This is a genomic window from Pantoea leporis, assembly GCF_028048155.1.
In the GTDB taxonomy this organism is placed as follows: domain Bacteria; phylum Pseudomonadota; class Gammaproteobacteria; order Enterobacterales; family Enterobacteriaceae; genus Pantoea; species Pantoea leporis.
This window is the reverse complement of record NZ_JALMEU010000005.1, coordinates 172,842-230,512: the sequence shown is the minus strand read 5'-3', so window position 1 is coordinate 230,512 and position 57,671 is coordinate 172,842. Positions and strand designations below refer to the sequence as shown.

Sequence of the window (57,671 nt, the reverse complement as noted above, 5' to 3'; positions counted from 1 at the left end):
CGCGGGATTTGAGCTGGAAGCCGGTGCGATAGCGCGCGTCCGTGGTGACGCAGCGGTGATCGACGCCCTCTTTTTCCAGCTGTTGCAGTGTGAAGCGACCAAAACTGTCGTCGCCGACGCGGCTCACCCAACCGACCTGCAAACCGAGGCGCGCCAGGCCAATCGCCACGTTGAGTTCGGCCCCAGCAATGCGTTTGACGAAGCCTTCTGCTGCGGCGAGATCGCCGGTTTGCTGGGCGATAAACATCGCCATCGCTTCACCAATCGTCACCACATCCAGCGTTTTTTGCGTCATCATCGGCTCCTTACGCTGCACGCAGCAGGTCAACGTAATGGCGAGTGACCGCCAGCAAATCCGCGCCTTCCAGCGGGAATTCGATGCCGCGCGGTGCGTCGGTTGGCAGCGCGTTAAGCAGCGTGCGCCAGCTATCGTCGGCCTGATCCAGCGCGATCGCGCGGAAGGTCGCGCCGTGTGGCACCGCCGCTTTAACGTGGATGTAGCTAACGTAGCGACTGAGTTGCGCGGCGGCCTGCAAACCGTCTTCGCCGGTCCACTGCCAGTTGCCCATATCGAAGGTCATATCCAGCGGCAATGCGGCATCGCAAGCCTGATGGAAGAAGCGCAGCATCGGCGCCAGTTTGCTGTCTGGCGTTTGATCGTTCTCAACCACCAGCGTCACCGTTGATGCTTTAAGTACATCAAGCAGCGCGCGCGCATCAAGTTCAACAAAATGGCCAAGCGCCACTTTCAGGCGCTGAGCGCCGATTTGTTCGGCTTCCTGCAGGAACTGCGCCAGACGCGGATTCAGCGCACCATCATCCAGCCACAACGCTTCCGGCACGGAATAGCTGGCGCTCAGCTGATGCTGGGAAATCGCATTGCCCAGCGCATGCAGCAGGCAGAGTTCATTTTCGTTGAACAGCTCGCGACGAATTTCGACGCCATCCGCGCCGGCCTGTTTGATCAGCGGCAACAGCGCGGCCTGGCCACCCAATTCCGCTACTTTCTGCGCGCCGTATGCGGCAGTTACAACAATAATTTCTGGTTTCATCACGTTTCTCCGGGCATGGCCACATCCCATTCGTTATAAAAAACCTAAATGGAACCGGTTCCAAAGGAAAGGCGCAGACCGTGAAATTATGATCATGCTCACGAAGTGAGCCATAAAAGGCCGGCTTAGCGCAGCGGCTGGCTGGAGCCGCGTACGATCAGTTCGCCGGAGAAAAGCTGTTCGCTGACCGATTGCTCGCTGCCCTCAATGCGCGCGATAACCTGCTCCAGCGCGGCGTAACCAATCTGCCAGGTGGGTTGCTTTAAGGTGGTGATGCCGACGCCTGCCAGCGCCGCCCATTCCAGTTCGTCAAAGCCCAGCAGGCCAATCGCTTCGCCCCAGCGCAGCGCAAGGCGCTGCAGCGCGCGCGCCACTTGCAAGGTCAGCGCGCCGTTGGCGGCGATCACCGCACAGCGTTTGTCGGGATGGCGCTGGTGGAATTCCCGCAGCTGTTTTTCCAGCGCGTCGGGCTGATGCAGCGCCACTTCGGCATTCTCTGCCGCAATCTCTGGCGCGTTTTTTACCGTGTCGTAGAAGGCGCGCAGACGTTCACGGCGCGTATTAACGCTGCCGAGCGGCTCGCTAAGGAAGAGCAGGGCTTGATAGCCGTTATCCAGCAAATGTTGGGTCGCAACCGTGGAGGCTTCAACGTTGTTGAGCCCCACCATATCGCAGGCGAAATCGGGGATTTTCCGGTCAATCAATACCATCGGCAGCATCGACTGTTGCAGGCGATTGAGCACTTCTTCATGCATGCCCACGGCATTAACCACAATGCCTTCCACCTGATAGCTGCTGAGCAGTTGCAGGTAATGTTGTTCGAGATCGACTTCGTTGTTGGTGTTACACATCAGCAGGGTAAAGCCCTGCGCACGACACGCCGCTTCGATGCCGCTCAGCACGTCAACCGAGTATGGATTGGTGATGTCGGCAATGATCAGGCCAATCAAACGCGTGCGGCCGCGTTTCAGTCCGCGCGCCATCTGGCTGGGACGATAGTTGAGTTCGGCGATGGCCTGTTCGATACGGGCTTTGAGATCGGGCGAGAGCAGATTCACTTCGCCATTCAGATAGCGGGAAACGCTGGTTTTACCGGTTTTTGCCGTACGGGCAACGTCACTGATTGTGGCTCGTGGCGGCCTGGTTTTCATTGCTTACACCTGCTGAAAAGAAACAGGCGAAGACTAACACAGCTCGCGCCAGGCGCAATCATTGCGCGTCAGAAGTGAGTCGCAGCACCGGCTGCCAGAGCGTTTGCAGATCGCCTGGCGGCACATCATCGAGCAGTTGCAGCACCATTTCGGCGATGCGCTCGCCAATGTGCTGCTGCGATGATTGCAGAATGGTGTTCACCGGCTGATCGACAATCGAATCGGGCGGCAATCCATCATACACATACAGCGGAATCGCCTGCGCGCCCTTAAGGCGGGCCGCCTGCTGCAGCGCAATCGCGGCACCTTCACCCAGCGTGCTGCAATCGGTGATGATCGCCTGCGGCGCGTCGCCGTGGGCCAGCCAGGCATTGGTTTGCTGATAGCCGGAGCGGCGCGTGGCGGGTAGCGCGGCCATCAGGGATTGATCGACCGGCGCCTGATGCTGAATCAGCGCATCAATGAAACCCTGGCGGCGATCGAGGATGTACGTTGCCGTTTCGTTACTGCCGAGATAAGCCAGACGCGGCCACCCTTGTTGCAGGCAGTGTTCTGCCGCCAGGAAGGTACCGGCGTGATTATCGTAATCAATCCACGCGTACGGCAGCGGCAGCTCGCTGCGGCCGAGCGTCAGGAAGCGGAAACCCTTCTGTTGCAAGCGTTGCAGTCGCGCATCCTGCGGCAGGGTGTGCGTTAAAATCAGCGCATCGATGGCGCCGCTGCGCAGCATGCGGATCAGCTTACGCTGTTGCCCTTGCGGTTTGTCAGGCAGCAACAACAAATCAATATCGTGCTGGGCGAGGCGTTGATCCAGCATCAGCAGCATTTGGCTGTAATAGCTGTCATTGAGCGAGGCGTGGCTGATGGGAAAGAGCAGACCGACCGCATTGGCGCGACCGGTTTTCAGGCGGCGGGCAGCGTCGTTGGGGCGATAGCCGCGCGCATTCGCTTCGTCTTCAATGCGTTTACGCGTGACGGCCGCTACATCGTCATAGCCATTTAGCGCCCGGCTCACGGTAGTAACAGAGAGGCCAAGGGTAGCGGCGATGGCTTTGAGTGACATGATAGCGTCCCACTGATCAATTTTTGATCACGCTAGCATAAAGGAAAAGGCGGCTCTATCGGTTACGAATTTTTTAGCTTTTTCTAACAAAGATGGTGTCAAAAGAGGCGAAAAAATGTGACAAAAGCCGATCTGTTCGTGCAGATCGGCTCTTTACTTTTAGCCCAGCGGGCTGAGGGTGATCTCAACGCGACGGTTCTGCGCTTTGCCGTCTTCGGTGCTATTGCTGGCAACCGGATTATCCGGGCCTAAACCCTGGGTGCGCAGACGGTTTTGCGCCACGCCTTGCAGAATCAGACCGCTGGCCACGCTGTCGGCGCGCTGCTGTGACAGGCGCATATTCAGCGCGCGCGTGCCGGTGCTGTCGGTGTAGCCCACCACATTCACGGCGGTTTTTGGATACTCTTTCAGCACCATCGCCACGCCGGTCAGGGTGTTGGCGCCCGCCGGTTTCAGGTTGCTGCTGTTGGAATCAAAGGTGACGTTATTCGGCATGTTGAGCACGATGTTGTCGCCCTGACGCGTCACGCTGACGCCGGTGCCGCGCATTTTGTCGCGCAGTTTCGCTTCCTGCACATCCATATAATAGCCCGCGCCGCCGCCCAGTGCGGCACCGGACGCCGCGCCAATCAACGCACCTTTACCGCGATCTTTCTTCGACGATGACAGCACGCCCACGCCCGCACCCAGCACCGCGCCCAAACCGGCGCCGATACCCGATTTGCCCGCCTGCGATTCGCCGGTATAGGGATTGGTGGTACAACCCGACAGCGCGAGGCTGCCGCTCAGTAACAAGGTCAGCGCCAAAATACGCTTATTCATGAAAAACCCCTCACAGATTTAAACGGGGAAAAGCCCCAAAACGGCACTATTATGCCGTTCAATTATGGGGAAATACGTGAGGGTCAGTCTTAATTTGTAAACTTTTGCTTTAAAGATTATCAGGATGGCAAAAACAGCTGGTTTGATGATCGTTAATTAAGCCGCAGGCCTGTAGAAATGAGTGGCAGGTTGTGGGGCCGACGAATTTAAAACCACGCTTCTTAAGTGCTTTCGACAGCGCAATGGCGGGCTCGGAGGTCGTTGGCGCGTCTTTGTAATTCGCGTAACGGTGCAAAATCGGCGTATGGTCGACAAAAGACCAGATAAAGCGTGAAAACTCCTCTCCGGTGGCTTCCAGCGCTAGCAAGGCACGCGCATTGTTGATGATCGCTTCCAGCTTGCCGCGATGGCGAATCAGTCCCGCATTTTGCATCAACCGTGCTATGTCGCTTTCATCCATCAACGCCACGGCTGCGGGATCAAATTCATGGAACGCGCGGCGGTAGTTTTCGCGTTTTTTCAGTACCGTAATCCATGAAAGTCCGGCCTGTTGGCCTTCAAGACAGACCATTTCAAATAAGACTCGCTTATCGGTTTGCGGCACGCCCCACTCTTTATCGTGGTACGCCAGATACAGTGGATCCTCAGTTACCCAGCCACAACGTTGCATTGCATCACTCCCTTAGCCTATGAAATAGCGGTAGTTCCCTTGACGAATGGCAAAAGCGATTAATAGTTATACAAGGGGCGCCGATATAGATCTTATAAAACCTAAACGCCCATCTCTTCCCGGCTCGTCAGGAGTCCTTCATGTTGCAGAAAAGTCAGCGGACAGGCCAGCATATAATCGCGCTGGCTTTTGGCAGTGTATGGCTATTTTTTCTGGCCGGGAATACCTATGCCTTTGATCAATCGAGCCAGAATAGCGCACCCGATTACAACGCCATACTTGCTGAAAAAATTTCCAGTAATCACCTGATGTTGACAGAAAACCCCGATGCAAACCTGTTTGACGCCGCGCTTAACTCGCCGAATGACTACGCGCTGGTGATGCACAGTGAAACCGCCAGCGTCGGCGCTACGCCTTTTGTTAATCGCTACTCTGCCGGTTGGTCGATGCCGATGAGTAAAGCGGTGAGCACCGGGCCGGTGGCGCAGTTTGCGGTAGATGATTCGACTTTGAGCTGTCCGAAGTGCGCAGGAGTGGATAGCAACAACGCCGAGCACATTGCCTCCGTTGGCTGGCGCGTGGATTCCAGCCTTAGTGGGATATCGCCGTGGGCGCAGGTGAGTTACAGCCATCTGGTAAATGAAGAGTTGCCATCGCCCACCCGCGAACGAGCCGAGGATATCAACGGACGGGAAAGCAATTGGGTGGATGTCAGCGTCGGCGCAAATATGCCGCTGGGGCAAAATATGGCGGCCTTTGCTTCTTTCGCGCAAACTGGCGCAGTGACCAGCGGCGAGCAGTTTATTTATAGCCTGGGCGTCAGCGCCAGCTTCCAATCGGCATAAAAAGAGAAGTGACAAAACCTGAGGTCCATATACTAAGCGCGCTAATCATTACTTTGGTCACAATATGCGCAACAATATTATTCTTATTAGCCGTGAAGTTACGGCCTTTCTCATCAGTGGATTGGTACTCGTTTTCTGTATGGCGATGGTCTACATCGACGTCAACTGGATGAACGATGCCCTGCACGAAACCTCCTTCACCGAAATCACCCAGGAGCTGATGCTCTTGCTCATCGCCACCTTCTATTTCCTCTCGGCCTGGCAGCGGCCATCACAACGCAGCGTGCTGATCCTGGTCGGCGGTTTTTACAGCTGCATGCTGATTCGTGAGATGGACTTCCTGTTCGATTTCATCAGGCACGGCGCATGGCTGTGGTTTGCGCTGGCGACGACGGCGGCCTGTCTGGCGATGGCCTTCCGCCAGCCGCGCCAAATCCTGCCCGGGCTGGCGTCGCTGGTTCAGCATCGCAGCTGGCAGATGATGGCCGCAGGTTTACTGGCTATTTTGGTGTTTTCGCGCCTGTTTGGCATGCATCAGCTGTGGGAACATCTGATGCTCGATGGTTATAACCGCGTGGTAAAAAACATGGCGGAAGAGGGCAGCGAGATGTTTGGCTACAGCCTGTGCCTGATCGCATCGGCTCGCTATCTTTGGCAAACCCGGCCGCAGCCTGTCGCGGTTCGGGTGCCGCACGCGTCACGCCATGTGGATCGCGCCGAACCGCTGACGATGCCACGCTAATCGCTGCGACCTTTTTGACGATCACTTGTCCTAAAACAGGTACACTTACCGCATAACGCCGGGCTGAATTTGCCGCCCGGCGCACCATGCTGGTTAACGTCAGGTTTCTTCATGTCAGTCAAAATCTTATCTTCAACGTTGGTGGGGCTGGATGGCTTCTGCCATGACCCGCTCGCCGTGCTGCAGCAGGCCGATAACGGCACGCTGGCGGTGCTGCATAACAATACGCCGGCGTTTTATGCGCTCACGCCGCAGCGTCTGGCGCAGCTGCTGGCGCTGGAAGCCGCCGCGCAGCAGCCCAATGATGTCACGCTGGATGAGAGTCTGTTTCAGACCGAAAGCGCGCCCATCGCCACGCCGGTGGGCAAGTTCGCGATGTATGAAGGCTGGCAGCCCGATAGCGATTTTCAGCGTCAGGCCGCCATCTGGGGCGTGGCGTTGAGTGAACCGGTTACCGCCGCCGAGCTGGCCACGTTTGTGGCGTACTGGCAGGCGGAAGGCCGTTTGTTCCATCATGTGCAGTGGCAGCAGAAGTTAGCGCGCAGCGTGCAGATGAATCGCGCCGCCAATGGCGGACAGCCAAAGCGCGATCTCACGCAAATCAGCAATACTGATTACGATATTCCCGATGGATTCCGAGGTGAGTAATGAAAACGCCGAACGATCTTTTTAGTCGCCTGAAAAAGATGATGCCGTCCGAAGTGCAGCCGAAATTCAAAAGCGGCGCGGAGCTGCTGGCCTGGAATCAGGAGCAGGGCCGTTTGCGCTCGGAAGCGATTGTGCGAGAAAACCGCGCGATGAAAATGCAGCGCATCATGGGGCGCTCGGGCATCCGCGAGCTGCACATGAACTGCTCGTTCGACAACTATCGCGTGGAAAATGATGGGCAGCGCAAAGCGCTGGCCATGGCGCGCGAATACGCCGCCGGATTTGAAAACAGCATCTCCAGTTTTGTTTTTTCCGGTCGTCCCGGCACCGGTAAAAACCACCTTGCCGCAGCGATTGGTAACGATCTGATTATTCGCGGTAAAAGCGTGCTGATTGTGACCGTGGCCGACTTGATGTCGAGCATGAAAGGCACTTTCAGCGGCGGCAGCGATTTAACTGAAGAGCGCCTGCTGCACGATCTCAGCCATGTGGATCTGCTGGTGATCGATGAGATCGGCATGCAGAGTGAATCGCGCTATGAAAAAGTGATCATCAATCAGATTGTTGATCGCCGCTCATCGTCGAAACGCCCAACGGGCATGTTATCGAACCTCGATCCCGCCGGTATGAATTCGCTGCTGGGTGAACGCGTGATGGACCGTATGCGCCTCGGCAACAGCTTGTGGGTGCGCTTTGACTGGGAAAGTTATCGCAGCCGTGTGCGCGGTGATGAGTATTGAGGAGTGCTATGAAAGCAGCCGGTAAAGGTCCAGCACTACTTCGCCTGAACAACCTGAAGCGGGTGATGATGCAACTGCGCACCACCCGCATCACCTCCCGCCAGGATCTGGCATTAGCGCTCGAGCTGAGCAAAAACACCGTTTCACTGATTGTCGATGATTTGCTGGAAGCCGGGCTGATCAATGAGCTCGGCCCGGTTAGCGTGGCGTCAGCGGGACGACCGAAAATCGAAATCTCGTTGCGCGCCGAAAAGCTGAAAAGCGCGGGCATCATGGTGGAGCGCCAGGCAATTCACTGGCGCGTGTGCGACTATTTCTCGCAGGTGATTGCCGAGCAAACCTGGCGCACCGAAACCAGCGATCCCGAGCAGTTGCTGCATGAGCTGGTGGAAGTGTGCCAGACCTTGCACGCGGCGCATCCCGAGCTGCTCGGCGTGGCGATTGGTTTCCCTGGCATCATCGATCCGCATCGCGGCTGGGTGCATTTTTCCGCGCATCTGGGCTGGCAGGATGTGGATGTGATGACCATTCTCAGCCACGAGATGCCGCTGCCGCTGCGCATCATGAATAACGTCAAAGCGGCGGCGCTGCTTTCGGTGCAGCAACTCGAACTGAATAAGTCGCAAAGCCATTTCTATCTGCGAATTTCTGAAGGATTAGGTGGCGCGCTGGTGGAACACGGCGAAGTGTTTACCGGCAGCAGCTGGACGGCGGGCGAGATCGGCCATCTTATCGTGCAACCCAACGGCGAACGCTGTAGCTGCGGTCGCTTAGGTTGTCTGGAAACGCTGGTGAGCAAACCGGCCATTCAGCAGCAGCTGGCAAAACGCAAACCGGGCCTGCGCTGGCAGAATGGCGAGAGCGAACCGGAAATCCTGAAAGAGGTGATGACGCAGGCGGGCACCCACTTGGGCAACGCGTTGAGTCAGGTGATGCAGCTGGTGAATCCGGCCAGCATCATTATTGATGGGCCGTGGAATGCGCAGCCAGCGTTTGTGCAGGCGGTGCAGCAGGCGGCGCAGGCCGGTGCGCTGGCCTTTACCTTCGCCCATACCGCGCTGCATTTCCTGCCGCTGCGTATCGATCCGGCCAACGGCTTAGCGCTGGCGGTGATTGAGCAGTACGAACGCCTGAGTTAACAAGGGCGCCATAAAGGGCGCCCTGCAGATCCCTATCCTTACCGATTAATGCCGTGGAATATCAAATGATTCGCTCGCCTTCACGGTGGACGTCGTCTCCGGCAACTCTGCTTCGACGTTAAATTTACGCAGCACCAGCGCATGAATCTTCTCAAGCGACACGCCGGCCGTTTCTGGCAGATAGCGGAAGGTGAAGAAGTACATACCCAGCGAGAAGATTGCGAACAGCAACAGCGGGAAGCCACCGTGGAACATATCCAGCAGCATCGGGCTGCTGTTCATGATCGGGAAGGTGCTGCTGATAACAAAGTTGGCCATCGACATCGCGCAGATGGAAATCCCCACGCAAATCGAACGAATCTCGGTTGGGAACACTTCGCCCAATACCGTCCAGACGATCTGCCCCCACGTCATACCAAAGAAAATCATGTAAGCGAACAGGCCAATAACCGCCAGCATACCCGGCAAGTGGTAATAGAAGGCGATGAAGGAGTAGGTCAGGCACACGCAAGAGGTGATTGCGCCCAGCAGCAGCAGCTTACGACGACCGACTTTATCGATCAGCATCATCCCCGCCAGCACGCCAATAAACTGACAAATCGACAGCCAGAAGGTTTGCAGCAGCGCTGAGTCAGTGCTGCCCGCGACGTTTTTCAGCAAGGTTGGTCCGAAGTACTGAATGACGTTGATACCGCTGATCTGGTTACCCACCGCCAAACCGATGCCGACAATCAGCAATGGAATGGTGGTTTTATCCAGACGCAGACGCGATTTGTGCTGCTGCGCGGTTTTATCAGAAAACGAATGTTTGATTTCGTTGAACACGCTTTCGGCATGTTCGCGGTTAGAGATTTTGGTCAGCGTATCCAGCGCTTCATCGTACTTGCCTTTCAGCACGTTCCAGCGCGGTGATTCCGGGATAAAGGCGATGAACAAAATAAACAGCGCGCACGGCACCAGCGCGGTGGCGAGGATGTAGCGCCAGCCCATGTTGATCATCACATCCGGTAAGGTGGATTTGGTGATGAAGTAGTTGGTCAGCAACACTACCGATTGTCCGCCGACGCAGCACACCGCATAGAGCGCGGTGGTACGGCCACGAAACTTCGAAGGCGACAGCTCGGCCAGATAGATAGGCGAAATTACCGACGCCAGGCCAATCGCTAATCCGCCAATCATGCGGAAGATGACGAACACGGTGAAGTTATGCGCCAGCGCCGTGCCGATCACCGAAACGGTAAACAGCAGGGCGGTGATGGCGAGGGATTTTTTACGTCCCAGCTTGTCACTGAGGCGCGGTGCCATAAAGCAGCCGATCAAACTGCCGAGCAGGATATTGGAAACGGCCCAGCCGGTTTCAGCGGGCGTTAACTGGAAATATTCACTTAAGGGTTCGATTGCACCGGAGATAATGGAAGAGTCATATCCCATCAGCAGACCGCCGAATGCCGCGACAGTACAGCAGAGAATGACATACTTCATGTTGTAGCGTTTTTGCCTGGTATCCATTGTTATAGCCCCTTGTCTCTACGGCCTGAACGTTACTTGTCCAGAAAGAGGGTGGTGTAGGTTTCGATGTTCAACTTTTATTCACGCGAGGTCTTCGTGTTGGAATATATGTTCTAAATGATGGTATTTGGATCATTTTTTCCGAAAAGTGTGAAGGGGGTGGCGAAAATTGCCGTATAAGTCGTCAGGAGTATGCTTATAGCCCAATGAAATGATAGGTTTTTCATCAACTCACTCTGTAAGGGCATTGCACAATTTGCTTTTTATTGGAATTTTCATTCTGTTGAATACGCGGGTTTACCGGGTTTATTTCACCCGACGGAGCGCACGGGTGCGTTTCATTTTTTAACAGGCAACGGGCATAATACGTTGATTATCAGCCCCTCTTTGCGGACGCCGTAATGAAAACGCAGCGCATCACTCTGGACGATATTGCTACCCTGGCGGGCGTCACCAAAATGACGGTAAGTCGCTATCTGCGCACGCCGGAAAAGGTCAAAACGGAAACGGCGGAGAAAATCGCCAGCGTGATTGCCGAAATTGGCTACGTCGCGGATAGCGAAAATGTCTCAGCGACCAAACAGAACCCACCGCGCATCGGCGTGTTAATTCCTTCTTTTAATAATCAAATCTTTGCCGACTTGCTGGCGGGTATTGAATCGGTGACCAGCGCGCACGGTTATCAAACGCTGGTGGTCAATTACGACTACAACGCCCAGCGTGAAGAGGAGCAGATCGCCACGGTGCTGGCCTTTAACATCAAAGGGCTGATCCTGACCGAATCTGTGCACACTGTGCGCGCAGAAAAATACCTAAACGCCGCCAACATTCCGGTGGCGGAAGTGATGGGGCTGACCGAGGCGCGTGGACGCATCAATGTGGGTTTCGACAACTATCGCGCCGGCTACGACATGACGGCGATGCTGCTGGCCAGCGGCAAACAGCGCGTTATCTATTTTGGTTCGATGTCCGATCGTCGTGATGAGCAACGCTACGCCGGTTATCGCGATGCGGTTGAAGCGGCCGGGTTGCCTGCGGGCCGGATTGTGCCGAACAAGGTCTCTTCGGTATCGATTGGCACCGGCATGATGACGCTGGCGCGCCAGCTCTATCCGGAGATGGATGCGATTCTTTGTACCAATGACGATCTGGCGGTTGGCGTACTGCAGGAGTGTCAGGCGGCGCGCATTGCCGTGCCACAAGCGATGGCGATTGCCGGTTTTCACGGGCTGGAAATTGGTCAGGCAACCACGCCACGCTTAGCTAGCGTGATCACGCCGCGCTTTGAGATGGGAAAAGTGGCGACGGAGATCATCCTGAAAAAGGTCAACCAGCAGCCCACCATCGAGCAGGTCGACCTGCATTATCGCCTTTCAATGGGCGCGACCATTTAAATCACGGCGCATAGCGCAGATGAAGCAGCGGAAAAGGATTTCCCTGACCATCCAGCGGCGAGCGGCCGGTGATAACAAATCCCTGATGCTGATAGAAACCTAGCGCCTGCGGATTCTGCTCGTTCACATCCAGTTCGGTGACATTCATTTGTTCGATGGCGAAGCGCAGTAGCTGTTTGCCTATGCCGAGACCAAACACTTGCGGCGCGACAAACAGCATCTCCAGCCGATTATCCGCCACGCCGAGAAAACCGACGATGTTCTGTTGTTCATCGCGATAAACACGCAGCTCAACCATCGGCAAATATTGCTCGCGCACCAACGGGCGCAGAGCGCGGATATCCGCATCTTGCAGGAAATGATGCGTCGCCCGCACCGAGGCTTCCCATACCGTGGTTATCGCCTCGAAATCGCTCCTCTGCGCGGGGTAAATTCCTTTCATGGTGTTCTCCTTGATATTTTCGTGTCATATCCGTAAACGCTGATGATTAAGCTTTTGACTCGATGATAGCGCGATAAATTGTTGCCACTTCACTCCTTTGTTAGAGTGTGGTGAATTTTAGAGGAATGATTTATGCCGCGCGATAATCGCTTGTCCCGCTCGTTGCACGCACTGATACATCTGGATCGGCACGTTAAACGCGCCACTTCAGAAACGATGGCTAAAATGTTGGGCACTAATGCGGTGGTGGTGCGCAGGATGATGTCCGGCCTGCGTGATAAAGGGTATGTGGTGTCAGAAAAAGGGCACGGTGGTGGATGGGAGCTGCGTGTGGGGTTAACGGAAATATCCCTGCTGGATGTTTATCAGGCAATCGGCGCACCAGCGCTGTTTAGCATTGGTCCGGCTGCGGAGCCCTCGCCTTGTCTGGTTGAGCATGCCGTTGATGCGCAACTCGATCAAACCCTTAGCGAAGCGGAAGCGCTGTTGTTGAAGCGCTTTAGCCAAATTACTGTTGCCGATATTAGTGACGATTATCTGAGTAAAATGGCTAAACTTGGCCTCCCGTCCAACACCTTCCCTAAATGCAGTGAATAACCGATTTTTCCCGGTTATTCATCACATCGGTTAATCCTGTTTTTGTAAGGTGATTTGTGCTTCATGCTTCATGACGTGCGTAGTAATGGCCGCCTGGAAAACCTTAAACATCAAACCATTAATAAAGGTTGTTAGCGTGAGGGTGATAAATGCTGTCATCAGCCAGTCAGCAATTGCCATTCCGCTATGTAATAAATCAGGGTGATAAACCACCATGCCGAAAAATACCACCCAGTGGCTCATGCAATAGAAGCAATGAAACAAGTGACCAAATAATGCGTTCTTTTTAGCGGTCCATGCGCGTAATCCCGCGAATAGCTCAGTTTGGGTAATTGTCATGGAAATACTGGCCGATGCCAGTGCGATCGCCAGGCATATTGACAGGTTCGATATTATTAAGCTGCTCATACATTCTCCTTTTCATCTCAAAGTATCATTTCATGTAACTAACAATATTACATGATGCATTTGGCTACAAGATGCCGAAGAGTCCTAGCTGTAGGAACAGCCATAAATTGGCGAGTTATCGTTATTTATTGGCTTTTGACCATCACATAGCCAGTGAGCGTCTTCTTATAATGCTTATCAGTTAATCGCTGACACCGAAATTTCAGAGCGCACTGATCGTAGCGGCGCAATTTATTGCGCGATAAATCGCGCCGCTACGGGATGTGCGACGATTTATCGGTATCACGGTATTCATTTCGACATCAGGAGGAAAGATGGATATGCACGCCGCCTTTATGCAGCAACTGATGCTCTGGATTGAGGACAACATTGAACAGAAACTCATTCTGGAAACCGTGGCGCGCCGCGCCGGCTATTCGCAGTGGCATCTGCAGCGACTGTTTCGCAGTTACACCGGCGTCGCGCTGGGTACCTATATTCGCGAGCGCAAGTTAACGGCTTCGGTGATTGCGCTGTTGAACAGCAATATGCCGCTGATGGATATCGCCATCAAATATGGCTTCGACTCGCAGCAAACTTACTGCCGCACCTTCCGCCGCATGTTCGACCTGCCGCCAGGCGCGTTCCGTCGCAAATATCAGCACAGTTTGCCGGACATTGATGGGCCTGCTAGTTTGCTGTTTTTGCATCCGCAGAGTCGGCTGGCGGCGTAAAGTATTTGCCGGGCGTTGAGCCAAACGCGCTGCGAAAAGCGCTGATGTAGCTGCTAACGCTGTCGAATCCGACCTGCCACGCCACTTGCTGCACACTTTTGCCCGCGGCCAATCCTTCCAGTGATTTGAGTAAACGTGAAACCTGGCGATAGCGCGTCAAGCTCATGCCGACCGCGCTGGCCCAATGACGGCTGAGGCTGCGCGGGCTGAGTCCTGCCCAGCGCGCCAGTTCGGGCCCGGTACGCGTATCGGCGGGGTCGTCCATTAACAGGCGCGCAATCTGCAGCAAGCGCGGTTCTGCTGGCAGCGGTAACGTCAGCGGATGTTCGGTCGATTCATATAACTCATCCAGGAACACCTCGCACAGGCGATGGTAGCGCGCGCTGCCCCAGTGATCGGGCGACAAGGTTGCCAGTCTTTCCGCCAGCGGCTCCAGCACCGACGGGCAGGAAAGCAGGACGGGATGATCCGGCAAGGGTGCGGCCAGCGCGTCGTCCACCAATACTGTCCAGCCAAGCACCGGGCCCGGCCCGATGATCGCATGTTCAAAGTAGGGCGGAATCCAGCCCACCAGTCGCGGCGGATTGGCGAAAATACCCGACGGCGTTTTCACCGTCATCAATCCCTGCTTCAAACAGAAGAGCTGCCCGGCAGCGTGGCGATGGGTGAAGGTTTCACGGTCCAGCTGCTTCGCTAACGCAGCGGCAATCACTTTCGGCGCATCCGGCTGCAGCAGGCGCTGACGCAGCTCAGCCTGACGTGGATTGCCGGAAAAAGTCAGAGTATCGGTTGGATGGATTAGCATGCCTGGCTCCACAATGCGATGAAGGAGCAAAGTGGCGGAGATAGGTGGGGAAGTAAAGCGTGGGTGTGTATAAGTTGAGGAGTGAAAGGGCGGGATGCGGCCCAGCGGCGATCATTTCGATTTCTTAGGGATTGTCTGCCACTGCAGCAGACCGGCAATGTTGTTTTCACCTTCTGCCTCTTTTAAACGACGCTGTTGCTCGGCGAATTGACCGTATTCAGCCTGCGCTTTTTCATCGGCCATTTTCTTACTGATTGAACCTGCACCTTGCAGCACATCGCGATCGTTAAACTGCAAAAATTGATCGAGTTTGCTCTGCCAATCGCGAAGAAAAACCTGCTGGCGGCGGCGCGCTTGATCTTCTGCGAAATCCAGCCACATCGTGACCACGCGATTAAGCTCGCTCACTTCGTCCTGAACCAGATAATTTTTAGCCACGGTGACATCGCTTCTGCGCACCTCTTCACCTTTGAAACTGGTCAAACCCATATGAGGTTGGCTGGCGTTGGCGCGCAAATGAATCAGCTCGGCAGCGGTATAACCGGTACAGGCAAAGTGCAATTTGTTCTGAATGGTTTGAAAAAACTGCGTGGTCTCTTTGAGGGAAGGTTGATAGTCAGCCGCTAAGGCAAAAATCTCGCGAACGCGTAAATACATCCGACGCTCACTGGCGCGAATGTCGCGAATACGCTCCAGCATTTCATCGAAATAGTCAGGTACTGCGGATGAACCAACCGGCGGATTTTTCAGCCGCTCATCGTCCATCACAAATCCCTTAATCAAATATTCTTGCAGGGTTTGCGTTGCCCATTGGCGGAACTGAGTACCGCGAGCAGAGCGGACGCGATAACCGATAGCGAGAATCATTGGCAGATTGTAATGAAGGGTATTGCGGCTGACTTGACGAGTTCCTTCCTGTTGAACTTGTAAGTAAGACTTACAGGTTGCGTTTTGTTCAAGTTCGCCTTCGTCATAGATCGCTTTAATGTGCTGTGTAATGGCTTGCGGCGTGATTTGGTAAAGGGTGGCGATTGATGCTTGCGAAAGCCAAAGCGATTCCTGCTCGAAGCGACATTCAACCCGCACTTTCCCATCGCCGCTCGCAAACATGACAAATTCGCCTGCTGGTGATGGTGTGGATTGCTCCTCTGACATGTCGCCTCCGCTCTTTTAGGATCTGGTGCACAGTATGCCAGAGAGACGCAATGAAGCTCATTAGTCGATTGGCGATTATTTTATCAACTGCAGCGCAGCAGATTTGGTAAACGGTTGGGGTGCTCCGCAATTACAACCTCTTTATCAGCGTCTACAGTTAACTTATCCACCTCCCTTCACTAAGCCTCTGACACCATGAGCCTTTCCCTGATGCATTACCTTCGCGCGCGTCTGCGTTTGCTGATTTCGATTGTGGCTGGCGTGGCCTGTTATTTCTTCCTGCCTGCGCACCTGGGCATGTTGCAGCGTCTGCTGATTGGCTGGAACGTGCTGGCATGGCTCTATCTCGCTTTTCTGTGGCTGCGCATGCTAGGCACCGAGGCCAAAGATATTCCGCATATTGCTAAAATCGAGGATGAAAGCGCGACGCTGGTGTTGAGTATGGTAACGCTCACCTGCCTGGTCAGCATTCTGGCGATTCTGATGGAACTCACCACGCTGAAGAGCCTGACGGGAACGCCGCGCGTGCTGCATCTGCTGCTGACCGCGGCAACCTTGGTGGTTTCCTGGGCGCTGCTTCCGACGTCATTCGCCATGCATTACGCGCACCATCACTATCTGCGGCGCAGCAAGGATGTCACGCCGATGATCTTTCCTGAAAAGCCCGAGCAGCCGGGATACTGGGATTTTCTCTACTTCTCTTTCACCATCGCGGTAGCATCGCAAACCGCCGATGTGGCAACGGGCACCACGGATATGCGGCAAATCGCTCTGTTACAGTCGGTGATTTCGTTTGTATTCAATCTGGCGATTTTGGGATTGTCGGTGAATGTGGGGGCGGGGTTGCTGAGTTAGCTGAATGAAACAAAAAAGTGGCGGAAGATCACAGGAGTGATATTTTATTTTAAGGGTATGATATTGTTGACTTTACTTTGTAATAAAAAGTTAAGTACCCCCAATAATACCCCCGTAACACATCCTTTTAGTTTTAAATCGGTTATCTTCTATGCGTTATCAAGTAAAAGAATCAAGTGTTAACCTTAGGTTATATTATGAAAGAGAATTTAATATTACTCTAAATTCCTCTTCGAATTCTTCCTTTAGTAAGTTAATTGGCAATGGATTGCGATAACGTCTACAAGCTGATGCAATTAGCGGCCACAAACCCGATTTAACGGCAGAGTTTTCTTTATAAAAAGGATTTTGGTCACACTCTTCAAAAAGAGTTGATATGAATGTTAACATCCCTTTATCAACAGGAATTTGGCTAACAGTCATGCCATGCTTATCAACGCCTTTAAAGAGTTTATACTCAGATGAATCATTTAAATACCAATACTGAAAGTTACAGTGGGGCAGGTGCTCTTTTTTAAGATAAGCGATGGCATCAAATTTGTCTTTTTGCTCATAAAGACATGAAAAAAAAGCCAATATTACATAATAAATACTTCCGGAAGTTAATTTTTTGAATTTTTTTTCATCCTTAACTTCTATCTGATTATGTATCAACATCGCATAATCATTAATAATACATGTGAACTGAGTTTTATTTTGTAAGGTTTGGATGCTTCTTTGAACTAGATGATATAACCATTTTATTATGAATGGTTGATTTTCTGAATCCATGCTCAGAACGAAAAGTGCAAGGCTTAGATCAATTGCATTATCATCTTTCAGAGGATGATACAATGAAGGGTTATTTTCAATGATATTAATAAGTATGCCGCTAACTTTACTTAGTTCACTTGTTCTTGAAACAAGCAAGGCAGTGTCTTTTTCTTTTCGTATGTCCCACACTAACCACATGCAATAAGCACTAATCCTACCTATTATATCAAATAATTTTATATTTACAGACACGCTAGAAGGAGGATAAATTCCCGCACTTATAGTCATGTGACCTTTTGATATATCAATAAATTTTTCAATGTATTCTTTATTTGTTGAATGATATGTTTCTAAAATTTTTTTAAATGTTGAGAGTATATTAATACTATCCTTTTTTCTTATTCCTTTGTGATTTTTTGCCAGATCCCATGATAATAATAAAGTTTCCTCCGCTCCCATTACCGCAGATTGCAAGTTATTTTGCTCTCTACACCATGAATACAGCATCCAAAAACAAATATTCATTTGTCTGATTTTTGTGAGTTCAGTTATATTGGTTGATTCATGTATTTTCCTTAATAGAATTGAGTAGTTTCCAAAAGAAACCTCCGGTTCATCAAGAAAGGATAAAGTTTTTCTCAATAGAAATCGCAGGTTTTCAGGTAAAAGATTTTCATTCAAGAAATGATTAACTATCAATTCAGATATTTTATCACCGTTCCACTCCTCGAACTGGATATTTCCTCTTGTATTATAATTTGTATATCCAGTAACTAATGTTCTAACCTGCTCTCTGATATCTCCACCAAAACATAAACACACCTTTATTGGAAGGTATTTATATTTCTGAGGTAATCTAGATGGTATATATGTGTCAATTATTTCATTTAAGGATGGCCTTAAGGACTGTTTAGCATTTCCATCCCATTCATTATGCGTTAAGTCTCCTGATTTTATTGAAAAAAGATAAACAGCCTCTTCCGCGCCATCGATACTACCCACTGCGGCTACATCCACACCATTCTGCAGAGTACCTCTTCTGGGAACCGAGAAAACGTTTAACCCCATCTGACTTATCAGGTCAGGTAAGATAGCGTCCAACTCCTCACGTTCTCTCAAAGAAGAAATGTATTGCTTTACCATAAGCTTCATTTATTTATTCCTTGGCTACGGTATTCAACATATTTTTGCTCTAAACCAATCGGATCATAAGTTAGCATTTTAGGCTCTTCATGTTCAAATGGGATTGATGAGAGCGGAATTTCCTGGCGCATCTTCTCTCCGCCAATAGTATGGCTGTGTACTACAGTTGAATCTCCATAAAGTAAAACTAATTTATCACCAAATAAACTTGAGAAAATCGATTTTTCATCTGCGCTTTCAAATATCTCATCCATTTCTTGCATTTTTTTTCTTGCGTCTGCTTGTGCTTCATTTGATGAGCAATAAAGTTCGCCTGTGTCTCTAGCTTTTACAATTAGTAGTTCCCGTTGATCTCTATCATAAATCATATCTTTAATTATCTTTTTCATTTCAGGGCTTTCGAAAAAACTCTCAAGATCTTTTAAATATTTCCCGATGATCTTAGGGAAGTTTTCGTACAGAAAATGGTCGAATATTTCAGATATTTCTTTCTTATCTTTGTTTGAACCTTTATTACAAATGATCATCACTAATTTTGTGGCTTTCCTAGGATGTTCAAAAAGCCAACCACAAATTATTTTTGATAAGGGAATTAGCTTATTTTTATTTTTTGCTTCTTCTAAAAAAACATCATTGAGAATTATTTTTTCAGCTGGTATCTCTTTGCAAAGGTTAACAGCGTTTATTACGCAAACTAAGTCACCGCTTAAAAACCATTTGGTTATAAGGTGTCCTGCTTTTTCAATATCGCTTGCAAGAAAATGAGCTAAAGAGCCAAGTTCTTTTATATTAATTAGGTCTCCATTTTTTTTAATATTATCCAGTAAATATTCAACTTCATCTAGTTTATTTTTCATACATAGTGAATGTAAAGTTAACTGCAGCTTCCTCAGTTCAGTAGCATTTCTGAAGTCATGGTTTGCAATTTTATCAGTAAAGAATTTTTTTAGAATAATTGGTAAATTACTATAATAGTCTCTAATAGAGTCAAGAGAGCATTCAATAATAGCGCAGTAGTAGTTGTCGTTTTGTCTACTTTCATCGATTATTATATCGAATAATCCATCTTTGAATTGAGTTAAATAAACAAGTGCATTTAAGTTTTTTACTAAATGTTCCTTGCTTACTTCATTGTTTATTTTTCTTTTAAGAAAGTCAGTTACTTTTCTTTCAAGAAGATCGTTATTTTCCGGATAATGGAATATTGATTCAGTTATTAATGGTTCGTGGTTTTCTTCACCATTATCAAGCATTGCCTCCAATTCATTGAAGTAAAGCTCTCTTTGGTTACGTGATGCTGACATGAATAATATTGGTAGTAGTGATATCAACGACTTGTCTTCTTTTAACTGCTCGAATAAATATTTTATGTCTTCTTTTTTTTCAAGTTTTAACGTGTAGTCTCCAAAGGATCTTTTGAATTCATAACTTTCAATTGCTTCTTCTTTGGTGCTTATAATTGAGAGCGTAAATTTAATGTAATCTTTAGGTTCGATTTTTATTAATGATGTGTACTTGATTAAGCATTGAAATGCTACATATTGATCATGCGTTTTACTATCTTTTAATATTTCATCTTTAACATAGTTAAGAAATTCAACATGAACACCATTGAAAAAATCTAATAAGAGCATGTAGTTTTTTTCTGATTTTTCTTCGTCTCTCTCTAAAAACAAGAAGTTGAAGAGTTTATTTTTTTCTATCAGGTCTGCAAAATCGATTTCCATGCGCCTCCACATATCTCTAAGGTATTTTTTCCACGAATAAAGGCTGTGATGTGGCTGCACGCAATTCTATCCCCGCCACGCCTGTCAGACTTTTGCATCGCTTTTTATGCACGTGCTAGAGATACTCAAGCGGCCCCAGTTTGGCTGCTGTAAGTGTCTTTGGTTGCTAAAATGTGCATGCGAATCCATGCAGCCCATGCATGCACACTCATTTATACTCGCCACCGTTCAGAAAATCTTTAGGGTTGTATCAAAAATTGTGACGGATGTGCCCGCGCGGAAACAATTTTTGAAATCCTAACCTTTCTTTTTTGGCACACATTCAATTCATGCTTCAAGTAGCACGCTGTAATTGTCGGGCTCTAAACTTCAGCCCGTAGCGCGCGCTCGTACCCCCGCCACGCCTGCCCGCTTAATCGAGTGGTTTTAATGCGGCTGCATGACTGACTTCAGGTCGCGCCGCTGCTGGGCTGACCGGGTAAATTCAGGGTGCAATTATTCATGCGTTTTCATGCAGCATAGACATGCACTTATGCAGAGGAACGCCAGCCAGGTGCGTAATCGCATGTTACTTTACTACCCGTTTGCATTTTACTTGACCTTCGCCAACTTAAAATCGTCACTGATGCTGAGGGGGTAGACATTGCATTGCGTGACCGGCAGCTGTGTGCCAGAAGCGGACAATGCGAGCATCATAGTGCGCGAATGAGTGAAAGCAGGTTAATTTGGGCACTTGGTGAAGATAAAAACTGTTCAAGCTTTTAGCCGAATCATCTCGAGTAAGGACTCAGCTCATATGAAGGTTATTGAAAGTGGCATTCGTAACGTAAAACAAGGTGAAAATGTGAAAGTAATCACGCCGGTAAACATCTATGAGTGTGAACTGGGCGATGATGTTTTTGTAGGACCATTTGTAGAGATACAAAAGGGATGCGTTATAGGCGACAGAACCCGAGTACAGTCTCATACTTTTATCTGTGAGAACGTTACCTTGGGTAAGGACTGTTTTATCGGCCATGGCGTAACCTTTGTTAACGACCTGTTCAAGAATGGCGGTCCTGATGCTGCTTCAGAAAGCTGGATACATATCGTATTAGGTAACGCAGTAACCGTGGGGAGCGGAGCAACTATCTTAACAACGGACATTTGCAGTGGTGCGGTGATTGGTGCAGGTAGCGTGGTTACAAAGCCTGTGTTAATTAAAGGGGTGTATGCTGGCAATCCAGCCAGACTGTTGAGAGAACTCTAAGCATTATCTCTGAAAATTTTAGCCCAAATTTATCGCCATCGCAGGTCGTTAAGGTAGGCTTTTCGCCAAAGCGGCCCTTAAAGCCGCTTAATAGGTGAAGGGCTGAAGAATTTACCTGTCAGTGATTATGATCTCTCAGAAAAACTGTCAGCACATCTTTCGGCGGAATACCTTCGCACTCAGAAATTAACCAGCCTACAGCCCCACGATGGTAAGTTCCGTGAAAAAGCATGTGATTTAGCATATCTGTAGCAGTCATTTCTCCCTCACCACCATCGACAAAGCTGAACTTAATAGTTTCTCTTAAATCAGCAGGAGACATTGAGCTTACGCGACGGATATACCAGTTTGTAACGTCGTCCATTTTGATCTCAAGCTCATCTACTGAGGGTGTTTCAGGGGTGTTCAGGGCAGTGTAACCATGCTGCTGACCCGAAATATTTGCTCTAAAAATCATGTCTACCACATGTATATGGTTCATCAGTCTTAACATCAGATGACGCTTTTCTGCATAAGCAGATTCACTGATACCTTTAACTGCTTTTAGCGTTTCAGCATCAATCCAGCGCTTAAATTTCAAGAGTGTAACCAGTGTGTTCTTGTCCATGAATTTCTTCCTGATTTGCCAGTTCCGATAGCATATCAATAAGTAGTTTATGAAGCAGGGGTTCTAATTCAAAAAGTATAAGCATAAACAAGGTCCGCTCTTCGCTCATAGCGGACTTTGCAGTGCTCAGAATTAACTCGACAATATCTGATAATTTTTTTTGAATAAAAATCTTTATAAGATCTAAACAGATTGAGCGCGTTTTTTTGAGTATTTCAACCCACGAAAAAAAGCGCCCCGGAGGACGCTTTGGATATCAGAAGCTCACTTTAACTCCCAGCAGCGCGCTGGTATCGGAATAACCGCCGCCGCCCATCTGCTGGCCAATGTTGCCCCAAAGGTTAACGCCGGGCTTAATCTGGCCTTCAACTCCCACCTTCAGCTCGCCCACGTTACGTGTCCCTTTTTGCGTCACCGTTACGCCGTTAAGACGGCTACCGAAAGATTTAGTGTTGCCAATCCAGTTGGCCTCTATAAACGGTTCGAACGTGCGTTTTTTGCCGTCATCAATAGAGTTGTGTCCCTTGATGAAGGCCCGCACACCTACCCGGGCCTGCACGTTGCCGTCACCCGTGCCCTCAACGCGGGTGCCGTTGGCCTCACGGATGCGGTCCGCTTCAACGCCCATCCATGTCAGCTGCGCCTTCGGCTGAACGTAGTAGCTTTCGCGCTCGTTCCTCTCGCCCAGCTTCCAGGTATAGCCACTCTCAACTGAGGCGGTGATCCCTTTGGACTTATAGGACTCTGCGGCCAGCGAGTCACCTTTTACCGTGTTATCGAACCAGCTGTACTGCGCCCACGTATCCACGTACGCGCCGGTCTTCTGATCGTTGTCCTGCAGCCAGGTGCCGTACAGCCCTGCACTGTAGCCGCGGATGCTGCCGTCCGCCTTCTGGCCGGTCAGACGGTTGCGGCTGTTGCTCTGCTGATTTGCGTAGCCTGCCATCACGCCCAGGTGGTAACGGTCCGCGCCGTCGGAGCTCCACTGCGCCACGTCGCCGCCCAGCTGCATCACGTAGCGGTTGGCCTGCGTTTTCATCTGTCCGCTGCTGTCGGTGGAGCGGGTATGCCCGCCGACGTTGCGTAACCACATGCTGGTTACCTTTTCCTCACCGGTGATGGCGTCCACGTAGTTAGTTTCCCCGAGGCGATCGTGCAGGCGCGTGTTAAACAGCGTGTTGCCTGCGGCCATGTTGGACGCATAGGCGCCGGACTCCGGACGGTAAACCCTGACTTCCTCTGGCTCAGGCAGGTTGCCACCTTCTCCCTCTCCCCCGTTGCTGAGGGTGTTGGAAAGGTACCAGTTACCCGCGCTGCCGCCTTCGCCGCGCTGCAGATGATAATCATAGGCGCCGGCCACGATGCGTCCTTCCTGCACAAACTCGCCGTCGGACCTGCCGTTGACGTGGATAAGCTCAATACCGTTAAGCGTCTTCGCGCCGCTGCCGCCGGCGTTATTCACGCTGACGCGGGTGAGGCCGGAAGTATCACCGTCGACCACCATTTTATCGGTGACCGAGCTGTCGTCGCCCAGCGCGGTATTGAACGTCAGGTGCCCGTTGTCGCCCGCGTAGCTGCCCGCCACGTGCAGCAGGTTGCCCGCCGTGCCGCCCGGGCGTCCGAGCACCACATCGCCGGAGTTGCGCAGGCTGCCGCCAATGCTGAAGGTCAGGGCGTCAGCGACCGCGCGCGTTACGGGCTTCAGCGATCCCAGCGTCAGCATTCCCTGATTGTTCACGCTGCCGGCTGTGCCGCCAAAACCACCGGCCGTCGCGCCGGCAGCAATGTTCAGACTGCCGGAGGCCAGGGTCACGTCACTGCCAGACTCACCGAGCTGCAGGCCGCCCGCGTTGACGTTCGTATCACCGCCGTACTGCGCGGCCGCCTGGGTCAGCGTCACAACGCCTGAGCCGTTCTGGTTCAGCGCACCGCTGCCGGTAATGCTGTTGCCCAGCGTCCAGCTGTCCATGGAGGCCAGATTCAGCGTGCCCGCGTTGCTGACCGACGCGCTGCCGAGGCTGCGCTGGCCGGTGACAGTCAGCGCGGAATCAGCGTCCGTTGTGAACCGGCCGGTAAAGCCGCTGTTATCGCCGGTCAGCCGGACGTCGCCGGCGCCGGCAACCTGCGTTTCCCCCGCGCCGCTCAGGCTGTTGACCAGATCTCCTGTAGCCTGTTTAAGGGCCAGAAGGCCGTCGTTGATGATGCTCCCGGTACCGAGGCCGCTGGTCTGGTTAAGCTGCGCGGCCGCGCCTGCCGCGATGGACGTGACGGCCGAGAGGGCCGAGTTGCTGCCGTTCACCGTCAGCGTGCCGCCCGTGACGTTCAGCGCGCCAGCGCCCTGCAGCGAACCGTCCACCGTTCCGCCGCCGGTGATATCCAGCGCACCGCCCGCGATGCTGACGGCAGAGCCGGACGCCGCGTTAAGCGCCCCCACCGTCTGGCGATGACCGTTCATGTCAAAACCGGCGCCTGACGCCAGCGCGAGCTCACGGGTCTGCCCCAGCACGTTGTCGTTGCCCATCTGAAGCGTGCCGCTGCGCACCTCTGTTTTACCGCGGTAGTTATTGTTCAGGTTAGACAGCGATACGGTCTGGCCCGCGCCTGTATCGATCGCCAGATCGCCACCGCCGGTCAGCTTCGCGCTCATATCCGCCGCGCTGCCGGTCTGACCCGCTGCGTTCAGCACCAGGCCGTCGTTGCCCCGCGTCAGCAAATCCAGCTCCGTCAGACCGTAACTGACGTAAAGGCCGTCCTGCGCTGCGCCGCCGGTCAGGCGGTAGTCGTAGGTCGCGTTGGCGACGGCCAGTCCATTTTGCGTTATATGCGTGTGCAGCGCGTCGCTGATGACGTTGCCGTTCTGATCCTTCAGCAACAGGTTGCCGCCGCTGCCGGTGACCGCGCCGTCGCTGCCCGCCAGCTTCAGCAGGGTGTTCGCGTCGTCCTGCGCCATGACCGGCAGCGTGTCCGGCGGCAGCACCGGCGCGTTGTCCACGGTGCCGGCGTTCACCTGCACCGTGCCGCTGCCGCTCAGGTCCAGCAGGTCCGCGGTCTGCACGCTGCTTTTCGCCGCGCTTTCGCCCGGCGTGCCTGTATTGAAGGCCACGGTGCCGCCGTCAAAAGCGAGCCCGCCGGTGCGCTGCACGCCGTCCGCCACGTTGACGGTGCTACCCGCGCCTGCCAGCAGGCGGGAGGCTGTCAGCGCCTGCGCGTTCAGGCCGCCCAGTGCGAAGGTAGCGTCGGTAAGCGCCAGAGTTCCCGTGAAGTCCCGGCCCGCCGCCGCAGCGTTGTTGCCGGTAAAATCAAAGGCATGACCGTCCGCGCCGGCCGACAGCGTACCGCCGCCGCGAATGAAGCTGTTTAAGGCAGTGTCGCCGGTAGTGCGTATGCGCAGCGTGCTGTCGTCGCTGAGGCTGAAGCCGGTGCCGGCGGCATCATCCTGCGCGTCGCCGAGCGCCAGCAGCGTGTTATCCAGCGTGAGCTCAGAGCCGTTCGCCAGTGAAACCTGCTCAAAGCCTGTCAGCATGGCGGGGTTGGCCACGTTCAGAAACGCGTCATTCAGGTTCAGCGTGTCGTTACCCGTACCGGCCTGCAGCGAGCTGAACAGCCCGGTATCCGCCGGACGAATGCCGTTGAGGTAAAAGTTATCGCTGCCGCGTCCGGTTATCACATCATCAGCCGTGCTGCCGCCCTCCAGCGTGACGCTGTTATTGCCGTCCAAGAGCGCCACCCGGCCCGTAATGTGGCCGCCCCGCGCGTTGGTAAAGCTGAGGTTGCTGCCTGCGCTCACGCGGATGGCGTCATAGAGCGATCCCGCGGCCTGAATGGTGCCCTTGTTTATGAAGCTCGTCAGGTAGCCGTTGGCCACGTCCACCACGGCCGAGGTCAGCGACTGCGAGGTGAGGTTGCCCGACTGCTCAACATGGCGGGTCTGGCCCTTAACCTGCATCGCCGCCCCGCCGGCCGCATCGTGCACGTTGACGCTTACGCCGGAGCGCACGTCACCGGTGGTATTGGTCACTACGCCACTACCGGCGGCGCTGTCCACATTAATGACCAGGTTTTGCGAGTCTGCCGTATTGAAGTCCGCGTCCGACAGGGAGGTGTCAGCATGGCCAAAATAGATGCCCGTTCCGCTGCCGCTTACGGTGATGGTGCCGCTGTTCTCATTCGCCAGGGAAGCCGCGGTGCGTACGCCGGCGCCGTCACCGACGTTAATGGTGGTGTCCTTAAGCTGTATTCCCTGCAGCTCTGCGGCGTTCTCAATGGCGCTGCCGGTACCGCCGGCCGCCATGTCAATGGTGGCCCCTTTAACCGTCAGCCCCGTGGCTCCCGTATCCAGCAGCACGCCGTGGGCGCTGCCGGCGGCCCTAACGAGGCCCGAGCCGTTCAGGTTCAGGTCTGCGCCGCTGCCTACGCGAAACGCCGCTGTGCCGTCTGTCGCTTCCACGGTGCCGCTGTTACTTACGACCGAATTCGCCCCCTCAATGTCAACCGCGGTGCCGTTAACCCGGACGCTGCCGCTGTTGCTGAGCGTGCCGCCGTCAACCTTCACGCCGGTGGTATTCGGTGCGGTAAAGTCAATGCTGCCCTGGTGATCCAGTACGCCACCGTTACGGGCGATGTAGCCTACCGCGCCAGCAGCCGCGTTAGCGCTGTTCAGGGTCGCGTGGCTCGTCAGCAGGGCGCCACCGACGTAGGAGGTGCTACCGGTGATATCGGTGTAGTTACCGTCGACGATCCCGGCGGAGCTGCCGGTGCCGCTGAGGCTGAGCGCGGTGTCCGCTGAGAGCACGCCGCTGGCGGAGCCCGCTACGCGAATGCCAGTGGCGTTATCGCCCGTGACGTCAATCGTCATGTTACCGGTGTTTAGGGTACTGCCTGCGCCCTGTGCGCCAGTGGCCAGCAGGCCGGTCGCGCCTGAACCGGAAACGCCAATCTTTGTTGCCGTGCCGGCGCCGTCAAAGTGTGCGCCGCCGTCGATGCGGTAAAGGGTTGAGCCTGCCGTGGTAACGTCCTGGCGGGTGCTGCTGTTGTCGGTGATGCCGGAGCCCGAGCCGAAGACGTAGTAGCCCGTCTGGTTTTTATCGCGGAAGTTCACGGCTGCGCCGTCCTCCACCATGAGCTGCCCGCCGCTGCGCGCGTGGGCGGCGATGGCGCGCTCGCCCTCAAGGTTAATGGTTCCCGCGTTGGAGGCGCTGGCCATGGTACCCTCAGCCCAAAGTCCGTAGTTAGCGGTGCCGGTGACCGGGTCCACACCGGTCTCCACCTCGATGGTGCCCTCATTGCGCACTGCAGAGCCCGTACGGTCAGTCATTTTGCTGATAGCCTGCATGGCCACCGCATTAATGCCCTTCAGGCTGATGAGTCCGGTCGCGGCGTTAAGAACGTTTAACGCCCCCTCAACGGCCACCATGCCCGCGTTCTGCAGCGGAGCCGGTACGGCTGCCCGTCCAAGGATCTCAACTGTCCCCTCATTGGTGGCAGAGCTGCCGGGTCCCCTGGCATAAACTGCACTTCCGCCCTGGGTTTTACTGCCGATAATCATCGACTGTCTGTTTGTAAAAGTCCCCTCATTGATTCGGACAAGATTACTTCCCGGTGAGCTGGCATCAATATCATTGGTGGGTGACGCTGTGTTGCGTTGTGCCTCGCGTCCCAGATAAAGTGTACCGTCGTTAACAAAATCTGATTTGCCGGAGATGTTTACGCCGATGGTAAATATTCCGGAAAAAATTGTATTAAACGGACGCGCGATAGCGGCAACATTGATATTGCCCGTATTGACCATGTTACTGTTATTATAAAGATCAACTCCCGGATTGGTTGCATAGTTTCCGTTCGGGGCGATATTGATTACACCTGAATTATTAACCTCGGAGTTATTGGCTTGTATAGCGGTGTTATGCCCTGCAAAAACGTTTGACACGGCGCCGGTGGATAAATCAGGCCGATAAGCAGCCATCTCAGGATTGGTGCCAGCATCAATGACACCGCTATTATTAATAATGCTGTTATTGGCCTTTACAACAACGGTGCCTTTGCTACTACTCGCAAAATGCCCGAGTTCACCCGCATTATTAAGCGTTGCGCCATCCTGAAGATTCACAATCGCGATGTCAGTGTTAACACCCTGAATTGATGAATCTTTATTAACATTAATTACAGCGCCTGCCCCCGAGCCCAGCAGATAGGCGACACGACCGGTATTGACCGTCTGCAGGACCGCGTCATCATCCGCAATTGCATTACCATAATCCTGATAGATATATTGAGCACTATAAATAACTGCTTTCTTAAACTCGCTCATATAATCCTCAGGCCTGATTATATGATTTTTTACTGCATTGATAAGCGCTTCATTATAGGCCTTAAGCTCGCCGATGCTATTGACACTCTGAGCCCCGATCGCACTTGTGAAGCTGCCGGCAAATTTATTGGGAATTGATGATAATGGCTGTCCGGGGGTAGCCTGACTAAAAAAATTTCCCAGATCGACAACAGTTTTGCTGTTGTAATTAATTACAGCCGGGCTGCTTGCATCAGCTGAGTCAGCCTTAAAGACTGAAGAAATCACGTTCGTTTTATTATTGCCTTTCAGATAGGCAAGAAGGCGATTCGATGGATCATTGAACCATTCCGCAGCCCCCGGGTTTCCTGTGTTAACATCCAGACTGCCTCCCGACTGAACCTGAATCAGGTTGCGGTCTACATACTGGCCATTTTTTCCGACAGCCTCGAAAATCGGAATGAGGGTTCCGGAAATTTTCTGAATGCCCAACTGGGTGTTATCGTAACCACTGAAGGTCTCCGTGTTGCCTGTTACCGGATTTACGTAATCGTACCCTGTGAGCTGCCCGGTTCTGATATAGCCTTCCGGAATCAGCGCAGCGCCTTCTCCCGTCAGCAGTCCCATGTTATAGGCCGCACCGAGTGTCATTTGGCGTGAGCCTTCCCGGCCTGATGCAATATTCGCCCAGCTGCTGTCGGCCAGATTATCCTGTCCCGAGACATACTGTATATGCCCGTTATCGGTTTCAGGATTAAACATGTCCAGTCTGATATCAGCCGCGTCAGCCAAACCGCTCAATAGAAGCATACCCACTGTTAATTTTCGAAGTGGCGATTTTAATGAATCACGGATGTTTGACAGGGAAGAGGATGACTTTACTTTCCCCCTGGCCAGCTCAGAAGTAACATCATATCGCTGGCAGGCGGCATTCCATTTTACTTTAAATATCTTATTCATGGTGTTGCGCTCTTTTTAAATATAGTTAAGGTTCAGAAGATGAACTGAATAATGACGCCTGCCATGCACCAGGCACCGACAGAAAACGCAATGACAAATATCCAGGTTGCAGGCCTGAGCAGTTCTCTGGCCAGATATGAGTGTTGTGAAAGCTTCATTTTTCCTCGCCGTAATAATTTCCCAGTGCGGGCATTGACTTATTTCGCGGCGAGTTTGTCATTTTGTGAGCAGGAAAAGAATCAGACAAATTGCGACACCCTGTAAGCCGGGGACTACAGGGTGGATGTATTATTCTTATTTTTGTTTCTGCTGATTTATAAAGCAGGAAAGTAAATCAACTATCTTTACGACGGCATGGTGAGATTATTTTTTCGCTTTCTTAAAGAAATGAAATATTATTAATCAACGTGTATTAAAACGGGTTTTCTATGACAGCGTTTATTATTATTGATGACCATCCTCTGGCACGACTCGCCATGCGCATGCTGCTCGAGAAAGAGGACCACTCCGTGGTGGCAGAAGCCGATACAGCAGACGACGTGGTTGGTCTGGTCAGAAAGAATGGCGCTGGCGCGCTGATAATGGATATAGACCTGCCCGGCATCAACGGTATAGAGGCTATCAGCCTGCTGCGTGCAGAAGGCATAAACATCCCGGTGATTGTGATGAGCGGGAAAAATCCTGACTACTATTCTCAGCTAAGCATGAAAGCGGGCGCCAGCGGATTTATCAGCAAGCAGAACAACCTGAACGATCTCACACAGGCCGTAAACGCGGTATTTTCTGGCTACGGTTACTTCCCGCTAAGGATGCACAACACCGGTGAACAACCCGACGTCAGGCCTGACGCTGAGCGCCTTAAAACCTTATCCCGCCGTGAATTTGAAGTGCTTAAATATCTGGGCGAAGGAAAAGAGATTTTCAACATTGCTGCCCGCATGCAAGTCAGTAATAAAACGGTGAGCACCTATAAGGCGCGCCTTATGGAGAAACTGGGTCTTAAAAATCTGCGTGACCTGCTGGACTTCACCCGCCGGAACAATATCTCCTGATGATGCGCATTCTGCTGGTGACTTTTATGCTCCTCGCTTGCGCGGGCGCATTCGCTGTACCTACCACACTCAGTTATAAGCCTGCCTCGCTTCCGGACGTAACCTCCCCCGAACTTTCTGACCCACAGTGGCGATGGTTGGGCAAAAAACGTGAACTGGTACTGGGAATTTACGGACCCGCGCGCCCTCCGGTGAGTCGTATAGCCCCCACGCAGGCGCTGACGGGTTATGTTGCAGATTTTGCCTGGACGACAGCCCGAAGCCTTGGGCTTACCCTGCGCGTGATTCACTTCACCGACGAAACAGAAGCCTATGCCGCGCTCGATAGGGGGGAGGTAGATGTTGTTTTCAGTCCTGCTGGTGATATTGTTCCTTCCCGTTTCGCGCCGGGGAATATTCTTACCGTGGCGGACGCGTATCCGGTCCAGGTTATACAACGGTCTGAGCAGCCGAAAGGCAGAGGCGACGGGTTAAGGCCTGACAGTGCCAACAGGCCGGGGCAGTTACTTGCATTCCTTGATGAGGGCAAAGTTGCCAGCGTAACGTTGCCCGCAGGTGAAGCTTATTATCTGACCGAACGAAATTACGTCAATTCACTGGAGATATCGCGAGTGGATGACGTCTCTATGTCCCCTTATCGCTTCGTAACGGGTAAGCGTGAACCTCTTTTGACTGAAGCCCTTAGGAAAGCTGTAGACCATCTTCGCTTAAGTCCTGCAGGTGAATTGCTGGCAACTCGCTGGGATCAAAGCAATCTGACGCGATTCATCTCCGCGCCACTCAATCTTACGCATGAAGAAGAATCCTGGATGCGATCACACCGTAATGTTCGGGTGGCGGCTTCCTCATTTAATCCCCCTTTTTTTTTCAGCGACAGCGCCCGACATTATTCCGGGATCGGCCCGGAACTCCTTTCGCTGGTAAGCCTGCGTACTGGTATTCAGTTTCACTACGTTGATATTGGCGACAGCCAGCAGTTACAGACGGCCTTCAACGATGGAAAGGCGGAGATGGCAGCGCCTCTTATCTGGAGCAGTGAAAGGAGCCGGGAAATACTGATGACCGCCCCGTTTATGTTTACGCCGGTCGTCATGATCACCAGAAAGGGAGAGGTGGGTGCCATTCGACGTGCGGCACTTGTTCCGGGACAGGAATCAACCGGGTGGTTCACCAGTACCTATCCGCAATCGGAGGTTTCCTTAACGGGTAACCCAGCCCTCGCCATGCGCTGGGTTGATGAAGGTAAAACCGATGCCACGCTCAATACGCTTATCAGCGCCCGATATCTACTGCAGGGGCTTTATGCGGAAAAGCTGACGCTCCGGCAGGGCCTGCCGCTGCGTGATGCGGCCGTCGTGTTTGGCGTGAGAAGGGCCGACCCCGAGTTGCTCGGGATACTTAACAAGACACTGGCCGTCATTCCGCCGGATATGGTCACAAATATTCTTACACACTGGCAGTCCACTCCCGCCGCAAAATTTGATACCTGGAGAGTTTACCAGGCAGAGTTTTATGTTGGTGCTGGCAGCGCAATTTTCCTGATTGTCACCGCGACACTGTGGGGCTTAGCGCTGCGCCGGCAGGTCCGCAGAACACAGCAGGTAAAAGCCAGGCTGCGGCAGGAAATTCAGTTCCGCGACCAGCTCATAAACGGTCCGCCGCGCCCCGTTTACGTCGCCACACCTGAAGGCAAAATCATTCATCATAATCAGGCCTTCGGCCGATATTTTGGTCCTGAGGCTGCGAGTCTGCCTGGCTTATCGCTTTTCGACACGCGTCATCCTCTCTATAAGGTCTGGGAGGCGTGTATGAAACATCCCCCCTCAGGTGATATACCGCTCGAGGCTGAGTTTACCGTAAATGCGGCATCCGGAAGCCCGCGCCAGATACGGCACTGGATGACGAGATTCGTTGAAAGTGAAGACAAAACAGGTGGCTTCATTGGTGGCTGGCAGGACGTTACGGAATATCTGAGCATGCAGGCTGATTTGCTCGAGGCCAGGATGGAGGCTGAGCATGCGAGCCAGGTGAAAAGCCGCTTCCTTGCGACCATGAGTCATGAAATCCGTACGCCGCTGAGCGCCATCATTGGATTGCTCGAACTGCAGGTGCAGGAGAAGCGTACAGATACGGAACTCATTCGCGTGGCACATGAGTCATCGCTCAGCCTGCTCGCGCTGATAGGCGACATACTGGATATTGCGCGCATTGAAGCCGGCAAGGTGTCCATTAATGTCCGGTGGTGCCCGCTTGCTGCCATTGTTAACCCGGTTGTGCAGGCCTTCAGCGGCGTAGCCCGGCAGAAAGGGTTACAGCTTCATCTGACGTTACCGGAAGATGGCAGGGAGGTGCTGACAGACGACCATCGCCTACGGCAGGTGCTGGCCAACCTTGTTGGCAATGCCGTGAAGTTTACCCTTTCGGGTGAAATATGCGTCAGCGTCACCCTTTCGGCTGCCCCGGCGGAGCGTCTCCTGATTTCAGTCGGGGACACGGGCCCCGGCATACCGCTGGATGAGCAGGAACGCCTTTTTTCTCCTTTTGAACGGGCGGAAGAACATACCGCAGACGGCAGTGGGCTGGGGCTTGCGATATGCCGTGAAATTGCCATTCTGATGCGAGGAGAGCTGACGCTTGAAAGCGAGCCGGGCAGCGGGTCGGTATTTACGCTTGATATACCCGCTGAATCCCGTCCGTGCGCTCCGCAAGAAATTTCTCCGGACATTGTTTTGTCACTGCAGTCCCCATTGCGCGTCCTGCTTGTAGACGATCATCCGGCTAACCGCCTGCTGATAGCACGCCAGCTGTCGTTGCTTGGCCATACTGCGTATGTTGCTGAAAACGGCAGGGCCGGGCTTGACGCGTGGCGCCGTGAAAAACCCGACGTCATCCTCACCGACTGCAGCATGCCTGAAATGGGCGGGCCTGAGATGGCGAGCGTGATAAGGGCAGAGGACGGGACTGTAGTCATAATTGGTATTACAGCCGCTGCACAGGAAGCGGAGAGGGAGCGCTGCCTGAACGCGGGTATGAATGAGTGCCTATTCAGGCCCGTCGAGCTTTCCCGTCTAGCTGAGGCATTAAAGAATTGCTTACCAGGTCTAACCGCTTCGCCTGCCAGCGTTCTGAACGAATGGCTTGATGATGAAGCGCTGAGTGCATTCATCCCCGACAGCCCGCGGGAGGTCAGCCGCTTTATTCACACAGTAATCCGGGAAACAGAAAGCGATCTGCAGGAAGCCAGAATGGCCGTCAGACAGGGCGATATGCCGGCCGCGCTGCGTATATTTCACAGGATTGCGGGCACACTGCGCGTCTCAGGAGTCAGGCAACTGGATGAGCAATGTGCGCTTCTCGAAGAACTCGCGGAAATGGATGAAGATGAGGAAATCATTCAAAAACATATTTCCAAAGCGGAAGCGCTGGTCAGCGCGTTCAAGCAGGCAGTCAGTGAATCACATTTAAGGTTGTAAATTAGGATGCTTCCTACAGCATTATTTCTTGCTGTCTGATTCAGAAGCGGACTCCGTCGCGTTTTAATGCTTTCAGCAAAACGGAGGAGCTATGTTCACATTGACCGTAATTGACAGTGACAGATGGATCGCGGGCGGGATCGCTCATTATTTCCGGGAAAGGTATATCAGGGTAAATCTGGTTGATGAGGCGCATTTTGACGGTGCCCTGACGCTTGCGGCAGGTTCGGACGTAATCATCAGCGAGATACGCGCTCTCAACCGTGACGCCCAGGATTTCATTGAACTTTTCCTCCGTTTTCGTCAGTGTTCACCAGCACCGCGCCTGATTATCCTGACCGACTTTGATGAACCTGCGGTGCTCAATTACGTCACGTTGCAGCTGCCTGAGGCCGTCATCCTTCCCAAAAGTACCCCTGTTACCGAACTTGCAGGGGAGATATTTAAAACAAAGACGCCACTCATATCAGAAGATGTTCAGCCTGCCCACGTTCGTAGCCGCTGCGCTCTGACAGCGAGAGAGTTTGGCCTACTGAGAATGCTGGCAACTAAAAGAAGCCTGACGGACATCGGGCGCTCACTTGAGCTCAGCGTAAAAACGATTAGCCATCACAAGAGAAACATCATGCGTAAGCTCAATTGCAGGAACACGACTGAGTTGCCAACACTGCTTGCTGAAATGGGGTTTGGTAGTCCTCAGGTCCGATGAACCTTGCTGTGTAAGCTGAATGTCATACGGTGAAGTCATGGTATGACTGTGATGCTGTGGGGCCGGCGATCCGTCCCCTTTTTTTTGCTAAATAAATCAGAAAATATACCTTCAGGGCGTGGAAATCATATCTAAACAACAATTTTCTGACTTATTGACTAATCATCCGAAATGAGTTTTTGAAATTCTATCAGAATGTCCGCTTCTCGCTCTAAGCTGCCTGTCAATCTAGTTGCATTTTGTTGGTGAAGGTCAAGTAAAATGCAAACGGGTAGTCAAGTGAATCTAAATACTCACCAGGGAAAAGAGATCTAAAAAACCCGGCGCGATGGCCGGGGAGATGTCGCTTGTGAACCTCAGACGGGGGCTTTCTGGCGGTTCGAAAGCCTGCTGGCCGAGCCATAGCGATTCAGGGTCTGCGGCAGACGCTGATGAACTGCCTGCACGGGTTCAGGTTCTTCTGCAACCTTCTGCGGCTTCATAATTATTGTGTCCAGACTCTCCATCGTTGTGAACGTGCAGGAGCAGTCAATATTACGGCACTGATACCAGGTCTTTTTCAGCGTGCCCGTCTGGTACTCACTGGTGCGGGTGTGTGCAGTCATGCCACACTCAGGACATTTCATTGCCATCAGTTCCTGCCCTTCTGCTGCGCTGCTTTTTGGGCTTCTTCCTGCTTACGCACGTAGTGGTTGTCAGCATCCATTGTACTCGGGCGCAGACGGGCATCTTCCTGAGCTTCAGGGTCAGGATAAACACCCGTTTCCTTCAGCACCTCATCATCACCGACTTCAGGACGCGCAGATTTTGCAGGCGCGATAATCGATGCATCAAGAAAGCGGCGAAACTCGCTTTCAGCATCGTTGACACCGCTGTACACGCCGGTGCTGTTATCTGGCATACCTGCCTCATCATTTCTGCAGGCGAGACGGACCAGGGCCAGCGCCTGAAACAGCTCCGGGCCATGATTATCCAGAAAGCGGCGGAACGTCTGGTGCGCGTGTTTTTTCAGTACAGCCTTGTGAGTCTGAATGTAGTCGTGTGCGGCGCGACCGGTTGCCCATGGCACAGTGGTAAACTCATCCTCACGCCGTGTCAGCAGTGCGTCGTACTCAATGACAGTGTCTTTCGCGAGCATGCCTTCGCTGCGCACCTTTTTCAGCGCTGCCGTTAATTCCCCATTGGTTTCTTCAAACAGAGCGTGAAATTTTTCCGTCATCTCTTTGGCCTGCGCCTGCGTTTCTTCACGCCGCAGATGGATGGTGCGGATAATCTTTTCGGCTTTGTCCTGCGCCTCGCGGGCCGCCTGCCATTTTTTACGGTTGCTGCGCAGGTCGTTCAACTCAGACTCAACGGCCTGCCGATGATCCTTAAGACTGCCGTTCAGGCTTACGTCTGCCCCGGCGATAACGGTTTTGATGATGTTTTCTTCTTCGGTTTTTCGTGAAGGAGTATTCAGTACATTCATAGTGGCTCCGAACGGGTTCATTTAGTTGAGTCAATTGTGCCGTCGGTGGCACAGTGCATCCATCTGCGGGCAGTGTGTGGTGGCTGGTACAACGCAGGGCGGCATTACCGCTGCGTCTGACAAACGGCCTGCCAGAAAAAGAGGCTTTATGTCGCTAAACGCCGCTGTCCTTCTTTTTCCGGTGTAACACGGGTAACAGGTGTTACATCACTGAATTAAATGGATTTTTCATAAAACCTGCGGTGTAACACGATGGGTAACAGGGTGTAACAGCAGGAGGCGGGCACTGTTACACCCGTTACACCTCACCTTTTTGTCAGGTGTAACAGCCTCAGCCCTTACCGGATGCCGCTGTTACACCAGTTACACCTGTTACCCTTTAAAAATAAGACTCACGCAAAGCCCTTAACGTCAGCCCGGCACCTCGCTGTTAAAAACGTAGAGCCTGCGCACGTTCATCTCTGGCGGGCGGATGCTGGTCTGTAGCTTGCCGTCGGCAGAGGCCAGCAGATAACCCCGGTCCGCGCAGAGGCGCGCCACCTTGCGCGGGTCAAACCCCCTGCATATTTCCTTCCACCCGGACGGCATGACGTAGAACGTCGTCACCGCCTCGGTGCCCTGCGCGGTGTTGCCCTTATCCACCCTGCGCCAGCCCACCATATTGCCGGGACGGTTGCGCTCGTCGTGCCAGTCGGCAAAGCGACTGTACTGGTTCGCGGTAAAGAAGCTGCGTACCTGCTCCAGCGCGGCAATGTCTTCCTGGTTGGCGGTATGCCCGCGGTCTTTCAGCCAGGCATTCAGGCACACGCGGGTTGCGCGCAGCGCTTCACCTTCCTGCCAGCCGGTAATGCCGAGGCGGGTCGCCAGCTCTCCGGCCATTGCCACCAGGGCAAAACGGTTAACCGCGCGGCCCACCTGATTGCCCGCGTCCTGCGGGGTCAGGGCGGCGGTGTACTCCTTCAGCAGCGTTTTAGCCTGCGCCGTCAGTCCGTTCAGGTCTGCGGTCAGCGCCTTCAGCCACTCGCGGAACGGCGCGCCGTAGTAGCTGGCCGTGGCCCATTCCAGATGCTCGGCCAGCGCCTTGCCGCTCTCAAAGCCGTGCAGCTCCTCAAACACGCCAAACTTCCCGGAATCGCTGGGTATCTGGATCATCCTCACCTCCATCCCGGCAAAGGTTCGCTCACCGGCTTTTGCGGCGTGCTCGGTCAGCGACAGCTCCCCGGTGGAGAAGAACAGCAGGCGCCACTGCTTGCGGGTGCGCAGCTCGCCATCCGTACTGGCGCGGCCCTTACCCTGACCGTTTGCCAGCATGTAGGCGATGTTGCCCGCCTCGCGCCCGTCCACCTCGCGGATTTCGTCGAGCATCATGGCCGCGTCGTTGCGGCGGCTGGCGCAGCCCTCGAGCGCGTTTCCGGTCGCGCGCCACGTCTGCCAGTAGTCCGGCCCGCCGCACACGGAGGTGGCCGCCTTCATGGTGGTGGTCTTGCCGTCCGTGGATTCCCCCTTGAGGTGGTAGCCGCCGCCGTCCATGCCGACAAGCCGCAGCAGCGGGGCCGCAAAGGCGAGGCTGACCGCGAACGCCACGCGTGAGTTACCGGTGCAGAAGCGGGAAACGTGCTCGCGCCACTCATCAACGGAGCCTGACACGCGAAAGTCCCGTCCCTGCACGGAGGTGGTCTGGAGAATGACGCCGTCTGCACCTTCTCCGCTCACCTCGTCCTGGAGGACGTAAACCTGACCGTGCCAGCCGGTGCGGCTCACGCAGGTCACGCGGCGCTCCGGCTTGCACAGCGAGATGTATTCCATCAGGCGGGCGCGGGCCTCGCCGGTGGTGCTGATGTAAGACAGGCCGTTGACCAGCAGCACGCGGCGCAGCTCCTCGCCGCTGCCGCTCAGCATCTCCATCGGCATGGCCCACCGGCGGCGCTCTCCCCATGTGTCCTCCCATTCCAGCAGGCGGCCAAAGTTGCCGCCGTCGGCGTCGCAGGTGATGGCCGTGACGCGCAGCGGGTTGCAGATTTTGACGTTCTGGATTTCCGTTTCGCCATTGCGCTGCACCTGCTTTTCGTACCAGAGATACTCCTGCGTCAGCCGGAACCCGTGCGGCAGCTGCGTGCGGCCCTCACCGCACAGCACCAGACCGTTACGGAAGGCCTCACGGGCGCGGGTCACGCCGTGCTCCCGGTGAAAGTCGTTCCAGTCGGCTTTAATTTCGCCCGGCGGCAGGCTTACCCAGCCACTGACGGCTTTTGCTGCCTTCTCCGCAAACGCTTTGCCGGGGTTCTCACCCGCATCCTGAAAGTCGTTGTCACCGGCAATGACAATTTTCACCTCCGGCCAGCGCGCCCGCAGCGCCTGCGCCACGTTCGGCAGGTTCCCCGCCGAGATGGCGGCCACGACGCACCCGGCGGTCAGCTGGCTCACCGTCAGTGCGGTGGCGTAGCCTTCGGTGATGACCAGCTGCACCGGCGGCTCAGGCGGCAGCGGGCTGAGCGCCATAAACGCACCCTTCATGGCGCTGCCGGGCAGCAGGCTCTTTTCACCCGTAGGGGCAATCAGCTGCGCGCCGGTCACCGCACCGTCTGAGGTGGTCAGCGGAAGCAGCAGCGAACCCGCCGGAAAGGCCGTGCCGCCGATGCGCTGCGTGCTTCCGGTGAGGCAGGCCGGATAACCGGCAAAACCTTTGGCCGCGAGGTAGGCACTTTCACCGCTGTGGCTGGCTTTCACCAGCGCACCGACGGCGGCGGCCATATCGCGTTTAGGGGCTTTTTCTCTGGCAGGCCTAACCGGCATGTCCTGCACGTCACGCACGTCCAGCACCTGCGCCACCTCCTGCGCGGCCTGCTTTACGCCCTTGCCCGTCACCAGCTTCACCAGGTCAAGGCCGTCACCGTGGCCGCAGTGGCTGCAAATCCACGTGCCCCGACCCTCAATGTCATCCAGCCGGAAACGGTCTTTACCTTCACACTTAGGGCAGGGGCCGTGTCTGCCGCCGTCGGGCACGTTCACGCCGAGCATCTGAAGAATGACCGGCCAGCGGCCGCGCGCGGCGGCAGTGATGTCTGATACTGACTGTACTGTCATAACCCCTCCTTAATGCCGGTAAAGCGACGCGCCGGTGTCGCAGAACTTTTCAAAGGCTGCCGGAAGCGTGCGGTACAGTTCGGTCATGACCTCGCAACCGCGCTTAGTCAGTGCCGGCGGCGCGGTCAGCAGTGTCGGCTCCACCATGTCGGTAAGCAGCGCAAGCGCCGCAGCCGCGCCGCGCGCTTCGCCGTACTCGTTCACCATCGCGCTCTCAACGTGCAGCGCGATGGCCATCTCGATGCGCTCCACCGTCATGCGGTGCGGGCCGCGCATTTCGCTGCCGGTGTCGGCCAGATGCATAGCCCGCCATGCGGAGGCGATGGCGCGACGATAAAGCGCCGTGGTCAGCTCCGGCGGGAACACGGATACCTGTGGCTTCTTCATGCGCGAACCTCCTCAATCAGTGCGCAGCAGCGCGTGACGTCGTTCAGGTCAGCGCGCAGATACTCCATCAGCGCGGCAACGCCGGGCACGCTGTGTGTGGTGAATGAACCCGAGCAGGGATGTTCGGAAAAAAGGAGCTGGAGCAGGTCACAGGCTTCCTTTGCGCGGGTCAGCTTCTCAAATGCGTCTTCCGGCAGGCCGTAGGCAAAGGCGGCAAAATTACCGTTTTCAGGCAAGGGGATGCCCTGAGCACCGTTGTGCCCGATTGAAACTGTCATGGTTTACTCCGTTAAAGCTGGCTGTGTGTCAGAGGTAGTTTGAGTAGTGGCTGGCGTCCGGTTCGGCGGGCTGCTGTACAACCCGCTCGCGCCAGCGCTCAAACTGCACGGACGGGTGCAGGGCAAGCGGACTGAAGCCGCCCTGTCCACCGGCGATTTCAGCATTGCGCCGTGGCGGTTCGCTGACTCGCGTGTAGCTTTCTTCAAACCACGTCAGCGGAGCAGAGGTCACCTGACCGTCGCTGTCGTAGCGATAGAGCACTTCCTGACTGAATTCAGGCGTGGCCGTAAACGCAGATACGGGCAGGGAGGTGAAGCGGATGACGGTGACCGTCCAGCCCTGACTGTGCTGCCAGATTTCGCCGCGCTGCGGATATTTACGCATGAACGCCTCCACGGCAGGGCAGGCGGCCCGCAAAGAGCAGGATGTAGTCAGCCGCCAGACGACGTCGCGCGCTGTATTCGTCACTGGCGGTAACACGCAGCATTACCGGGCGACGGGACAACTGAGAACGGTTGATTGCCGAAAATATCCAGGTAGACTTTGGTTTAGCCATAATATTGCTCCTAGCATGTTTGGTTAGATGCCCGTTATGTGTTGCAGCACAAGCGGGCATTGTTTTTTAGGATTATGATAACTACAATGGTAATTACCATGTAGGTCATCATAAGTTAGGGTAATTACCATGTCAACACCGCAAGAAAAACGTTCTCCTCCATTTCAGATGCGTTTAACAGATGAATTTCGGCAGCAGCTCGAAACAGAAATGCGTAAAGATGGTGATACTGCTCTGGCTGCATGGATAAAACGCGTATTGCGTAAAGAGCTGCAATCACGCGGAATTGATCCTAATGGTTAATGATCGCAAGTACGCGCAAAATCGATCTTGATAAAGATTTTTCCTTTCGCGGCTTTCTCTCAAGCCGCTTAATTACTTGCCCGCTGCAGTTTCTTAGCTTGTCTTCTCATGTCCTCGAATTTTTCGATGGAACCTGTTTCATGCTGATCACGCCATCCGTAATAATCGGCTGCACGCCAGCGTGACATACGGCCAATTTTGATGGGACGGGGAAAGCGGTCTTGTGAGATAAGGCGATAAATCCATTTGTCACTTAACATGCAGTCAGCGGTGATAAATTTCATATCGATCAAAGCATCCATAGAAGGGCGCTGTGCAGTCACGATATTGGTGGAAGGGGTCATAGTTCATTCTCCGTATGTTCATGTCTACTCGCTTCAATACGGAAAATTTAATCATCGAAATTAGGGCAGGGAAATGTGACTAAAGCAAAGAAAATATAATCGCATTAGTCACTAGTTTTGTTATCAGAATGTTAATCCATCTTTCTTAATGCAGCTTCTGAGTAGACTGACGATAGTGTCAAAGCTAAGTGGCGGCTCGCCATTTTCAGGCCAAAATTCATTCGCATGGTTAAAAAGATGCTCTGTAATCGCTGCAGGGCTTTCTCGTCTAAGCTTCATATCTCGATGATAAAGCGCAACCACAGCCATTAGGACTTCTACCCTTGGAACTGCATGTTTTTGCTTTTGCGCCTCAGATTGGGCTTTATAGTTTTTTGCAGTTTTCTTGGTTTTTTTTTCATCCCGTACTGCATCTAAAAATTTGGATATTTGCGTCTTTGTTATCCATACAACATCAAATAAATGATAGTTTTCCCTTTCATCATAATTGACGTATATGGCTATTTGAAAATTGAAATTACTTTCTCCAGATGGAGTGAAGTGATCTGGCCATTCAAGAGGTTGCCCCTCATATTTAACTAAAAGGTCTTTATAATTATCATCTATAGAAAAAAGTCCTTTCATGTAGCATTTTATGTGTCCATTTTCATCAAACTTTTCATCATCAATGCGTATAGAACAACTTTCAGATAAACAGTAATAGCCCTTTTTATCTCTAGGTAATGCTTCTATTGTTCTAAGTAATATCTCATCCTCTACATCAGCTTGCAGTGCGCAAGAAACATCAAGATCATCATCATGAAACTCCATGCATATCTCAATGCCTTTTTCATATGCAAACCAAAACAAATCTTTTTGATCACATCCAATTATTCTAGCTGCTTCAGATAACTCATAATGATCTCTTAAAAGCGATTCAGTATTAGTTATTTTGAGGAAATCCATATCACGCCTCTACATTTTGAGTTAAATAGTCCGCATACCACTGCAACATTTCTCTGCGACCATCTAAATATTGGGCATGATTGTAAGCCCCTCTAATTGCATTACGATCAACGTGAGCCAGTTGCATTTCTATCCATGCAGAATTAAATCCCTGCTCATGCAGGATTGTACTCATCGTGTGCCTGAACCCATGTCCGGTAAGCCTACCTTTGTAACCTAAAAGCTCAATAACTTGATTGATGCTTTCTTTGCTAATTGGCTTCTTCTGGTCATTTCTTCCAATGAAGACCAGCGGATAATGCCCCGTTATCGGATGCAACTGTTTTAATAGTGATACAGCTTGTTTTGAGAGTGGCACTTTATGAGGGCGGCGCATTTTCATATGCTCCGCTGGAACCTCCCAAATCGCGTTTTCAAGGTCAATATCTTGCCAGCGGGCAAAGCGTAGTTCCTGCGTTCTTACGCCGGTATACATAATTAAGTAAGTCGCTGTTTTCGTAATCACGCTTCCAGTATAACCAGCTAGATCCTTTAAAAATTCAGGTAGCTCCAGAGCGGTGAGGAAAGGTAGATGCTGCTTTTTATGGACTGCTAAAGCGCTCGCTAAGTCAGGCGCTGGATTATATTCAGCTCGCCCGGTAATGATCGCATAACGGAAAACTTCCCCGCATCGCTGGCGCACTTTACGCATTTTCTCTAATGCGCCACGTTTTTCCATTCGTTTAAGTGTTTCAAGCAGTTCTAAGGGCTTTATCTCAGCAATGGGCTTGAAACCAATATAGGGAAAAATATCCTTTTCAAAGGTATCAAGAATTTCTTCGCGATAGCGTAGTGACCAACGATCAGCTTTAGCTTTGTGCCACTCTCGCGCAATTGCCTCGAAAGTGTTTGCGGTAGCGATTTTCTTGGCTTGTTTTTGTGCCTTCTTAATCGCGCCGGGATCATCTCCGGCTGCAAGACTGCGTCTGGCTTCATCTCGTTTCTGACGTGCCATGGCAAGCGGTACATCAGGATAAACACCGATAGACAGTAACTTCTCGCGTCCCAAAACGCGGTACTTCATTCGCCAGTAGCGGGAGCCGTTGGGATTGACCAGCAAGTACAGGCCGCCGCCGTCAGCGAGTTTGTAAGGTTTATCGAGGGGCTTTGCAGTGCGCACCTTGACGTCAGTTAAGGGCATTCCGTCTCCTCCGGGGGGTATCAATTGTTTGGGGTAATTTTAAACCCCCTTAAATACCCCGTTATGGGGGTAGATTTGAGTAGACGTAGAGTGACATCAGGAGAGTGAGGATTCAACCTAACTTGCAGATTTTTATGATTTTGATTGACGGCTCTTGACGTGGAAAGAATGAGGATGGCGGAAGATCACAGGAGTCGAACCTGCCCAGGACCGCTGGCGGCCCCAACCGGATTTGAAATCCGGCCGTCTCACCGGAGACGACGATCTTCCTTTGAAGATGCCGCAGGAGTATAGCGACAATCGCGGCGGAATTCTTGATCTCAGCCGTGCGTCACAGCACGTTTTCACCGTGAAGCTGCCGATACTCCTTCGGCGTATTGGCGTAACTCTTTTTAAACACCGAATAGAAATATTGCAGCGACGGGTAACCACACATTTGTGAGATCTCATTGATGCTCAGCGAAGAACACGCCAGCAGCTCGCGCGCTTTCTCCAGTTTTTCGCGGTGAATCATGGCGTGAATGGTGTCGCCGGTTTCATCGCGGAAGCGTTTTTCCAGATTCGATCGCGAGATGCCGATGGCATCCAGCACCTGTTCAACCTTAATACCTTTGCAGGCGTTAAAGCGGATGTAATGCATCGCCTGAATCACTGCGGGATCGTGCAAGGAGCGGAAATCGGTGGAGCGGCGCGCAATAACTTTCACCGGTGGAACCAGAATTCGTTGCAGTTGCAGAGGCTGATTATCCAGCAGGCGATGCAGCAGTTTTGCCGCCTGATAACCCATCTGGCGTGAACCCTGCGCCACGGACGAGAGCGCCACGCGCGACAGATAACGCGTCAGTTCCTCGTTATCAATCCCGATCACCGTGAGCTTCTCCGGCACCGGAATTTTGAGATATTCACAGGCCTGCAGCAGATGGCGCGCACGGGCATCGGTGACGGCAATAATACCGGTTTGCTGCGGCAAGGTTTGCAGCCAGTCAGCCAGGCGGTTCTGAGCGTGCTGCCAGTTTTCCGGCGCTGTTTCCATGCCCTGATAAACCACGCCTTGATAACGCTCGCGCGCCACCAGCTGGCGAAACGCATGTTCACGCTCTTGCGCCCAGCGTTTGCCACTGGCTGCGGGCAAGCCATAGAAAGCAAAGCGATTCACGCCTTTCTCTTTCAAATGCAAGAAAGCGCTCTCGACCAGCGCGGCGTTGTCGGTGGCGATGTAATGCACCGGCGGATAATCCTGCGGCTGATGGTACGATCCGCCAACGCCAACAATCGGCACCGACACGTTCGCCAGCAGTTTTTCAATCGAGGGATCGTCGTAATCGGCGATAACCCCGTCGCCCAGCCATTCACGGATATTGTCGATGCGGCAACGAAAATCCTCTTCAATGAAAATGTCCCAATCCGTTTGTGATGCCTGTAAATACTCACCGACACCCTCAACCACCTGGCGGTCATAGACCTTATTGGCGTTGAACAGCAACGTAATGCGAAAGCGTTTCTCATGCATCGTGGCGCACTCTCCTAAATCGACAGCACCTTGCATAGCATGGCACGACGGACAGCAGAAAGAATTTGCGCCACATTGTGATCCCCCACGCGATTACACCCGGCGGCGCGTCGCGGTATCCATCCACACCGCCAGCAGCAGGATGGCGCCCTTGACGATGTACTGCCAGAAGGTCGGGACATCCATCATGCTCATGCCGTTATCCAGCGACGCCATGATAAAGGCGCCGATGACCGCGCCCGCCACCGAACCAACGCCGCCCGCCAGGCTGGTGCCGCCAATCACACAGGCGGCGATAGCATCCAGCTCGGCAATGTTGCCTGCCGAAGGCGAACCCGCGCCAAGGCGTGAGCTCAGGATCAGGCCAGCAATCGCCACCATCACGCCATTGATGGCGAAAACCGCCAGCTTGGTGCGGGCCACATTAATACCGGAAAGGCGCGCGGCATCCAGGTTGCCACCGATGGCATAAATCCGGCGACCAAAGGCCGTGCGCGTCGCCATAAACATGCCGCCGAGCAGCAGCAGCGCCAGCAGCAAGACCGGCGTTGGCACGCCGCGATAATCGTTGAGCAGCCAGATCGCGCCTAACACCAAAACAGCGGTGACGACCTGCCGCACCAGCGCTCCGCTGACGGAAGTTTGCGCCAGACCAAGCTGTTGGCGACGCAGGCGCAAGCGCCATTGCCAGAGGATAAACAGCGCCAGGCCAGCAAAGCCGAAGCCAAATCCGATCCCGCCGGGCAGATAGCTTTGGCCAATCTGCGACATCGCCGGGCTGGTAGGCGCTACCGTGGTGCCATCGGTGATGCCGACCAGAATGCCGCGGAACGCCAGCATCCCCGCCAGCGTGACAATAAACGACGGAACTTTGCGATAGGCCACCCACCAGCCGTTCCAGACGCCGAGCAGCAAACCCATCACCAAAGTCACGACGATGGTGAGCGGCAGCGGCCAACCGAGCCAGACGTCAAAGATAGCTGCAGCACCGCCGAGCAACCCCATCATCGAACCCACCGAGAGATCGATCTCCGCAGAGATAATGACGAACACCATGCCGACCGCAAGAATGCCGGTGATGGCGGTCTGGCGCAGCAGGTTGGAAACATTACGTGCGCTGAGCCAGGCACCATCGGTGGTCCAGGTGAAGAACAGGGCGATCAGCACAATCGCACCCAGCATCACCAGCACCTGCAGATTTGGCAGCGAGAATTTACCTGGCGCACCTTTAACCGGCGTAGTAAGGCCGCGTTGCGTACTTTCGGTCTTAAACATAGTGTTCACTCCGCAGGGCGGCTTCCATCACCTGCTCCTGAGTCAGGTTATCGTTAATCAGATCGGCTTTGATTTTGCCTTCATGCATCACCAAAACCCGATCGCTCAGGCCCAGCACTTCGGGCAGCTCAGACGAAATGACAATCACGGCAATCCCTTGCTGCACTAGCGAATTGATTAGCAGATAGATTTCCTGGCGCGCGCCCACATCAATGCCGCGCGTAGGCTCATCAAGAATTAAGATTTTTGGATTGAGCAGCAGGCATTTAGCGAGGATCGCTTTCTGTTGATTCCCGCCGCTCAGGCGACCAATCGGCAGTTCCGCCGACGAGGTTTTCACCCGCAGGCGCGCAATGGCCTGGTTGATCGCCTGCTGCTCCTGCGCTTCATCCAGCAGCGAAAGTCGGGGAGAGAATTGATCCAGCGCGGCCAGCGTAATGTTTTTGCCCACGCCCATTAGCGGCACGATGCCATCCTTTTTGCGATCTTCCGGCACCATCGCGATGCCGTGCGCGATGGCGGCGCGGCAGTCCTTGATACGGACTTTCTTGCCGTTAATATGAATATCGCCCTGCCAGCGTCCCGGCCAAACGCCAAATAGACACTGCACGGTTTCGGTTCGACCGGCACCAACCAGCCCGGCAATGCCAAGAATTTCGCCGCGCTTCAGGCTAAAAGAGACGTTATCCACCCGGCGGATATGGCGGTTGATGGGATGCCACGCCGTGAGGTTCTCTACCTGCAACAGGGTTTCGCCAATCTCGTGTGGGCTATGCGGATAGAGCGCCGTCAGCTCGCGCCCGACCATCATGGTGATGATGTCATCCTCACTCAGCCCGGCGGCCGCGCGGGTCGCGATATGCTGACCATCGCGGATCACGCAGACGGTGTCCGAAATCGCTTTTACCTCGTTGAGTTTGTGCGAAATGTAGATGCAGGCGATGCCATGTTCGCGCAGGTTTTTGATGATGCTTAGCAGCACCTCCGTTTCCTGTTCGGTGAGCGAAGAGGTCGGTTCGTCGAGGATCAGCAGGCGCACCTGTTTATTCAAGGCGCGTGCAATCTCCACCAGCTGTTGCTGGCCTAATCCCAGTTCGCCGACGCGCGTATCCGGCGATACCTGCAGCTTGACCCGCTCCAGCAGCTGCTGGCAACGCAACGTCATGGTTTCGTCATCCACCATGCCGAAACGTCCCAGCTCTGCGCCGAGGAAAATGTTCTCCATCACCGTCAGCTGCCGCACCAGCGCCAGCTCTTGATGGATGATCACGATCCCTTTGCGTTCGGTATCACGAATGGTCTGCGCCTGAATCTCGTCGCCCGCAAAATGGATACTGCCTTCAAAGTCACCGTGCGGATACAGCCCGCACAGGATCTTCATCAGGGTCGATTTCCCCGAGCCGTTTTCGCCGCACAGCGACATCACTTCACCGGCTTCCAGCTGCAGGCTCACGTCATCCAGAGCTTTCACCGCGCCGAAACGCTTGGTGATATGGTTCATTTCCAGCAACATCGGCCTCTCTCCTTTACGGGCTCGCGCCTCAGAGTTCGCTCTGCTTGTGGAAGCCGTCTTTGACTACCGTGCTTTCAATGTTGTCTTTGTTCACCGGAATAGGATTCAGCAGGCGCGATGGCACATCTTTCAGGCCATTATTCAGCTTGCTGTTGCTGGCGGGTTGTTTGTCGTCACCGAGTTCCACCGCGATTTTGGCTGCTTCAGTCGCCAGTTCGGTGATGGGTTTGTAAACCGTCATGGTTTGCGTGCCGTTCATAATGCGTTTGATGGCGGCGAGATCGGCATCCTGGCCGGAGATCGCGACTTTGCCGGAAAGTCCCTGCGCGCTTAATGCCTGTATCGCACCGCCTGCGGTGGCATCATTCGACGCCACAACAGCATCAATGTGGTTGCTGTTTGCGGTTAAGGCGTTCTCCATTATTTTCAGCGCATTTTCCGGCAGCCACGCATCAACCCACTGATCGCCGACCACTTTAATGCTGCCATTATCAATATAAGGTTTTAACACTTTCATCTGACCGGCACGGAACAGGCGCGCGTTATTATCCACCGGCGAGCCACCCATCAGGAAGTAATTACCTTTTGGTACTTGCTTCACAATACTTTCTGCCTGTAATTCGCCCACTTTTTCATTATCGAATGAGATGTAAAAATCAATATCGGCGTTATTTATCATGCGGTCATACGCCAGCACTTTAATGCCTTCACGTTTCGCTTCCGCCACCACGTTACTTAAAACCTGGCCGTTATAAGGAATGATGACCAATACATCGACGCCGCGATTAATCATATTTTCAATTTGCGACATCTGCGTTTCTTCGTTGCCGTTGGCCGATTGCACAAACACTTTGGCGCCCAGGGATTCGGCTTGTTTAACAAAGATATCGCGATCTTTTTGCCAGCGTTCCAGACGTAAATCATCAATAGCCATACCGATTTTGACTTCTTTAGCGCTACCCGCGTGACTAAACAGGGCCAGAGCCGCGCAGGCGGCCAACAGTGATTTTTTCATGTTCATGGTATTAATCCTGTAGGTTGAGGCTGTTGTCGTTGTAAGGCTGATAACCAGGCCGATGAATTGTTGCCCTGAGTTTCAGATGACATCAATTACTGATTTTTATCCGGCTATTACGTTTTTTGGTTTATTTGCGATTTTATGAGCGCGATCGATATTTCAACGCTTTCAGAAAAAACGACGTAAGAGAGGCTGAATGAAAATAACGACATTATTTTGCGAGCTGGCGCACAAATAATAATTATCTTACGTTGAGTGTTAAATATCGTAATTGAGCAGCAGTAAATTACATCATCACAATAACCGCTCAAAGCTGACCATTCGGGTCCTCATGCTAAGGAGCTAACTATGCACGCCTATTTCGACCAGCTTGATCGCGTTCGTTATGAAGGGAGTAATACCCGCAATCCTCTGGCGTTTCGTCATTACAACCCGGACGAGGTGATTCTCGGTAAAACCATGGCGGAGCATCTGCGCTTTGCAGCCTGTTACTGGCATACCTTCTGCTGGAACGGCGCGGATATGTTTGGCGTTGGCGCGTTTGATCGTCCGTGGCAGAAGCCGGGTGATGCGCTTGAGCTGGCGAAGCAAAAGGCCGATGTCGCCTTTGAGTTCTTCCATAAACTGAATGTGCCTTATTACTGCTTCCACGATGTGGATGTCTCACCGGAAGGCGATTCGCTGAAAAGCTATCGTGAAAACTTCGCGGTGATGACCGATAAATTACTGGAGAAACAGCAGGAAACCGGCGTGAAACTGCTGTGGGGAACCGCCAACTGCTTTACCCATCCGCGTTACGGTGCGGGTGCGGCGACCAATCCGGATCCGGAAATTTTTGCCTGGGCCGCCAGCCAGGTGTGCAGCGCCATGCAGGCCACGCAAACCCTGGGCGGCGAGAACTATGTGCTGTGGGGCGGGCGTGAAGGGTATGAAACCCTGCTGAATACCGACCTGCGTCAGGAGCGCGAGCAGATTGGCCGGTTTATGCAGATGGTGGTGGAGCACAAACATAAGATCGGTTTCCACGGCATGTTGCTGATTGAACCCAAGCCACAGGAGCCGACGAAACATCAGTATGACTATGATGTCGCGACAGTTTATGGCTTCCTGAAGCAGTTCGGGCTGGAGAAAGAGATCAAAGTGAATGTGGAAGCCAACCATGCGACGCTGGCGGGTCACTCTTTCCATCATGAGATCGCAACGGCCATCGCGCTGGGCATTTTCGGCTCGGTGGATGCTAACCGTGGCGATATGCAGTGTGGCTGGGATACCGACCAGTTCCCGGTCAGCGTCGAAGAGAATGCGCTGGTGCTGTACGAAATTATCAAAGCGGGCGGATTTACCACCGGCGGCTTAAACTTTGATGCCAAAGTCCGCCGCCAGAGCACCGATAAATATGACCTGTTCTACGGCCATATCGGCGCGATGGATACCATGGCGCTGGCGTTGAAAGTCGCGGCACGCATGGTGGCGGATGGCGAGCTGGATAAGCGTGTGGCGCAGCGCTATAGCGGCTGGAACGGCGAGTTCGGGCAGCAGATCCTGAAGGGAGAATTTTCCCTTGCCGCGCTGGCGGAACAGGCGCAGCAACAGCAATTTAATCCACAGCATCGTAGTGGACGCCAGGAACAGCTGGAGAATCTGGTGAATCACTACTTGTTTGATTTTTAACTTTTCAGGAGCGCAGCATGGTTATCGGCATCGATTTAGGCACCTCCGGCGTGAAAGTGGCATTGCTGGATGCGCACGGCAAAGTGATTGCAGTGGAAAGTGCGCCGCTGGAGGTGTCGCGGCCGCAGCCGTTATGGAGCGAGCAAGATGCCGAAAGCTGGTGGCGGGCGACCGATCGTGCCATGCAGGCGCTGGCCCAGCAGCACGATCTCAGCGGCGTGAAGGCGGTTGGCCTGAGCGGGCAGATGCACGGTGCCACCTTGCTGGATAGCGAGAGTCAGGTGCTGCGTCCGGCGATTTTATGGAATGACGGGCGTAGCGGCGAGCAGTGCCAGGAACTGGAGAAGCGCGTGCCGGATTCGCGTCGCATCACCGGCAACCTGATGATGCCTGGCTTTACCGCGCCTAAGCTGCTGTGGGTAAAACAGCATGAGCCGCAGGTTTTTGCTCAGGTAGCTAAAGTGCTGCTGCCAAAGGATTATCTGCGCTTGCGCATGAGCGGTGAGTTCGCCAGCGACATGTCGGACGCGGCGGGAACGATGTGGCTGGATGTGGCGCAGCGCGACTGGAGCGATGAGATGCTCAACGCCTGCGATTTGCAACGCAGCCAGATGCCGCAACTGTTTGAAGGCAATCAGATCACCGGCACCTTGTTGCCAGATGTCGCCGCGCGCTGGGGCATGCCAAGCGTGCCGCTGGTGGCGGGCGGTGGCGATAACGCGGCGGGCGCGGCGGGCGTCGGCATGGTTGAGCCGGGACAAGGCATGCTGTCGCTCGGCACGTCGGGCGTCTATTTCCTGGTGAGCGACGGCTATCTCAGCAATCCACAGCGTGCGGTGCACAGCTTTTGCCACGCGCTGCCGCAGCGCTGGCATCTGATGTCAGTGATTCTGAGCGCGGCTTCCTGCCTCGATTGGGCGGCGGCGCTGACCGGCTGCGCCGATGTGCCGCAACTGCTGAGTGAGGCGGAAAAAGCGCGCAGCGATGTGCCGCCAGTGTGGTTCCTGCCCTATCTTTCTGGCGAGCGCACGCCGCATAACAATCCGCAGGCGCAGGGCGCGTTCTTTGGTTTAACGCATCAGCATGGCCGGCCAGAACTGGCGCGCGCGGTGCTGGAGGGCGTGGGCTTCGCGCTGGCCGAAGGCATGGATGCGGTGCATGAGTGTGGCGTGCAGCCGAAAACCGTGATGCTGATTGGCGGCGGCGCGCGAAGTGCGTACTGGCGTCAGATGCTGGCGGATATCAGCGGGCAAACGCTGGATTATTGTCACGGCGGCGAAGTCGGCCCGGCGCTGGGTGCGGCGCGACTGGCGCAGCTGGCGGTTGATCCGGCGAGCGAATGGCCGTCGCTGGAACTGGCGCAGCGGCATCAACCGGATGCGGCGCGGCATCAGGCGTATCAGCCACAGCGCGAGGTGTTTGCGCGCTTGTATCAGCAGTTGCAGCCGTTGATGTCTTGATGTGGGAGAGTGATGGCTGGATTTGGCAGGGTGTTGGAGTTTTTATCGGGTATGATTGGGGTTTTGTGTTGAATGTAGTGGCCTGATTTGCCCTCACCCCAACCCTCTCCCGTAAACGGGAGAGGGAGTTATTAGCTCGATCGGTTCCCTCTCCCGCTTGCGGGAGAGGGCTAGGGTGAGGGGGAAAAACACACCAAACCCAACCGGAGCTCACCATGCCGCAGTCCGTCTTCTTTCTCGTGCTTCCCGGCGTGATGGCGCTGGATCTCACTGGCCCCGCTGAAACCCTGCAGCTGGCCGACAGCCACTTCGCGCTGCACTACATCGGCCCGCAGCCGAGCGTGCTGTGCTCCACCGGCATGACCCTCGCCGACATCGCGCCCTTGCCCGCGCAACTGCCGGCAAACAGCCTGCTGGTGGTGCCTGGCGTACACGATTCGCGCGTCTGTTTCGACACCGAACCGGCCGCGAAAGCTCGTGACTGGCTGCGCCAGCAGCAGGCGGCGATTACCGATCAGCGCATCACGCTGGTGTGCATCTGTTCCGGCGCACTGCTTTCAGCGCAGGCGGGGTTGCTGGATGGCATCCAATGCACCACGCATCATGATGTGTTACCGCGTCTGAAAGCGGCAGCGCCAGCGGCGTTGGTAAAAGATAACCGGGTTTTCGTCGAAGATGGCGGCATCTGGACCAGCGCGGGCATTACTGCGGGTATCGATCTGGCGCTGCATCTCATCAATCGGCTGTGCGGCGCGCCGCAGGCATTGAAAGTGGCGCGCGAAATGGTGGTGTGGTTCCGCCGTTCCGGCGACGATCCGCAACTGTCGCCGTGGCTGCGCTATCGCAATCACATGCATCCGGCGATTCATCGCGCGCAGGATGTGATGATTGCCCATCCCGAACATGATTGGTCGCTTACCGCGCTGGCCGAACGGGCGCACGTCAGCGAGCGTCATCTGACGCGCCTGTTCCGCCAGCATCTGGGCATCAGCGTGCGCGAATACCACGAACAGCTGCGCTTAGTGATTGCGCGGCAACGCCAGCAGCAGGGCGAAGCGGCGGAGAAAGCGGCGCTGGCCGCCGGATTCTCCTCGGCACGCCAGCTGCGCCGCGCGCACCAGCGCTGGGACGATCAGCTCACCAGATGACGCTTATCCACGCGTTGTAATCCCATCGCCAGCAGCAGGCTACCGATCAGCGTCGTGCCCATCACCCACGGCAAATCGAGCCACGGGCGCGACATGTCGTCGTAGTGATGGGTACGCAGAAAGTGGATAAACAGCGCGTGAAAACCGTAGATCGGCAGGGAATAGCGCGAGAGGGTGGCGAGCCCCGGCAGCGCGCGCTGATTCAGGGTGTTTTTGAACAGAATCAACAGGCTGATGGCGGCAATAAACACCAGCGGCCCGCAGTAGAGATACCAGGTATCGTTGAACGCGCCGTTGATTTTCAGCATCTGTTTGGTGCCGAGCGCAATGCCAATCACGCAGGCCACAAAGCCCAATCCCGCCAGCCAGCTGACGCTGTGCTTGTCGGTCTCCATACAGCCAATCGCGCGCCCGAGTAGCGCATACAGCAGGTAGTAAATGCTGTCGCCGCTGACATACAGATTCACCGGCAGCCAGTGGAACGGTCCCAGCGATTGGCTCACGGTATTCGGATTCGCCAGCACCGCCAGCACGATCACCAGTATCGCGACATAGCGCGGTGCCACGCTTTTCACCTGAATCAGCGGGGATAACAGATAGATGCCGATAATGGCGAAGAAGAACCACAGGTGATAGAACACCGGTCTTTGCAGCAGTTTGAGCAGCGATCGACCTTCGCTGATCGGCGTCAGCCAGGTGATATAGGCCAGCGCCACCGCGCTGTAGAACAGCAGGCACAGCACGATGCGCAGCAGATGCCGCCCTTGTGCGCTGCGTTCGCCGAAAAACAGATAGCCTGAAATCATAAAGAACAGCGGCACACAGACGCGTGACGCTGAGTTAAGCAGGTTCGCCACATCCCAGCTCAGGCCTGTTACCGCCATCGGCCCGGTGATGTACCAGGTTGTGGTGTGAATGACGATCACCATCAGACAGGCAACCGCACGTAAGTTGTCGATCCAGTAAATTTTTTGCTGCATGGCACCCTCTTGCATTGGCTGCGAAGAAGGGTAGCCAGTGAGCCGCGCGCCAACAACCTTTAGCGTTGTAATTCAGATCACTCTGTTATTCGACACTCGACACCAGAATCAATTCGCGCGCACTGCATAGCGGCGCGATTTATCGCGCAATAAATTGCGCCGCTACAATGTGTGCTTCGTTGTTAGGCGGTGACAGCCGTTAATCACGCACCAAAAACGTCTCGATCACCGCTTCGTCGGGTTCAACGCCGAGGCCTGGCTCGCTCGGCAGCCACGCGTAACCGTCGGCGATGCGCACCGGATTCTTCGCCAGCGAGCGGCTGATTTCGCCCGGCTCGACGCAATACTCCATCACCAGCGCATTCTCAATCGCGCACAGGAAATGCAGCGAGGCGGCGGTATTAATGTCGGTGGTGAAGTTGTGGTTGCACACTTTGCGTCCACGGCTGTGCGCGTAGCTGGCGATCTCCATTGCCTGCGTAAAGCCGGTGCGCGTCAGGTCGATCTGCACGATATCGATGCCGCCTTCATCTATCAGGCGCTGGAAACCCGTTACCGAACACTCTTGCTCACCGGCGGCGATATGCTGCTGGCAGGCGGCGGAAACCTGGCCGTAACCGGCGTAGTTATCGGGATGCAGCGGCTCTTCAATCCAGAACAGATTGAGGTGTTCATAGCGCTGGCTGCGGCGGATGGTGGTTTTGGCATCCCACACGTGGCCGACGTCCAGCATCAGATCCACATCGTCGCCCATCGCTTTACGCAGGGCGTCGAGATAGCGCAGATCCAGCGCTTCGTCAGTGCCAAACGGCTCCCAGCCAAACTTCACGCCGCTATGGCCGGTATCCATCGCATGCTGCGCGCGCGCGACCGTCTCTTCCACGCTGAACTGGAACATGTTGGAGGAGTAAACGCGCATTTTGTCGCGCATGGCGCCGCCCAGCAGTTCAACAATCGGCTTGCCGAGTGCTTTACCTTTGATGTCCCACAAGGCGATGTCGATGCCGGCCATCGCCTGCAGTACCGCGCCGCTGCGGCCGTAATAGAGGGTGGCTTTGTGCATCTTCTTCCATAAACGGCCGGTTTCCAGCGGGTTTTCGCCGATTAACAGCGACTTCAGGCCGGTGACCATGGTGTGCGAATAGGGCGCTTCAATGATGGCTTTGGTGACATACGGGCTGCCATCCACTTCGCCCCAGCCGGTGATGCCGGCATCGGTGGTGATTTTGATCAGCAGCGCATCCTGAGAGCTGTCGGTGCGCTGCTCAATCACTGGCAGGCGCAGGTAAAACGCCTCAACGTTAATGATTTTCATGGTGTTTTCCCTGGTGTAAAGGCAAGGCGAAATTAGCCGAGAGCGGAACGGTGCTGTCGGCGCTGTGTTATCAGGGTTTCGTAATCCACGTCCAGCGCCTGAATGCGGATGTGGTTCTCAACCTCGTCGGTCATTTTGGCGATGTCGCCATCGGCAAAGACATTAATCAGCCGCTGATGCTCCTCGATGATGTCGCTCATCGATTTGCCCATGGTGGAGAGGCCGAAAATCACCGTCAGCTGACGGGCAATCGACTCCCACAAATTGCTCAGCACCGGGTTGTGCGCGAAGCTGCACAGCGTGCGGTGGAAATCGGTATCGGCGGAGGCAAAACCGTAAACGTTATCGCTTTGCATCATCGCCTGCATCTGCGCCACGCCCTGATAGAGCTGATTAAGCTGCTCAGCGCTGTTGCGTCCGGCCTCAATCGCCCGGCGACAGGCCAGCGTCTCCAGCGGGATGCGCACATCGATAATCTGCTCCAGCCGCTGATGCGAAATCTCCATCAGGCGGATACCTTTATACGGCTCGCTGGTGACAATGCCCTGGCTCTCCAGAATGCGCAGCGCTTCGCGGATCGGCACGCGGCTCATACCGAGTTTCGCCACCAGCTCGGGTTCTGCGATGCGGTCGCCGGGCAGGATCAGGCCGCGCGAGGCGGCGCTGAGAATGGCATCCACGGCGTGATCGACCAGCGTGCGCGGACGCGCACTATTCCAGCTGTTATCGGTGGCCGCGTCCTGCGCCAGCGGGGCGCTGTTTTTACGACGAGCGGTAGAGGGTTTTCCTGCCATGTTGTTTATCCTGTTTAGACCTGTCGGGTCACGAATTGACCGAAGCCGGGTTCAACCTGCATCTGGTCATCCTGGAATACCGTGACGCCACGAATCAATGTGCGCACCACTCTACCCTGACAGCGCATCCCTTCAAATGCGCTCCACTTGCCGAGTCCCTGAAAATTGGCGCCGCGCACCGTCCAGCTTTGGCTGGCGTCGTAGAACACCAAATCGGCGTCAAAGCCGGGCGCAATCGCCCCTTTTTTGCCCCACAGCTGGAAGGCTTTGGCCGGGCCGCTGGCGGTCATGCGCGCAAACTCGCTGAGCGCCACGCCACGTTCAATATGGGCCGCGCTGAAGAACATCGGGCTGAGCGTTTCCACGCCGGTCAGGCCCATGCCCGCCTCCCAGATGCTGGCTTCACCTGCCTGTTTTTGTGCGGGCGTGTACGGACAATGGTCAGACGCGATCATGTCGATATCGCCGCGCAGCAGCACCTGCCAGAGCGCATCTACTACCGGACGTGGGCGGATTGGCGGGCCGCAGCGCGCGTTGGGGCCGATGCGCACCAGATCGTCTTCGTCGAGCAATAAATAGTGCGGACAGGTTTCGAAGCTGGCGCGTACGCGGGTTTTAGCGGCGACGATGGTTTCCGCCGCGCGGGCCGAGCTGACGTGCACGATATGGCAGCGCGCGCCGGTCTCTTCGGCAATCGCTAACACGCGTCCTACCGCTTCGATCTCGGCGATTTCCGGCCCCGCCAGCGCATGAGCGCGCGCATCTTTGCGTCCGGCGCGGCGCTGTTCGCTGCCAGCACCGATCAAAATCTCGTGATTCTCAGCGTGCACGCCAATCAGCCCGTCGAACGTGGCCAACTCGCGCATGGCGCGCAGCAGGCCGTCATCGTCGAGACGCGGCAAACCTTTCTCGTCGGTGGCGTCGCCGTTGGGTGCGCCGCTGCACAGGAAAGCTTTGAAGGCCAGCGCACCGGCCTGATTCAGCGCCGCCAGTTCATGCACGTTATTTCCATCTAACCCAGCCCACAGGGCGTAATCCACCGAGCAGTTGTCTGCCAGCCAGCTTTTTTTGGCGCTGAAGTTAGCCAGCGATGTGGCCGGTGGCAGAGAATGCGGCATCTCGACGATGGTGGTAACGCCGTGCGCCGCCGCACCGCGTGTGCCTTCACGCAGCTCCTGTTCGGGAAAATCGTGCGAGCCGGTGAAATGGGTATGCGCGTCAATCGCGCCGGGCACGATGATCAAGCCACGTGCATCGATCACCTCGTCAACGCCGTGCGTGATGGCGTTAGGCGATAACACGCCACTGATCTTGCCGTTTTCGATCAGCAGATCGGCCAGTTCAGCGCGGGTTTCTGTCACCACCAAACCATTAATAATCAGCTGTTTCATCATTCTGCTCCTGCCTGCGTCACCAGCGCCGCATACGGCACCGGCTGTGAAGAGTCGAGCCAGCCGATAGCAGTTAACAGCTGGCTGAAATGCGCAAACTCAGCGCGCGGAATCACGCCATCTGGCGCAAACACGCCAGCCTGTTGATAGGCCGCGAGGCCGCGCACCAGCGCCTCGCGCGGATAATCGGGGTAAAACGCCTGCACCTGTTGCGCCAGCGCAGTGGCGTCATGGTTGGCGATCCACCTCAGCGCCTGGGCAATGGCGCGGGAGAAGGCGGCGAAAGCGGTGGCTTTCTCCTGCAATACATCGGTGCGGGCGATGTAGGCGCTCCAGGGTAC

General features: G+C 54.2%; 51 protein-coding genes and 1 tRNA gene (2 of these 52 cut by a window edge). 17 read left to right on the top strand and 35 right to left on the bottom strand.

The features are described from left to right. From MWH02_RS15455 to MWH02_RS15430, 6 genes are all read right to left on the bottom strand, one after another. Window positions 1-295 carry the 5' portion of a sugar kinase gene (locus MWH02_RS15455; RefSeq protein ID WP_137386830.1) on the bottom strand. Its footprint begins 650 nt before the window's first position, so 295 of the gene's 945 nt are visible here — the first part of the coding sequence; its start codon is at window positions 293-295; its stop codon lies beyond the left edge, outside the window. Window positions 296-305: 10 nt separating this feature from the next. Further along, complete coding sequence (locus MWH02_RS15450; RefSeq protein WP_192236812.1) at window positions 306-1,052, bottom strand: sugar phosphate isomerase/epimerase family protein; 747 nt, start codon at window positions 1,050-1,052, stop codon at window positions 306-308. Between the two features lie 125 nt (window positions 1,053-1,177). Next, entirely contained in the window at window positions 1,178-2,203 is a 1,026-nt protein-coding gene (locus tag MWH02_RS15445; protein ID WP_110868253.1) for a LacI family DNA-binding transcriptional regulator, read from the bottom strand. Between the two features lie 58 nt (window positions 2,204-2,261). After that, window positions 2,262-3,266, bottom strand: a complete 1,005-nt coding sequence (locus MWH02_RS15440) for a LacI family DNA-binding transcriptional regulator (RefSeq protein WP_101763876.1) — start codon at window positions 3,264-3,266, stop codon at window positions 2,262-2,264. A gap of 159 nt (window positions 3,267-3,425) precedes the next feature. Then, window positions 3,426-4,088, bottom strand: a complete 663-nt coding sequence (locus MWH02_RS15435) for an OmpA family lipoprotein (RefSeq protein ID WP_101763875.1) — start codon at window positions 4,086-4,088, stop codon at window positions 3,426-3,428. 109 nt (window positions 4,089-4,197) lie between these two features. Then, window positions 4,198-4,758, bottom strand: a complete 561-nt coding sequence (locus MWH02_RS15430) for a DNA-3-methyladenine glycosylase I (protein WP_217549538.1) — start codon at window positions 4,756-4,758, stop codon at window positions 4,198-4,200. 140 nt (window positions 4,759-4,898) lie between these two features. Here MWH02_RS15430 and MWH02_RS15425 point away from each other — a divergent pair, with 140 nt between their 5' ends. From MWH02_RS15425 to MWH02_RS15405, 5 genes are all read left to right on the top strand, one after another. Continuing rightward, entirely contained in the window at window positions 4,899-5,603 is a 705-nt protein-coding gene (locus tag MWH02_RS15425; protein WP_271460971.1) for an autotransporter, read from the top strand. A gap of 64 nt (window positions 5,604-5,667) precedes the next feature. Then, window positions 5,668-6,345 carry a hypothetical protein gene (locus MWH02_RS15420; protein WP_192236815.1) on the top strand — a complete coding sequence of 226 codons (678 nt, stop codon included), beginning with the start codon at window positions 5,668-5,670 and terminating at the stop codon, window positions 6,343-6,345. A 111-nt stretch (window positions 6,346-6,456) separates the two neighbouring features. Next, complete coding sequence (gene dnaT, locus MWH02_RS15415; RefSeq protein WP_101763871.1) at window positions 6,457-6,993, top strand: primosomal protein DnaT; 537 nt, start codon at window positions 6,457-6,459, stop codon at window positions 6,991-6,993. Next, window positions 6,993-7,733: a replicative helicase loader DnaC gene (dnaC, locus tag MWH02_RS15410; protein ID WP_110868257.1), complete on the top strand. Its 741-nt coding sequence runs from the start codon at window positions 6,993-6,995 to the stop codon at window positions 7,731-7,733. The genes dnaT and dnaC overlap by 1 nt, the downstream gene beginning before the upstream one ends. Window positions 7,734-7,741: 8 nt before the next feature. Further along, entirely contained in the window at window positions 7,742-8,872 is a 1,131-nt protein-coding gene (locus MWH02_RS15405; RefSeq protein WP_101763869.1) for an ROK family protein, read from the top strand. A gap of 45 nt (window positions 8,873-8,917) precedes the next feature. Here MWH02_RS15405 and MWH02_RS15400 read toward each other — a convergent pair whose 3' ends face one another. Next, window positions 8,918-10,381 carry a sugar porter family MFS transporter gene (locus MWH02_RS15400; protein ID WP_101763868.1) on the bottom strand — a complete coding sequence of 488 codons (1,464 nt, stop codon included), beginning with the start codon at window positions 10,379-10,381 and terminating at the stop codon, window positions 8,918-8,920. Between the two features lie 401 nt (window positions 10,382-10,782). Here MWH02_RS15400 and MWH02_RS15395 point away from each other — a divergent pair, with 401 nt between their 5' ends. Beyond that, window positions 10,783-11,775, top strand: coding sequence for a LacI family DNA-binding transcriptional regulator (locus MWH02_RS15395; protein WP_192414306.1), 993 nt, complete (start codon window positions 10,783-10,785; stop codon window positions 11,773-11,775). Between the two features lies 1 nt (window position 11,776). Here the strand turns inward: MWH02_RS15395 and MWH02_RS15390 are convergent, their stop codons facing one another. Next, window positions 11,777-12,217: an acetyltransferase gene (locus MWH02_RS15390; RefSeq protein WP_101763866.1), complete on the bottom strand. Its 441-nt coding sequence runs from the start codon at window positions 12,215-12,217 to the stop codon at window positions 11,777-11,779. Between the two features lie 132 nt (window positions 12,218-12,349). Between MWH02_RS15390 and MWH02_RS15385 the strand changes: the two genes are divergently transcribed. Further along, window positions 12,350-12,814: an Rrf2 family transcriptional regulator gene (locus tag MWH02_RS15385; protein ID WP_271460970.1), complete on the top strand. Its 465-nt coding sequence runs from the start codon at window positions 12,350-12,352 to the stop codon at window positions 12,812-12,814. 30 nt (window positions 12,815-12,844) lie between these two features. Here MWH02_RS15385 and MWH02_RS15380 read toward each other — a convergent pair whose 3' ends face one another. Further along, the gene (locus MWH02_RS15380) at window positions 12,845-13,222 is read right to left on the bottom strand and encodes a DUF1360 domain-containing protein (protein WP_271460969.1); all 378 of its coding nucleotides are present in this window, start codon (window positions 13,220-13,222) and stop codon (window positions 12,845-12,847) included. 314 nt (window positions 13,223-13,536) lie between these two features. Between MWH02_RS15380 and MWH02_RS15375 the strand changes: the two genes are divergently transcribed. Beyond that, a complete protein-coding gene (locus MWH02_RS15375) occupies window positions 13,537-13,935 on the top strand; it encodes a helix-turn-helix domain-containing protein (RefSeq protein WP_101763864.1) in 399 nt (132 codons plus the stop codon). On the opposite strand, the gene MWH02_RS15370 is transcribed toward MWH02_RS15375, so the two are convergent. Continuing rightward, window positions 13,892-14,740, bottom strand: a complete 849-nt coding sequence (locus MWH02_RS15370; RefSeq protein ID WP_101763863.1) for an AraC family transcriptional regulator — start codon at window positions 14,738-14,740, stop codon at window positions 13,892-13,894. The genes MWH02_RS15375 and MWH02_RS15370 overlap by 44 nt on opposite strands. A gap of 111 nt (window positions 14,741-14,851) precedes the next feature. Continuing rightward, window positions 14,852-15,895 (bottom strand): virulence RhuM family protein, encoded by a 1,044-nt coding sequence (locus tag MWH02_RS15365; RefSeq protein ID WP_271460968.1) that lies wholly within the window; start codon window positions 15,893-15,895, stop codon window positions 14,852-14,854. Window positions 15,896-16,090: 195 nt separating this feature from the next. On the opposite strand from MWH02_RS15365, the gene MWH02_RS15360 reads away from it, so the two are divergent. Continuing rightward, window positions 16,091-16,750 (top strand): DUF1345 domain-containing protein, encoded by a 660-nt coding sequence (locus MWH02_RS15360; protein WP_101763861.1) that lies wholly within the window; start codon window positions 16,091-16,093, stop codon window positions 16,748-16,750. A gap of 195 nt (window positions 16,751-16,945) precedes the next feature. On the opposite strand, the gene MWH02_RS15355 is transcribed toward MWH02_RS15360, so the two are convergent. Together MWH02_RS15355 and MWH02_RS15350 are read right to left on the bottom strand one after the other, a co-directional pair. Next, window positions 16,946-18,655 (bottom strand): hypothetical protein, encoded by a 1,710-nt coding sequence (locus MWH02_RS15355; RefSeq protein ID WP_271460967.1) that lies wholly within the window; start codon window positions 18,653-18,655, stop codon window positions 16,946-16,948. Then, window positions 18,652-20,373 carry a hypothetical protein gene (locus MWH02_RS15350; protein WP_271460966.1) on the bottom strand — a complete coding sequence of 574 codons (1,722 nt, stop codon included), beginning with the start codon at window positions 20,371-20,373 and terminating at the stop codon, window positions 18,652-18,654. The genes MWH02_RS15355 and MWH02_RS15350 overlap by 4 nt, the downstream gene beginning before the upstream one ends. A gap of 796 nt (window positions 20,374-21,169) precedes the next feature. On the opposite strand from MWH02_RS15350, the gene MWH02_RS15345 reads away from it, so the two are divergent. Next, entirely contained in the window at window positions 21,170-21,622 is a 453-nt protein-coding gene (locus MWH02_RS15345; protein WP_271460965.1) for an acyltransferase, read from the top strand. Between the two features lie 118 nt (window positions 21,623-21,740). Here MWH02_RS15345 and MWH02_RS15340 read toward each other — a convergent pair whose 3' ends face one another. Both MWH02_RS15340 and MWH02_RS15335 read right to left on the bottom strand, forming a co-directional pair. Then, the gene (locus MWH02_RS15340; RefSeq protein ID WP_271460964.1) at window positions 21,741-22,229 is read right to left on the bottom strand and encodes a DinB family protein; all 489 of its coding nucleotides are present in this window, start codon (window positions 22,227-22,229) and stop codon (window positions 21,741-21,743) included. Between the two features lie 256 nt (window positions 22,230-22,485). Continuing rightward, window positions 22,486-29,475, bottom strand: coding sequence for an autotransporter outer membrane beta-barrel domain-containing protein (locus MWH02_RS15335; protein WP_271460963.1), 6,990 nt, complete (start codon window positions 29,473-29,475; stop codon window positions 22,486-22,488). 428 nt (window positions 29,476-29,903) lie between these two features. Here MWH02_RS15335 and MWH02_RS15330 point away from each other — a divergent pair, with 428 nt between their 5' ends. The 3 genes from MWH02_RS15330 to MWH02_RS15320 all read left to right on the top strand — a co-directional run bounded on the left by MWH02_RS15330 (window position 29,904) and on the right by MWH02_RS15320 (window position 34,709). Continuing rightward, entirely contained in the window at window positions 29,904-30,527 is a 624-nt protein-coding gene (locus tag MWH02_RS15330) for a response regulator (protein ID WP_271460962.1), read from the top strand. Continuing rightward, window positions 30,527-34,000: an ATP-binding protein gene (locus MWH02_RS15325; RefSeq protein WP_271460961.1), complete on the top strand. Its 3,474-nt coding sequence runs from the start codon at window positions 30,527-30,529 to the stop codon at window positions 33,998-34,000. Before MWH02_RS15330 ends, MWH02_RS15325 begins: the two co-directional genes overlap by 1 nt. Before the next feature lie 91 nt (window positions 34,001-34,091). Beyond that, complete coding sequence (locus MWH02_RS15320) at window positions 34,092-34,709, top strand: helix-turn-helix transcriptional regulator (protein WP_271460960.1); 618 nt, start codon at window positions 34,092-34,094, stop codon at window positions 34,707-34,709. Window positions 34,710-35,065: 356 nt separating this feature from the next. On the opposite strand, the gene MWH02_RS15315 is transcribed toward MWH02_RS15320, so the two are convergent. The 7 genes from MWH02_RS15315 to MWH02_RS15285 form a co-directional block, all read right to left on the bottom strand. After that, complete coding sequence (locus tag MWH02_RS15315) at window positions 35,066-35,341, bottom strand: ogr/Delta-like zinc finger family protein (protein WP_271460959.1); 276 nt, start codon at window positions 35,339-35,341, stop codon at window positions 35,066-35,068. Then, window positions 35,341-36,177: a phage polarity suppression protein gene (locus tag MWH02_RS15310; RefSeq protein ID WP_271460958.1), complete on the bottom strand. Its 837-nt coding sequence runs from the start codon at window positions 36,175-36,177 to the stop codon at window positions 35,341-35,343. Before MWH02_RS15310 ends, MWH02_RS15315 begins: the two co-directional genes overlap by 1 nt. 411 nt (window positions 36,178-36,588) lie before the next feature. Beyond that, the gene (locus MWH02_RS15305) at window positions 36,589-39,261 is read right to left on the bottom strand and encodes a TOPRIM and DUF927 domain-containing protein (protein ID WP_271460957.1); all 2,673 of its coding nucleotides are present in this window, start codon (window positions 39,259-39,261) and stop codon (window positions 36,589-36,591) included. Between the two features lie 9 nt (window positions 39,262-39,270). Next, window positions 39,271-39,648: a DUF5375 family protein gene (locus tag MWH02_RS15300; RefSeq protein ID WP_271460956.1), complete on the bottom strand. Its 378-nt coding sequence runs from the start codon at window positions 39,646-39,648 to the stop codon at window positions 39,271-39,273. After that, a complete protein-coding gene (locus MWH02_RS15295; protein WP_271460955.1) occupies window positions 39,645-39,926 on the bottom strand; it encodes a hypothetical protein in 282 nt (93 codons plus the stop codon). The genes MWH02_RS15300 and MWH02_RS15295 overlap by 4 nt, the downstream gene beginning before the upstream one ends. A 28-nt stretch (window positions 39,927-39,954) precedes the next feature. Continuing rightward, window positions 39,955-40,311, bottom strand: coding sequence for a hypothetical protein (locus MWH02_RS15290; protein WP_271460954.1), 357 nt, complete (start codon window positions 40,309-40,311; stop codon window positions 39,955-39,957). Next, window positions 40,304-40,483: a host cell division inhibitor Icd-like protein gene (locus MWH02_RS15285; protein ID WP_271460953.1), complete on the bottom strand. Its 180-nt coding sequence runs from the start codon at window positions 40,481-40,483 to the stop codon at window positions 40,304-40,306. The genes MWH02_RS15290 and MWH02_RS15285 overlap by 8 nt, the downstream gene beginning before the upstream one ends. 129 nt (window positions 40,484-40,612) lie before the next feature. Between MWH02_RS15285 and MWH02_RS15280 the strand changes: the two genes are divergently transcribed. Next, complete coding sequence (locus tag MWH02_RS15280; RefSeq protein WP_162873165.1) at window positions 40,613-40,786, top strand: hypothetical protein; 174 nt, start codon at window positions 40,613-40,615, stop codon at window positions 40,784-40,786. Window positions 40,787-40,854: 68 nt separating this feature from the next. Here the strand turns inward: MWH02_RS15280 and MWH02_RS15275 are convergent, their stop codons facing one another. The 8 genes from MWH02_RS15275 to xylF all read right to left on the bottom strand — a co-directional run bounded on the left by MWH02_RS15275 (window position 40,855) and on the right by xylF (window position 48,574). Beyond that, window positions 40,855-41,130, bottom strand: coding sequence for a helix-turn-helix transcriptional regulator (locus MWH02_RS15275; RefSeq protein ID WP_271460952.1), 276 nt, complete (start codon window positions 41,128-41,130; stop codon window positions 40,855-40,857). Between the two features lie 123 nt (window positions 41,131-41,253). Next, entirely contained in the window at window positions 41,254-42,075 is an 822-nt protein-coding gene (locus MWH02_RS15270) for a hypothetical protein (protein WP_271460951.1), read from the bottom strand. 1 nt (window position 42,076) lies between these two features. Beyond that, complete coding sequence (locus MWH02_RS15265) at window positions 42,077-43,255, bottom strand: tyrosine-type recombinase/integrase (RefSeq protein WP_271460950.1); 1,179 nt, start codon at window positions 43,253-43,255, stop codon at window positions 42,077-42,079. A 175-nt stretch (window positions 43,256-43,430) separates the two neighbouring features. Beyond that, window positions 43,431-43,525 (bottom strand) — tRNA-Sec (locus tag MWH02_RS15260). Between the two features lie 61 nt (window positions 43,526-43,586). Next, window positions 43,587-44,765 carry a D-xylose utilization transcriptional activator XylR gene (xylR, locus tag MWH02_RS15255; protein ID WP_061719296.1) on the bottom strand — a complete coding sequence of 393 codons (1,179 nt, stop codon included), beginning with the start codon at window positions 44,763-44,765 and terminating at the stop codon, window positions 43,587-43,589. Between the two features lie 93 nt (window positions 44,766-44,858). After that, complete coding sequence (xylH, locus tag MWH02_RS15250; protein WP_271460949.1) at window positions 44,859-46,040, bottom strand: xylose ABC transporter permease XylH; 1,182 nt, start codon at window positions 46,038-46,040, stop codon at window positions 44,859-44,861. After that, entirely contained in the window at window positions 46,033-47,553 is a 1,521-nt protein-coding gene (locus MWH02_RS15245; protein WP_271460948.1) for a xylose ABC transporter ATP-binding protein, read from the bottom strand. Before MWH02_RS15245 ends, xylH begins: the two co-directional genes overlap by 8 nt. 28 nt (window positions 47,554-47,581) lie before the next feature. Further along, window positions 47,582-48,574, bottom strand: coding sequence for a D-xylose ABC transporter substrate-binding protein (gene xylF / locus MWH02_RS15240; RefSeq protein ID WP_101763858.1), 993 nt, complete (start codon window positions 48,572-48,574; stop codon window positions 47,582-47,584). 345 nt (window positions 48,575-48,919) lie between these two features. Between xylF and xylA the strand changes: the two genes are divergently transcribed. From xylA to MWH02_RS15225, 3 genes are all read left to right on the top strand, one after another. Continuing rightward, window positions 48,920-50,242 carry a xylose isomerase gene (xylA, locus tag MWH02_RS15235; RefSeq protein ID WP_061719300.1) on the top strand — a complete coding sequence of 441 codons (1,323 nt, stop codon included), beginning with the start codon at window positions 48,920-48,922 and terminating at the stop codon, window positions 50,240-50,242. A gap of 17 nt (window positions 50,243-50,259) precedes the next feature. Next, window positions 50,260-51,702 carry a xylulokinase gene (xylB, locus tag MWH02_RS15230; protein ID WP_271460947.1) on the top strand — a complete coding sequence of 481 codons (1,443 nt, stop codon included), beginning with the start codon at window positions 50,260-50,262 and terminating at the stop codon, window positions 51,700-51,702. A gap of 215 nt (window positions 51,703-51,917) precedes the next feature. Beyond that, window positions 51,918-52,850: a GlxA family transcriptional regulator gene (locus tag MWH02_RS15225; RefSeq protein WP_271460946.1), complete on the top strand. Its 933-nt coding sequence runs from the start codon at window positions 51,918-51,920 to the stop codon at window positions 52,848-52,850. Here the strand turns inward: MWH02_RS15225 and MWH02_RS15220 are convergent. The 5 genes from MWH02_RS15220 to MWH02_RS15200 all read right to left on the bottom strand — a co-directional run. Continuing rightward, the gene (locus MWH02_RS15220) at window positions 52,835-53,830 is read right to left on the bottom strand and encodes an acyltransferase (protein WP_192236837.1); all 996 of its coding nucleotides are present in this window, start codon (window positions 53,828-53,830) and stop codon (window positions 52,835-52,837) included. The two genes, MWH02_RS15225 and MWH02_RS15220, sit on opposite strands and share 16 nt — an antisense overlap. Window positions 53,831-54,029: 199 nt before the next feature. Continuing rightward, window positions 54,030-55,145, bottom strand: coding sequence for a mandelate racemase/muconate lactonizing enzyme family protein (locus MWH02_RS15215; protein WP_101763852.1), 1,116 nt, complete (start codon window positions 55,143-55,145; stop codon window positions 54,030-54,032). A gap of 32 nt (window positions 55,146-55,177) precedes the next feature. Continuing rightward, entirely contained in the window at window positions 55,178-55,939 is a 762-nt protein-coding gene (locus tag MWH02_RS15210) for a GntR family transcriptional regulator (RefSeq protein WP_101763851.1), read from the bottom strand. Between the two features lie 14 nt (window positions 55,940-55,953). Continuing rightward, a complete protein-coding gene (locus MWH02_RS15205; RefSeq protein WP_271460945.1) occupies window positions 55,954-57,330 on the bottom strand; it encodes a dihydroorotase in 1,377 nt (458 codons plus the stop codon). Beyond that, window positions 57,330-57,671, bottom strand: partial view of an ABC transporter substrate-binding protein gene (locus MWH02_RS15200; protein ID WP_271460944.1) — the end only. 582 nt of this gene lie beyond the right edge of the window; 342 of the gene's 924 nt are visible here — the last part of the coding sequence; its start codon lies off the right edge, out of view — the gene reads right to left on this strand; its stop codon occupies window positions 57,330-57,332. The genes MWH02_RS15205 and MWH02_RS15200 overlap by 1 nt, the downstream gene beginning before the upstream one ends.

Coding starts and splice junctions, on each gene's coding strand:
- MWH02_RS15395 (WP_192414306.1), top strand. CDS start 10,783: ATGAAAACGCAGCGCATCACTCTGGACGATATTGCTACCCTGGCGGGC.
- MWH02_RS15290 (WP_271460954.1), bottom strand. CDS start 40,311: ATGCGTAAATATCCGCAGCGCGGCGAAATCTGGCAGCACAGTCAGGGC.
- MWH02_RS15355 (WP_271460967.1), bottom strand. CDS start 18,655: ATGAAGCTTATGGTAAAGCAATACATTTCTTCTTTGAGAGAACGTGAG.
- MWH02_RS15405 (WP_101763869.1), top strand. CDS start 7,742: ATGAAAGCAGCCGGTAAAGGTCCAGCACTACTTCGCCTGAACAACCTG.
- MWH02_RS15320 (WP_271460960.1), top strand. CDS start 34,092: ATGTTCACATTGACCGTAATTGACAGTGACAGATGGATCGCGGGCGGG.
- MWH02_RS15430 (WP_217549538.1), bottom strand. CDS start 4,758: ATGCAACGTTGTGGCTGGGTAACTGAGGATCCACTGTATCTGGCGTAC.
- MWH02_RS15450 (WP_192236812.1), bottom strand. CDS start 1,052: ATGAAACCAGAAATTATTGTTGTAACTGCCGCATACGGCGCGCAGAAA.
- MWH02_RS15315 (WP_271460959.1), bottom strand. CDS start 35,341: ATGGCAATGAAATGTCCTGAGTGTGGCATGACTGCACACACCCGCACC.
- MWH02_RS15420 (WP_192236815.1), top strand. CDS start 5,668: ATGCGCAACAATATTATTCTTATTAGCCGTGAAGTTACGGCCTTTCTC.
- MWH02_RS15375 (WP_101763864.1), top strand. CDS start 13,537: ATGGATATGCACGCCGCCTTTATGCAGCAACTGATGCTCTGGATTGAG.
- MWH02_RS15345 (WP_271460965.1), top strand. CDS start 21,170: ATGAAGGTTATTGAAAGTGGCATTCGTAACGTAAAACAAGGTGAAAAT.
- MWH02_RS15300 (WP_271460956.1), bottom strand. CDS start 39,648: ATGAAGAAGCCACAGGTATCCGTGTTCCCGCCGGAGCTGACCACGGCG.
- MWH02_RS15270 (WP_271460951.1), bottom strand. CDS start 42,075: ATGGATTTCCTCAAAATAACTAATACTGAATCGCTTTTAAGAGATCAT.
- MWH02_RS15295 (WP_271460955.1), bottom strand. CDS start 39,926: ATGACAGTTTCAATCGGGCACAACGGTGCTCAGGGCATCCCCTTGCCT.
- MWH02_RS15390 (WP_101763866.1), bottom strand. CDS start 12,217: ATGAAAGGAATTTACCCCGCGCAGAGGAGCGATTTCGAGGCGATAACC.
- MWH02_RS15425 (WP_271460971.1), top strand. CDS start 4,899: ATGTTGCAGAAAAGTCAGCGGACAGGCCAGCATATAATCGCGCTGGCT.
- MWH02_RS15275 (WP_271460952.1), bottom strand. CDS start 41,130: ATGACCCCTTCCACCAATATCGTGACTGCACAGCGCCCTTCTATGGAT.
- MWH02_RS15380 (WP_271460969.1), bottom strand. CDS start 13,222: ATGAGCAGCTTAATAATATCGAACCTGTCAATATGCCTGGCGATCGCA.
- MWH02_RS15325 (WP_271460961.1), top strand. CDS start 30,527: ATGATGCGCATTCTGCTGGTGACTTTTATGCTCCTCGCTTGCGCGGGC.
- MWH02_RS15440 (WP_101763876.1), bottom strand. CDS start 3,266: ATGTCACTCAAAGCCATCGCCGCTACCCTTGGCCTCTCTGTTACTACC.
- MWH02_RS15215 (WP_101763852.1), bottom strand. CDS start 55,145: ATGAAAATCATTAACGTTGAGGCGTTTTACCTGCGCCTGCCAGTGATT.
- MWH02_RS15385 (WP_271460970.1), top strand. CDS start 12,350: ATGCCGCGCGATAATCGCTTGTCCCGCTCGTTGCACGCACTGATACAT.
- MWH02_RS15310 (WP_271460958.1), bottom strand. CDS start 36,177: ATGAATGTACTGAATACTCCTTCACGAAAAACCGAAGAAGAAAACATC.
- MWH02_RS15365 (WP_271460968.1), bottom strand. CDS start 15,895: ATGTCAGAGGAGCAATCCACACCATCACCAGCAGGCGAATTTGTCATG.
- MWH02_RS15305 (WP_271460957.1), bottom strand. CDS start 39,261: ATGACAGTACAGTCAGTATCAGACATCACTGCCGCCGCGCGCGGCCGC.
- dnaC (WP_110868257.1), top strand. CDS start 6,993: ATGAAAACGCCGAACGATCTTTTTAGTCGCCTGAAAAAGATGATGCCG.
- MWH02_RS15220 (WP_192236837.1), bottom strand. CDS start 53,830: ATGCAGCAAAAAATTTACTGGATCGACAACTTACGTGCGGTTGCCTGT.
- xylF (WP_101763858.1), bottom strand. CDS start 48,574: ATGAACATGAAAAAATCACTGTTGGCCGCCTGCGCGGCTCTGGCCCTG.
- MWH02_RS15205 (WP_271460945.1), bottom strand. CDS start 57,330: ATGAAACAGCTGATTATTAATGGTTTGGTGGTGACAGAAACCCGCGCT.
- MWH02_RS15340 (WP_271460964.1), bottom strand. CDS start 22,229: ATGGACAAGAACACACTGGTTACACTCTTGAAATTTAAGCGCTGGATT.
- MWH02_RS15330 (WP_271460962.1), top strand. CDS start 29,904: ATGACAGCGTTTATTATTATTGATGACCATCCTCTGGCACGACTCGCC.
- MWH02_RS15265 (WP_271460950.1), bottom strand. CDS start 43,255: ATGCCCTTAACTGACGTCAAGGTGCGCACTGCAAAGCCCCTCGATAAA.
- MWH02_RS15350 (WP_271460966.1), bottom strand. CDS start 20,373: ATGGAAATCGATTTTGCAGACCTGATAGAAAAAAATAAACTCTTCAAC.
- MWH02_RS15445 (WP_110868253.1), bottom strand. CDS start 2,203: ATGAAAACCAGGCCGCCACGAGCCACAATCAGTGACGTTGCCCGTACG.
- xylA (WP_061719300.1), top strand. CDS start 48,920: ATGCACGCCTATTTCGACCAGCTTGATCGCGTTCGTTATGAAGGGAGT.
- dnaT (WP_101763871.1), top strand. CDS start 6,457: ATGTCAGTCAAAATCTTATCTTCAACGTTGGTGGGGCTGGATGGCTTC.
- MWH02_RS15435 (WP_101763875.1), bottom strand. CDS start 4,088: ATGAATAAGCGTATTTTGGCGCTGACCTTGTTACTGAGCGGCAGCCTC.
- xylB (WP_271460947.1), top strand. CDS start 50,260: ATGGTTATCGGCATCGATTTAGGCACCTCCGGCGTGAAAGTGGCATTG.
- xylH (WP_271460949.1), bottom strand. CDS start 46,040: ATGTTTAAGACCGAAAGTACGCAACGCGGCCTTACTACGCCGGTTAAA.
- xylR (WP_061719296.1), bottom strand. CDS start 44,765: ATGCATGAGAAACGCTTTCGCATTACGTTGCTGTTCAACGCCAATAAG.
- MWH02_RS15210 (WP_101763851.1), bottom strand. CDS start 55,939: ATGGCAGGAAAACCCTCTACCGCTCGTCGTAAAAACAGCGCCCCGCTG.
- MWH02_RS15370 (WP_101763863.1), bottom strand. CDS start 14,740: ATGCTAATCCATCCAACCGATACTCTGACTTTTTCCGGCAATCCACGT.
- MWH02_RS15225 (WP_271460946.1), top strand. CDS start 51,918: ATGCCGCAGTCCGTCTTCTTTCTCGTGCTTCCCGGCGTGATGGCGCTG.
- MWH02_RS15360 (WP_101763861.1), top strand. CDS start 16,091: ATGAGCCTTTCCCTGATGCATTACCTTCGCGCGCGTCTGCGTTTGCTG.
- MWH02_RS15245 (WP_271460948.1), bottom strand. CDS start 47,553: ATGTTGCTGGAAATGAACCATATCACCAAGCGTTTCGGCGCGGTGAAA.
- MWH02_RS15285 (WP_271460953.1), bottom strand. CDS start 40,483: ATGGCTAAACCAAAGTCTACCTGGATATTTTCGGCAATCAACCGTTCT.
- MWH02_RS15335 (WP_271460963.1), bottom strand. CDS start 29,475: ATGAATAAGATATTTAAAGTAAAATGGAATGCCGCCTGCCAGCGATAT.
- MWH02_RS15400 (WP_101763868.1), bottom strand. CDS start 10,381: ATGGATACCAGGCAAAAACGCTACAACATGAAGTATGTCATTCTCTGC.
- MWH02_RS15280 (WP_162873165.1), top strand. CDS start 40,613: ATGTCAACACCGCAAGAAAAACGTTCTCCTCCATTTCAGATGCGTTTA.